Genomic DNA, 56,058 nt, shown 5'->3' with positions numbered 1-56,058 from the left:
CGCCGGTGCACCTGCCGGGCGCACCGTTCCTGATCGCGGGCGTCCTGCTGGCGGTCGCGGTGGGCATCGCATGGCGCTTCGCACGCACGCCGGCGGCCGCGCCTTCGGCGAGTGCGGTCGAGCCGGGGTAAGAGCCTACAAAGGCCGTCGTTAACGTCGGATTGGCGTGGACTTCACCGCCACTGGCGTGGCGCAGCACCACACTCGGGATTCCCGCGAAAACGAGGATCCCCGCCATGCCCAAGTGCGATACCTGCGGCAACGACTACGACAAGGCGTTCACCGTCACGATGCCGCACGGCAGCGGCACCTTCGATTCGTTCGAATGCGCGATCCACAAGCTCGCGCCGACGTGCGAGCACTGCGGCTGCCGCATCATCGGGCATGGCGCGGAACACGACGGCAAGTTCTATTGCTGCGCCAGTTGCGCCAAGCACTCGGGCATCACCGGCATCGACGACCGCATCTGACCTCGCGTGAAAGACGGGATCAGTCTTCCAGCGCGGTGAGCTTGTCGCCCGGGAACGGCAGCAGCGCCCAGAACGCGACGTCCGCGTGTGCCCACTCGAAGGCGGCTTCGTTGAGGATTTCCAGCAGGGTGTCGAAATCCGCGTGGTGGGCATCGCGCCAGTCGCTGGCGTTTTCGATCAGCCAGACGTAACCCGGCGCGGTGCGCCACGCCATGTCGCGCAGCGCGTCCGAAAGCGCGTCCCAGTTCGCGCCGAAATCGTCGGGAAAGCCGCCGGCCTTCGCCAGGCGCGACATCAGCCCGTCCTTGTCGGTGCAGCCGGCCAGGTCCACGCGCATCACGGCGAAATCGAGGCCTTGTGCCGTCTGCGCCATGGCGTCGGCGTCGCGCACATCGATGAAGTACGCGCCGCTGTGGTCGGGGTCGGCGAGGATGGTGCGCAGGTCGACGGCGCTCATGGTGTGTCCTTCGGCGCCCAGTCGAAGCGGCGGAAACTGCGGTAGTGGTCGGACGTGTACCAGTATTCGACCGGCGGATCGCCACCCGCGATGATCCGCCGCGCGCCGCGCGTGTCGCTTCCGGGCGTGGGCACGGTGTATTCGCGGTAGTAGCCGCGCGGCTGCCGGGGCAGGCGGCCTTCGCGGTTCTGGAACACGCTGCCGTCCTGCCGGTACGGATGCGCCGCGCCGCTGGCGATGCGGTCGAGCACCGCATGCGCCTCGACCGGCAGGAACGCCGGATACCCGACCTGCTCCGCGCGCTGCGCGGTGATGGGCGGGGCATCGGCGGGACGCAGCTCGCCGTCGCCGGCGCGCCGGGTCCACGCCCACAGGCCGACCAGCGCGACGAGCGCGACCAGCCAGATCGAATGCGAGCGGCGCATGGCGGCCGATCAGTGCGCGACGCGTCAGCCGCAGCGGATGCCGGTGATCGCACCGCGGTCGTTGACGTCGACGTTCACCCGGTCTTCCCGGAAATCCATCGTCGCCATCTGGCCCGGACGCAGCACGCGCGCGTCGCGGCTGCCCGTGCCCTGCAGGATGCGGTTGACGACGTCGTCGTTGACGGCCGAACCGATCGCCCAGCGCGCGCCTTCGGCGTTGCACTTGCCCGTGGGAACCGAAGGCCCGCCGGCCACCGGCTTCGGCGAGGACGCACAGCCGGCAAGCGATGCGGCGGCGAGGACGGTCAGGCACAGGATGCTGCGGTTCATGGCGTTGCTCCTTGTCGAAGGGATGCGGCGCACCGTGCGCCGGGACGCGTGTTCAGGGTGTAAAGGATAGCGGCCCTTTCTGCTCCCTCCCCTGCGAATGCAGGGGAGGGTTGGGGAGGGGTTAACGGGCGAACGGGCGCTCACGCAACGAGTGCGGCGCCCGTGGTCTGCGATTGCATTGATGCATCGCTCGCCCCGCCCCTCACCCCAACCCCTCTCCCAGTGGGAGAGGGGCTCAAAGCAGGGAGAGGGGCTCACTGACGCGAGAACTCCGCCTCCAGAATCGAATACCCCGCATCGACCATCCCCAGCGCCTCGTAGGTCTTCTGCGCGTTCGCGTTCTCGCGTTCGACGTACAGGCGCAGGCCGACCACGCCGGGCGTGTCGCGCGCGAGTTGTTCGACGTGGCGATACAGCGCGGTGAATACGCCCATGCGGCGGAACTGCGGCGGCACGTACACGCTCTGGATCCACCACCAGTCGCCGTTGCGCCAGTCGCTCCATTCGCGCGTGAGCATCAACGTGCCGGCCGGCGCGGCGATGGTTTCGCGCCCGGCGACGGGCGATTCGTGCATCGCGATGAAATAGCGCGCCTTCGCCGGATCGGCGATGCCGGCCTCGACGCCGGCGCGCACGGTCTTCGCGTCGAGCTGCTTGTGCTCGGTTTCCTGCGCCATCGCGACGGCCCATTGCGCGAGCAGGTCGCGGTCGTGGGCGTGCGCGGCGCGGATGCGGAGTTGGGACATGGCGTCAGGGCGTGCCGATCAACGCGTAACCGTGATGACGCCGCACGCGACGCGCCCGCCCGCATTGCCCGTGGGCTGCGTGCGGTAGTCGTCGGCCGCGGCATGGACGATCACCGCTTTGCCGGCGACGTCGTTCGCCGCGCCGCCGCCCAGCGTCACGCCTTCAGCGTGCTGGTTCACCTGCGCGACGCCTTCGGCGTTGGCGACCAGGTTGTCCATGTCGCCGCCGTGGTGCGCGCCGCTGCCGACCTTGCCGTGCGGCTGCGCGGACGGGTTGAAGTGGCCGCCGGCGCTGCTCGCATCGGCCGCGCTGCAGTCGCCCTTCTCGTGGATGTGGATCGCGTGCGTGCTGCCCGGCGACAGTCCGCCGATTTCGCCCGTCAGGTGCACGCCGTTGCCCATCGGCACGACGGTCAGCTTGCCGCTCACCAGGCTGCCGGACGCCGAGGCGAGGTTCACCGTCGCCGACTTCGCGGTGGACTTCGCGGCCGGCGCGCTCGGCGTCGCGGTCGTGGTCGATTCGGCCGGTGCGGTCGACTTCGTGGGCGAGGACGAGCTGCACGCCGACAGCGCGAGCACAGACGCGGCGAGCAGGACGGGGGTGAGGGCGGTCTTCATCGGCTTCTCCTTGCGAAAACGGACAACGGTGTCTATCGGCTTTGCTCCTCCCGTTGCGGGCGGAGCGCCCCGGTCGGGGCGGAAGCGGGTGTCGGTCCGGCAGGCTAGCCGCGCCGCGGTAGGCCGCCGGTGAATGGCGCCGGTCACGACGGCCGACGCCTTCCCGGCCCGAGCTTGCGCGTGAGCGTGTTGCGCCCGAGCCCCAGCCGCGCCGCCGCCTCGGTGCGTCGCCCGCCGGTGTGCTCCAGCGCCGCATCGAACAGCGCGCGTTCGAACCGTTCGCGCGCCTGCGCGTGGATGTCGTCGCGGCCCAGTTCGAGCTGCGCGCGCGCCCACGCGGACAGGCGGCGATCCCAGTCATCATCGCCGGCGGCCTGCGGGTCGTCCTTGCCGGGCGTGGCCGCAAGCGCCTCGTCCAGGTCCTCGCGCGCGATGGTGTCGCCCGGCGCGAGCGCGGCCAGACGCCAGCACAGGTTCTCGAGCTGGCGCACGTTGCCCGGCCAGTCGTAGGCGATGAGCCGTTCCAGCGCGGCGGGCGAAAAACGCTTGGCCGGCGCATCGAACCGCGTCGCGGCCGCGAGCAGGAAGCGCTCGGCCAGGCGCGGCACGTCTTCGCGACGCTCGCGCAGCGCGGGCAGGCGCAGCCGCACGACGTCGAGGCGATGTAGCAGGTCGGCGCGAAACCGCCCGGCGTCCACCAGCGCTTCCAGATCCTGGTGCGTCGCCGCGATGACGCGCACGTCCACGCGGATCAGCTCGCGCCCGCCGACGCGGAAGAACTCGCCTTCGGCCAGCACGCGCAGCAATCGCGTCTGCAACGGCAGCGGCATGTCGCCGATTTCGTCCAGGAACAGCGTGCCGCCGTGCGCCTGTTCGAAGCGGCCGACATGGCGCCGCTGCGCGCCGGTGAAGGCGCCGGCTTCGTGGCCGAACAACTCGCTTTCCAGCAGTTCGGCCGGAATCGCCGCGGTATTGAGCGCGACGAACGGCGCCTGCGCGCGCGGCGATTCGCGATGCAGCGCCCGGGCGACCAGCTCCTTGCCGGTGCCGGTCTCGCCGGTGATCAGTACCGACAGCGGCGCCTGCGCGAGGCGGCCGATCGCGCGGAACAGGGTGCGCATCGCCGGCGCGTCGCCGACCAGCGCGTCGTCCTGCGTCGCGGCGTTCTCGCGCTGCGGCGGCGCGGCCGTCTCGCGCGTGGCGAGCGTGCGTGCGGCCAATTCGACCGCTTCGTCGAGGTCGAATGGCTTGGACAGGAATTCGTGTGCGCCACCACGGAACGCGCCGGCGGTGCTGGCGACGTCGGTGTAGGCGCTCATGACGATCACCGGCAGCTTCGGCGCCTGTGCCTTGAGCTTGTCGAGCAGCACCAGCCCGTCGTCGCCGGGCATGCGCACGTCGGTGAACAGCAGGTCCGGCGCGCCACGTTCGGCCAGCGCATCGAGCGCGTCGCGTGCGTTCTCGAAACCATCCACCCGGTAGCCCGCCTCGCGCAGCGCCGTGGCCAGCACGAAACGCACGCTGCGGTCGTCGTCGACCACCCACACGCGGGCATCGTTCGCGTTGAACGACGTCATTCGGGCGACTCCTCCACGTGCATCGGCAGCAGCAGGGTGAACACCGTGTGGCCCGGGCGCGAGCGGTAGGCGAGCGAGCCGCGATGCTCGCGCGCCACCTGCTGCGCGAGCGCCAGCCCGAGGCCGCTGCCTTCCGCGCGCCCCGACACCAGCGGCAGGAACAGGCGTTCGGTCAGTTCTTCCGGCACGCCGCGCCCGTCGTCGCTGATCTCCAGCCGCAGCGCGATGGGATGCACGGCGTCGGCGATGCGCACCGCGTGCTCCGCACGCGTGCGCAGGGTGACGTTCGCGGCGCCGGCTTCGATCGCGTTGCGCACCAGGTTCCACACCGCCTGCATCAGACGGTCGGCATCGCCGTCGAACTCGGGCAGGCTCGGGTCGTAATCGCGCACCAGCCGCACCGCCCAGCCGGCGTCGCTTTCGGCCAGCCGCAGCACGCGTTCGAGCACCGCATGGATGTTGAGCGGCGTGTGCGGCCGCGGCGGCGCGGGCGTGAGCAGGCGATCGACCAGCGCGGTGAGGCGCTCGACCTCCGAGCCGATCATCGCCACCAGTTCGCGCGAATCGCCCTGCGTATCCGCATCGAAGCGGCGCGCGAGCAACTGCGCGGCGCCCTTCAGGCCGGCAAGCGGGTTGCGCAGTTCGTGCGCGAGCCCCTTCAGCGACGCCGACAACGCCGACGGCAGCAGCAGCGCGGGATCGTCGCCGGGGAATTCGTCGACGGGATGCGCTTCGAGCAGCCAGCCGCCGTCCTCGCGCCGGCTCAGCCACACATCGGCGAAGCATTCCTCGCCGTCGGCGTAGCGCAGGCGACTGCGGCGCAGACGAAGCGGCGCGTCGGTGGCATCGAGCCGGCCCATCGCGTCGGCGAGGCGACCTTCGCCGCCGTCGAGCCCCGCGAGGGGCCACCCCATCAGGCGCCGGGCGCCGACGCCGAGCCATCGCGAGAACGCCGCGTTGCAGCCGACGATCGCGCCTTCCTCGTCGCTCCACGCGACCGGCGTGGTCAGCACGTCGAGCTCGGGGCGAAGGGTCTCGGGCGCGGGCGGGGTGGGCATTGCACCATGTTAGTGCAAGCAACCCGCGTGGCGGACAAGGGCCCGCGCTCACGTTCGCTTGCGATGGCCGTGCCGCCTTGGGACAAAATGACTTCAGCCCTTGGCTGCCCTAGACTCCTGTAAACGTTTTCACGGACCCCGCTGCATGTCATCTGCCCGCGTCGAAGCCCTTCTGGCCGCCATGACCCTGGAGGAAAAGGTCGGCCAGTTAGGCGTGTTCGCCGACATGGTCCGTCCCTTCAATCCCGACGTGAACCCGGAAACCAACGTCCGCAACGCCGACCAGGTGCTGGACGAGATCCGCGCCGGCCGCGTCGGTTCGCTGTTCAACGGCTTCGGCGTCGAAGCCGGGCGCCGGCTGCAGAAGGTCGCCGTCGAGGAAAGCCGCCTGGGCATCCCGGTGATCCTCGCCGCGGACGTGATCCACGGCATGAGGACCGTCTTCCCGATCCCGCTGGGCGAAGCGGCCAGCTTCGAGCCGGCACTCGCCGAGCGCACCGCGCGCGCGACCGCCATCGAGGCGACCGCCAGCGGCATCCACTGGACCTACGCGCCGTCGGTCGACATCGCGCGCGACCAGCGCTGGGGCCGCGGCGCGGAAAGCGCGGGCGAGGACACCTTCCTGTCGTGCGCCTTCGCCGCCGCGCGCGTGCGCGGGTTCCAGGGCGGCGACCTGCGTTCGCCCGACGCGCTGCTCGCCACGCCCAAGCACTTCGCCGCGTACGGCGCGGTGGCCGCGGGCATGGAGTACGCGACGGTCGACATCTCGCCGCAGACGCTGCGCGACGTGCACCTGCCGCCGTTCAAGGCGGCCATCGACGCCGGCGCGCTGGCGATCATGTCCTCGTTCAACGACATCAACGGCGTGCCCGCCTCGGCCAACCGCTGGCTGCTGAGCGACCTGCTGCGCGGCGAATGGAAATTCCAGGGCGTGGTCGTGTCCGATTACACCTCCGATATGGAGCTGATCGCGCACGGTTACGCCGAGGACGAACGCGACGCCACGCGCCGCGCGATCCTCGCCGGGCTCGACCTGAGCATGCAGAGCGGCTTCTACGCCGACCACCTCCCCGCGCTGGTCGAAAGCGGCGAGGTGCCGATCGAGCGCGTGGACGAGGCGGTGCGCCGCATGCTCACGCTGAAGGAAACCATCGGGCTGCTCGACGATCCGTACCGGTCGCTCGACCCCGGACGCGAAGCCGACCGCTCCTGGCTGGACGCGCACGACGCGCTGGCGCGTGAGGCGGCGCGGCGGTCGATCGTGCTGGCGAAGAACGACGGCGACCTGCTGCCGCTGCGCAGCGACGGCCAGCGCATCGCGCTGATCGGCCCGTTCGCGAGCGATCGCGACAACATCGAAGGCTGCTGGACGCTGTTCGGCGACAAGACGCGTTACGTGAGCTGGGAAGACGGCTTCCGCGCCGCGATGGCCGACGAATCGCGGCTCGACGTCGTCGCCGGCTGCGCGCCCGAAGCGCCGCTGCCGGGCGGTATCGAGGCGGCCGTCGCGGCGGCATCGCGCGCCGACGTCGTCGTGCTCGCGCTGGGCGAGCCGCAGAACTACAGCGGCGAAGCGCAATCGCGCGTGCAGATCACCCTTCCCGCCGCGCAGCAGGCGCTGGCCGACGCGTTGGCCGCCACCGGCAAGCCGGTGGTGGTGCTGCTGCGCAACGGCCGCGCGCTGGCGCTGGAAGGCGCGGTGCGCGAGGCCAACGCCGTGCTCGTCACATGGTTCCTCGGCACGCAGTCCGGCCACGCGGTGGCCGATGTCGTGTTCGGCGATTACAGCCCGTCGGCGCGCCTGCCGGTGAGTTTTCCGCAGGCGTCCGGCCAGCAGCCGTACTTCTACAACCACACGCGCACCGGCCGGCCCGAAACGCCGGAAATGTCCGAATTCAAGGCGCGCTGGCGCGAGATCCCGAACGAACCGCTGTACCCGTTCGGCCATGGGCTCACCTACAGCCGCTTCGAATACGGCGATGCGCAGCTGGGGACGAACGAACTCGCGTGGGGCGACACGCTGGAAGTGCGCGCCACGTTGACCAACGTCGGCACGCGCGCCGCCGAGGAAGTCGCGCAGCTGTACATCCACGACCGCGTCGCCAGCCGCGTGCGTCCCGTGCGCGAACTGCGCGGATTCCAGAAAGTGCGCCTTGAACCGGGCGAAAGCGTCACGGTCCGGTTCACGCTCGACCTCGATGCGTTGGCGTTCACCGGCGTGGACGGCGTGCGTCGCGCGGAGCCGGGCACGTTCGACGTATGGATCGCGCCGCACTGCAAGGCGGGCAAGGCCGCGTCGTTCAAGCTGGGGCCGATGCCGGGCTGACCGGCGTCGTTGTTCAATCCACCGGCATGCCCGGATGTTCCGCCATCGCCATCGCCAGCTTCGCCCACGGCGGGCGATGGGCGACGAACAGCGCGGCGTCCGGCGCGAAGGCGGCGTTGTCGTCGAGGCTTCCTACGTAGATCGTCACCAGCTCCGGCGCCGACTCGGGCGTGCCGAACAGCAGGCTGCCGCATTCCGGGCAGAAGTTGCGCACGGCGGGCCGCCCGCTGCCGCCGGTGATCCGCGACTGCTTCACCAGGCCCGTGCAGGCGAAGGATTGCAGCGCAACCCCGAGCACCGGCACGCCGCCGCTTCCCGACACGCGCTGGCAATCGCGGCAATGGCAGACGATGGAAAACAGCGCGGGCCCCGACGCCTGGTAGCGAACCGCGCCGCACAAGCAGCCACCGGTGAACATTCGCGTGCCTCCTGCGCCGTGACCTGGCCTTGCATGCTCGCAGAGACCGCCAGCACGCGCGCCCGGAACGCGGCGGCACGGGCCAGCGGTCGCACGATGCACAATCCCCGCTTCACCCAAGGGCGCCCGACCCGATGAATCAGGCCTCCCATCCGATCCGCGTCGCCCTCATCGGTTACGGCTTCGCCGCGCGCACGTTCCATGCGCCGCTGATCCGCGCCGTCTCCGGCCTGTCGCTGACGAGCGTCGCGTCCAGCCGCCCCGGAGAGGTGCGGGCCGACCTGCCCGAGGTCGCCGTCGAAGGCGATGCGATGCGGGCCGTCGTCGCGCCCGACGTCGACCTAGTCGTGATCGCCACACCCAACGACACGCACTTTCCGTTGGCGCAGGCCGCGCTTCGCGCGGGCAAACACGTGGTCGTCGACAAGCCACTGACGCCGAGCGTTCCGGAGGCCTGCGAACTGCTCGCGACCGCGCGGGCAAGCGGCCGGTTGTTGTCGGTCTTCCACAATCGGCGCTGGGACAGCGACTTCCTGACAGTGCGTCAGGCCATGCAGGACGGCTTGGTCGGCGAAGTGCGTCATTTCGAGTCGCGCATCGAGCGATTCCGCCCACAGGTCCGGGACCGGTGGCGCGAACGACCCGGCCCCGCGACGGGATTGTGGTGGGACCTCGGGCCGCATCTGGTGGACCAGGCGCTGTCGCTGTTCGGCTGGCCGGATGCCGTGCAGGCGAGCGTCTCGCGACAACGCGACGGCGCGACGACGGACGACTGGGCGCACGTCGTGTTGTCCTTCGGCGCGACGCGCGCGGTGCTGCAGGTGGGCATGCTCGCGGCCATCCCGGGCCCGCGCTTCGTCGTGCACGGCACGCGCGGCTCGTTGATCAAGGCCCGGCCCGATCCGCAGGAATCCCAGCTACTGGCCGGCCTTCGACCGGGCGATCCGCAATGGGGCGTCGATCCCGACCCGCTGCAATGGCGATGCGACAACGAGGCGCTCCAGTCGCGCCCCGCGCTGCCGGGCGACCAGTCGCGCTTCTATGCCGGGCTGGCCGATGCCATCGCGGGCAACGGCTCCAACCCCGTTCCGCCCGAAGAAGCCATCGCCGTCATGGCGATCCTGCAGGCCGCCGCCGACTCGGCATCGGAAGGACGCAGCGTCGTGCCGAAGGCGCCGTGCTAGTCGCTGGCGTTCGTCGATCTCCAGCGCCCGGCGCAAGCGCGGCCGGCGCGTGAATCACAGTTCCAGGCTCAACACCCGATCGTCGTATGCGGTTCCGCCCACCACGAACTGGCGGTCCGCGAAGTGCTTGAAGCCCTGCTTCGCATAGAAGGCGATGGCCGAGTGGTTCTGCGCGTACACGCCCAGCAGCAGGCGGGCCGCGCCCACGCGCCGGGCATGCCCGATAGCCTCGCCTAGCAGCCGCTTGCCCAGGCCCCCGCCCTGGTAGCGCCCGAGCAGGTAGATGCGCTTGAGTTCCAGGTCGCGCGCCGCGTCCGCGCCGGGCAGATCGGGCGCCGTCACCACGACATAGCCCACCGGCGCATCGCCGGGAACCGCGCCTGCCAGCCATAGCGCCGACCGCGCGTCACCCAACCACTGCAGGTACTGCGACGGCGAATGCGCCTTGCGGCAGTGCTCGACGATCGCGGCGCCGTCGAGCACACCCGAGAACGTCTCCAGGAACGTCGCCTGCCCCACCATCGACAGCGCGTTCTCGTCGCCGGCCTGCGCCTTGCGTACGACTACTTCCAATGCCATGCAACCTCCAGTGTCCGCGTGTGGCACGAGCTTACCGGTCGGGAAGATTCGACCGGATCCGCTGCGCGGTCTCGACGAGCTGCTGCGCCGACGCCTGGACCCGTTCGCGACGCAGCGCATCGCCGGCGGGATCGTGCGGCGTCCCGCGGATGCGACCGGCGCCGTCGAAGGTCGCCAGCTGCGGCGGGCCGATGCCCCAGTCGCTGCCGGGCTGCCGCGGCACGACGTGATGGTGGTAGTGCGGCGTTTCCTGCCCGCTGTACACGCCGTTGTTCTGGAACGTGAGTATCCCCAGCGGTCGATAGGTTTCCACGAGCGCGTGCGCGACGCGCCTGGCCGCGACCAGTATCGACCCGCACTCCGCCGTCGACAGGTCCAGAAGCGTCGCGACGTGGCGTCGCGTGATGACGCAGCACTGACCGACTTCGAACTGCCACGGGTTGATCACCGTCAGCGTGTGCTCGCCTTCCTCGATGATCGCCCATCGTGCTTCGCGACCGGCCATGCCTTCGCACAGGTCGCACGGATCGCATACGGGAAGTTCGATCATGTGGCGTCTCCTGTTTGGTGGGAACTCTTCAGGACTACGTCGCGAGTCGCGGGTGTGCGTTGGACGATCTGAGGCGATGTGCGCACGATGGTCGTCTGGGTGCTGTCTGCTAGCGGCCAGGAGCTGACATTCACCGCGCCGGTGGCAGTCCTAGTTTCGCCACCACGCCGTCAATGGCCTGGTCGACTGTGGTTACCACGCGTCCTTGGTCGTCCTTGCCGCTTTCCAGAAGAAACGGGCAGTTCCTTGTCGGCGCTTCCAGTTGCACCTCGCAATCGCAGTCCGGGTGCGAGAAGAACCACAGGCCGTCGTCATCAGCACCAGGATGAAGCACCTTCAGCTGCGTGACTTTGAGCTTCGGATACAGAACGACCAGCGTGCTTTCGATCTGATCGATATCGCGCATCAATCATCTCCATTCGAATGCCACTGCCGGGCTAGGTTGTCCGCTTTGGGTCGGGAGCGGACATTAGCAGCCCGGGTGCCGGCCGTCCCGTCCGAATGTCCGTTATCGGACAGAAGCGGACGTTAGCGCAGGAGTCTCGTCAGGGCTTGCCGTGAGCATGCCGATCTAGATTTCGCCGCGAGCCCTCTGCACTCTCATCCATATCTCGGGCGTGCTGCTTTCCCAGACACGGCTAAGGAGAGCTTTGAATGGCGGATTCTCCCGGGCTTCAAACTCAACACTTTCAATGAATGCAGCGCCATGCTGGTGAATCAGGTCTTCTAACGGGCCTGCCCCCAGGATGCCGAGTACAGCTTCGCTAGGCTCTCGATCCAGAATGGCTAGGATTGCTTGCCAGCACTCGTCCGGATGCTCAGGCATAAGCTCGAAGAACCGCTCAATAGCCCACCAATGGGGATGGTGTGCATCAAGCCCGCCGGCGCCCTGCACGGTGATGTATGCGTCGACCCAGTTCGATAGCTCGGACGGTTTCATGCAAAAGCCTGCGTTGTATAGCGAACTTGGTTCCGACCACCCTTCCAGCGCCTCTCTGGCCAAAAAGTGCGATATCCGCTTAGGGTCGAAAGCGGACATTAGCACTGCCTTGACGGCCCCGGCCGGCGGCAGTCCGCTAACGGCCAGAAGCGGATGTCAGCGCTCACCTTTCAGCGTTCTTGGTCGGCGTTCGTCAACCCCGGCTGCGAACGTCGCCCTTGCGTCGAAGAAAAAAATGCCAGGCGAGCGGTGCGGCGATCAGCATGCCCAAATGTCGTACTACGCCCCAGACGGCCATTTGCGAGAGTGGCAAGTACGGACCCCTGGGATAGCCGGACCAAGTGGCGCTGTACCAGATCAGTGTGTAGTAGGCGATCGCCATCATGCAGGTGGCGAACAACAACCCACGTACGGAGAGTAAGCCCACGCGCTGCGCGATCAGCAATGCAAATGGGGCAGCAAGCACCGGGGATATCGCCTGAAGCCACCAGCCAAACTCTCCGCCTGATACATCAAGCGCCAGCAGCTGGAATCCAATGAATAGCACCGTATAGCTGATGACAAAGACTGTGTAGCTCATCACTCGCGACATGCAATTTTCCCCCAACGCACCGCGACTCCATCCTCGCCCCCCGAACCTGCCTGGAATGTCCGCCTTGGGTCGGTAGCGGACATTAGCAGCCCGGGTGCCGGCCGTCCCGGCTCAGCGTCCGCTATCGGCCAGAAGCGGTCGTCCAGTTCGACACGGTCAAGGGTGCGGAAGATAGCCATGCTCCGCGATGTAGTCGTCGTACTCGGCCTGCGCCATGCCCGAGTTGACGAAGCGTTCCGGGACGGCCCCCAACTCCTCCACCGCGAAGGCCAGTGCATCGCTTGCGTCCGAGAACGAGGATGTCTCACCGAACGGAACATCGGGATCGTAGGCCGGATCAAATTCGCCGCCAGAGCGGATGTGGTCTCACGCTGTGAGACGGGAGACTCCTAGGTTCCACATCCTTTCTCAAGGAGGACACTGCTTTGAAGACGCAGTACTACACGTCGTCGAGCCTCGATGGCTTTCTTGCCACCGATGACGACTCACTCGACTGGTTGTTTCCCCTAGGCGACATCAACGAGACCAGCTATCCGTCCTTCATCGAGGGCGTCGGCGCGATCGCAATGGGGTCGTCGACCTATGAGTGGATCCTGCGCAATGCAGGTACCGTTTCCGAACAGACTGAAACGGCGTGGCCATACACCCAACCCACTTGGGTCTTCACCAGCCGCGAGTTGCCCAAGATTGAAGGTGCCAACGTAACGTTCGCCAACGGCGACGTTCGCGCGGCTCACTCTCAAATGCTCGCGGCTGCCAACGGTAGGAATGTGTGGGTCATGGGCGGCGGCGGCCTCGCAGCGCAGTTTCACGACGCCGGTTTGCTGGACGAGATCACCGTACAGATCGGCTCCGCGACGCTCGGATCCGGAAAACCGTTGTTCCCGCGACGGCTCCTCAGCCCCGGGCTTGCCCTGATCTCCGCAACACGCGTTGGCACGGGGTTTGCAGAGCTGACCTACAGTGTTCTGAAGGATCGCCACTAACCTGATTCGCGACCTCTGATGTCCGCTTTGGGTCGAAAGCGGACATTAGCACCCATCCAACCGTCCTCCATTACAGGGCTGCCACTGCGCTCACGCCCTCGGAGAGAGGCTTGTCGAAGCCCGTGGCGCCCGCGCCTATCCGGGCTCCAACGCGGCGTTGCACAGAAAGCTTCCGGCCGCGCTTGACACGCCGCGGCGGCCGTATCGAAATCGCGATTCGCGGAAGGAGTCGGCGATGGCGCGATTTGCGTTGTGCATGGGGATGCTGCTGATCGTCGGGACGACCGCATCTGGCTCGCCACCGGGAAGCCGGGACGATCAGGCATCGCGCGGTTACGACGCGGGCGCCTTCAAGCCGGTCGATGCGGACATCGTCGGCAGCGACGGGTTCTTGAATGCGCATCCCGACCAGCGCTTCCGCCTGCTCGGCATGCAGGCGCGAAACAGAGCTCGCCATGCGGAAGCGCGCGATTACTTCCGGCGCGCGGCACGCTTCGCCGACAAGCTGTCGCAAGGCGCGCTGGCGGAAATGTACTGGCGCGGCGAAGGCGGCGAGGTCGACCGCGCGCTGGCCTATGCGTGGATGGACCTAGCGGCGGAGCGCGGCGCCCGCATCCTGCTCGCGCATCGCGAGCGTTACTGGCTCGCGCTGACACCGTCCGAGCGCGACCGCGCCATCGCCGAAGGCGAGGGCCTCTATGCGGAGTTCGGCGACAAGGTGGCCAAGCCGCGGCTCGAGAAACTGCTCCGGACCGGCCGGCGGAACGTTACCGGCAGTCGCGCGGGCTGGGTCGGGAACCTGTCGATCTGCATCGATCCGGACATGGGCAAATGCGGCGCGGTCGTGACGGGCGAGCAGTACTACGACGACCGCTACTGGCTGCCCGAGCAGTACTGGCAATGGCAGGACCGCATCCTCCTGACGCCCGTCCCGACCGGCGAGGTCAACGTCGGACCTGTCGACGTCATCCACGCGGCCGGGAAATAGCCGACCGCTGGCGCGCGTCGGCGGCGTCCAAACCCATCGGTGCCCACGCGCATCCGAACCCATGTGGCATCGCCCGATGCCGTAAAGTCGGCCCGCCCGACGGAGAACGCTCATGCGCAAGGTGTTGGTGACGGTGCTGGTGCTCGTGGCGGTGGGAGCCGCGGCGGTGTTCTGGTGGACGCGGCCGGAACGCGACAAGCCGATCGATCCGCGCATGGCGTGCCACGTGGGCGTCTATCGGCTCGACGACGGTCGGCTGGTCGACATCGCGCCGATGTCCGAGCCCGGCCTGCGCTGGCGCGCGATGGACGGCCGCACTGGCAAGATCGTGCAGGACGCAGCCGGGAACTGGAGCGGCACGGTCGGCTGGAGCGACCACGCCGACAAGACGCCGGTTTCGCTGGGCACGTGCGAGAAGCCGGCGATGACCTTCGAAGGCCAGCGCGGCACGAAGCTCGAATTCGAGGCGGTGGAGACGCGCTTCCAAGGCAATGGCGAAACACTGGCCGGCCGGCTCGTCATGCCGCCGGGCGACGGACCGGTGCCGATCGCGGTGATGGTGCACGGCTCGGAAGGCTATTCGGCGCGCACGTTCAACGCGTTCCAGCGCATCTTCCCGGCGCAGGGGATCGGCGTGTTCGTGTACGACAAGCGCGGTTCCGGCGACAGCACCGGCCGCTACACGCAGGACTTCCACCTGCTCGCCGACGACGCCGCCGCCGCGCTGAAGGAAGCGCGCCGCCTCGCGGGCAAGCGTGCTGGTCGCGTCGGTTTCAGCGGCGGCAGCCAGGCGGGGTGGATCGAACCGCTCGCCGCGCAGCGCAGCGATCCGGACTTCGTCGCCGTGAGCTACGGGCTGGCCGACAGCCCGCTCGCGGAGGATCGCGACCAGGTGCAGCTGGACCTGATCAAGGCCGGTTTCAGCGGCGATGCGCTGGCGAAGGCGCGCGAAGTCACCGATGCGACCGGCGAGGTGATCGCGTCGGGCTTCAAGGACGGTTACGACCGGCTCGAAGCGCTGAAGGCGAAGTACGGCAAGGAGCCGTGGTGGGGCGCGATGCAGGGTGAGTTCACCGGCGACATCGTCAGGCATTCGCCGACGATGCTGCGCCTGGTCGGTCCGTTCCATGACGAGGGCACGACGTGGCGCCACGATCCGATGCCGCCGCTGCGCGCGGTGAAGGTGCCGCTGCTGTGGATCCTCGCCGGCGCCGACAAGGAAGCGCCGCCGGAAGAAACGCGCCGGCGCCTGTTGTCGGTGGCCAAGACGAACCCGAACGTGGAAGTCGTCGAATTCCCCGGCACCGACCACGGGATCATCGAGTTCGAAACCGCCGCTGATGGCGAGCGCACGTCGCTGCGTTATGCGGACGGCTACTACGCGATGCTGGTGGACTGGATCCGCGACGGCGCGTTGAAGCCGGTGGCGTACGGCAACGCGGAGCGGTTGGCGCCGAGGGCGCCGGACGGGCCGCAGCTTTCGCAGTGATTCGGCGCTATTGATCCTTTAGCCCGGGTAGGCGAAGTGCGCCCGGGTTGCGCGTGACAGTCCCGGGTGCGCTTCGCTTACCCGGGCTACAAAAGCTGGCTACAACGCCTTGCCTGCTCAGGCTTTCAGCACAGGCAGCCGAAGGAAGACTTCCACCGCGTCTTCGCCCGTGGCGCGCGTCCCCAGCTCGCCTCCATGCCCCTTCGCGATCGCGCTCGCGATCAGCAGGCGCAGGCCGAGGCCGTCGCCGGCGGGCGCGACCTGCGGCTGGGTGAAGAGCGTTTCGATGTCGCTGCCCGCGCGGATGGCCGGACTCAGCGGGCCGGTGAGGTGAACGCGAGCGTCGCGCACGGCGATGTCCACCACGGGGCGCGCATCGTCGTTGCTGGTGGCGCCGCCGTCGCGCGGCGTGGACACCAGCCAGAAGAACGTCGACAGCAGGTTCGCCAGGCGCGACGCATCGCCTTCCAGGCACGCGTTCTCGGCGTCGCCCTCGTAATGCACCGCGACGGCGTCCGCGCCGAGGCCGCGACTGGCTTCCACGATCAACGCCAGGTCGATCGGCCCGCTGCGCGTGAGCAGCCGGCCCTGGTCGGCGCGCACCCAGTCGCCGATCTCGTCGATCATGCCGGTGAGCCGCCGCATCTGGCGGTCGATCAGTTCGAACAGTTCGTCGCGTTCGTTGACGTCGCTGCCGCTGTGGCGCAGCAGGAACAACGCCGACTGGATCGGCGCGAGCGGACCGCGCAGGTCGTGCGCCCACTTGCCCATCCACGCGGGGCTGGAGCCTGGGGAATTGGCGTCGTTCATTGCGGCGAACCCTCCGCGAGCGGGCGCAATCCCTTGCTGCAGATGTCGGTGATGGCCTGGATGTCCGGCGGCTTCACCAGGTGGTGGTCGAAGCCCGCCTGCGTGGTGCGCTGGCGGTCCTCGGGCTGGCCCCAGCCGGTGACCGCGACGATCACCAGCGCGCTGCCATGCATGTCGCGCAGCGCGCGTGCGACGTCGTAGCCGCTGCGCCCGGGCATGCCGACGTCGAGGAAGACGATTTCCGGGCCGAATGCCGACACCTCGCCCTCGACCGTCAGCGGGTCGTACACGGCGCGCGTGTCGTGGCCGAGCAGGCGCACCATCATCGCCAGCGTGTCGGCGGCGTCGTGGTTGTCGTCGACGATCAGCACGCGGCGCTTTTCGTTGGCGGCGTTGCGCACGGGCGCGGCGCTCGGCGCCACCGCCTCGACGGTGCCCGAATGCGGCAGGCGCACGCGGAAGGTCGCGCCAAGCCCGGGGCCATCGCTTTGCACCTCCACGCGGCCGCCGTGCATCTCGGTCAGGCGCTGCACCAGCGTCAGGCCGATGCCGAGCCCGCCGCGCGAACGCTCCACCGTCGTGTCGACCTGGTGGAACATCTCGAACACCGTGTCCATCTGTTCCGGCGTCAGGCCGATGCCGGAATCGCTGATCCACACCTGCACTTCGTCGCCTTCCAGCGCGGCGCCGAGTTCGATCCGGCCCTTCGCGTCGGAATACTTCGCCGCGTTGTTGAGCAGGTTGGCGAACACCTGCGCCAGGCGCGCGTGGTCGGCGTCCAGCGGGACGGGCGATTCGGGCAGGTTGAGTTCCAGCGTGTGGCCGCCTTCCTCGATCAGCGGTCGCGCGGTGTCGACGGCGGCGGCGATGACGTCCTGCAGGATCGTCGACGCGCGACGCAGCGTGAGCTTGCCGCGCGTGATGCGCGCGATGTCGAGCAGGTCCTCGATCATGCGCACCAGCAGCGACAGCTGGCGCTCCATCATCGCCAGCAGCGGATCGTGGTCGTCGGGTTCGCGCAGGCGACGCACGGCGAGCGCGTTCTGCAGCGGCGCCAGCGGGTTGCGCAGTTCGTGCGCGAGGGTAGCGAGGAACTCGTCCTTGCGCTGGTCGGCTTCGCGAAGCCGCCGCTCGGCGCGCGTGCGTTCCTTGTTTTCGGCCAGCAGCTCGCGGTTGCGCAGTTCCAGCTCGGCGTTGGCGGCGCGCAGCGAGGCGTTGAGGCGTTCGAGTTCGCGCGCCTTTTCCACCTGGAGTTCGCGATGCGCCGTCGCCAGGCTCGCGTTGAGCGCCTGCAGCTCGCGCCGCTTGCGATACAGCTCGGCGAGCACCGACACCTTGGTGCGCATGATCTCCGGGATCACCGGCACCATGACGTAATCGACCGCACCGAGCTTGTAGCCGCGCAGGCGGTCGAGGTCGGACAGGTTCACCGCGGTGACGAAGATGATCGGCGTGTTCTCGAAACGCGGATGCTGGTGGATCAGCGTCGCCGTCTCGAAGCCGTCCATCACCGGCATGTTCACGTCGAGCAGGATGACCGCGTACTCGTCCTCCATCAGCAGCTTGAGCGCTTCCATGCCCGAGCGCGCATCCACCAGCTCTTCGCCCAGCGGCTCCAGGATGGTGCGATACGTCAACAGACGCCCGGGCTGGTCGTCGACCAGCAGGATCTTGACCGGCGCGGCGACCGTCGCCGCGCCGGTGTCGTTCAACGTTGCAGCCATTGGCGGAGGACTCCGAGCAGCTGGTCGGTGACGACCGGCTTGGCCAGGTAGTCGGAGGCTCCAGCCTCCAGGCACTTCTCGCGATCGCCCTTCATCGCCTTCGCGGTGAGGGCGACGATCGGCAGCGTGCGGCGGTCGCCGAGCGCACGGATCTCGCGCATCGTGTCGTAGCCGTCCATGCCGGGCATCATGATGTCCATCAGCACCAGGTCGAGCTCGGGCATCTCGCTGACCTTGGTGACGGCGTCGCGCCCGTTGCCGGCGGTGTGCACGTGCATGCCGTGGCGTTCGAGCACGCTGGACAGCGCGAAGATGTTGCGCACGTCGTCGTCGACCACCAGCACGTTCTTGCCGCGCAGGCCGTCATCGGACTCGTGCAGGCTGCGCACCATGCGCTGCTTGGCCGGCGGCAGGTTGCCGATCACGCGGTGCAGGAACAGCGCGGTCTCGTCGAGCAGGCGCTCGGGCGACTCCACGCCCTTGAGCACCACGCTGCGCGCGACGCGGCGCAGGCGTTCGCTTTCCTCGGCGCTGAGTTCCTTGCCGGTGAACACCACGATCGGCACGTTCTTCAGCGACTCGTCGGCATGGATGCGCTCGATCAGGTCGAAGCCGGTCATGTCCGGCAGGCGCAGGTCGAGCACGGCGCAGTCGAACTTGCCTTCGCGCAGCGCGGCCAGCGCTTCCTCGCCCGAGCCGACGGTGTCGATGGCGATGTCGTCGTGGCGCAGTAGTTCAACGATGCTCATCTGCTCGTGCGCGTCGTCCTCGACCACCAGCAGGCGTTTCACGCGCGGCGAGGCGTATTCCTTGATGCGCTCCAGCGCCTGGCCGATGGTTTCTGACGTGGACGGCTTGGCCAGGTACGAGAACGCGCCGCGCTCGATGCTGTGGTGGCGGCTTTCCTCCACCGTGACGATCTGCACCGGGATGTGGCGCGTGGAGGCGTCCTGCTTCAGGCGCGCGAGCACGGTCCAGCCGAGCATGTCGGGCAGGAAGATGTCGAGCGTGATCGCGGTCGGCTTGTACTCGCGCACCAGGCGCAGCGCTTCGTCGCCGCGGTTGGCGTGCAGCACCTGGAAACCGCGCGAACGCGCGAGGTCGCGCAGCACCGAGGCGTAATGCGCGTCGTCCTCGACGATCAGCAGCGTCGGCACGTCGGGCATCAGCGTGTGGCGATCGTCCTCGATCTTCTCGGCGGCGGTCGCGTCGGCACCGGCGACGTGTTCGGCCGGCACGGGCACTTCCACGCGCACGCGGTTCGCCGTGCTGCCCGGCTCGGGCAGGTTGCGATCCTGGTTGTTGCCCAGGTAATTCAGCGGCAAGTACAGCGTGAACGTGCTGCCTTCGCCTTCCACGCTGTGCAGCTTCAGCTCGCCGCCGAGCAGGCCGGCGATTTCGCGGCTGATCGCAAGGCCGAGGCCAGTGCCGCCGTACTTGCGCGAGGTGCCGGCGTCGGCCTGCTGGAAGGCCTCGAACACGATGCGCTGCTTGTCCGGCGAGATGCCGATGCCGGTGTCGGTGACTTCGATGGCGACCACGACCGGCGCGCGCGCGAGCACGGGATGGTCGTCGCTCCAGCCGCGCGTGGCGGGGCGCGCGGCCAGCCGCACGCTGCCCTGCTCGGTGAACTTGAACGCGTTCGACAGCAGGTTCTTGAGGATCTGCTGCAGGCGCTTGGGGTCCGAGCGCAGCGTCGGGCCGAGATCGCGCGAGAAATCCACGGCGAAATCGAGCTTGCGGCGTTCGGCCTCGTGGCGGAAGCCGCGCTCCAGGTTCTCGCGCAGGTGCGCGAAGCTGATGGTCTCGATGTCGATGGTGACCGTGCCCGACTCGATCTTCGACAGGTCCAGAATGTCGCTGATCAGGTGCAGCAGGTCGGTGCCGGCGGCGTGGATCGTGCGGCCGAACTCGACCTGGCGTTCGGACAGGTTGTCTTCCGGGTTCTCCGCCAATTGCTGGCTGAGGATCAGGATGCTGTTGAGCGGCGTGCGCAGCTCGTGCGACATGTTGGCGAGGAACTCGGACTTGTAGCGCGAGGTCTGCGCCAGCTCGGCCGCCTTCTCTTCCAGCGCGCGGCGCGCGTGTTCGATCTGCAGGTTCTTCTGTTCCACCTCGGACTTCTGCGCGGCCAGCAGCGAGGCCTTGAGCGCGATTTCCTCGTTGGTCTGCTGCAGCTCGTTCTGCTGCGCCTGCAGCTCGCCGGCCAGCTGCTGCGACTGCGAGAGCAGCCGCTCGGTGCGCATCGTCGCCTCGATCGTGTTGAGCACGATGCCGATGCTGCCGGAGAGCTGTTCCAGGAACGCGCGCTGCGACGGCGTGAACTCGTGCAGCGTCGCCAGTTCGAGCACCGCCTTGACCTGGTCCTCGAACAGCACCGGCAGCACGATCACGCTGCTCGGCGGCGCCTGGATCAGGCCCGACTGGATGCGCACGCCGCCGCCGGCGTTGGACTTGCCGTTGCGCTGGCGGCCGATGTTTTCCAGCAGGATCAGGCGCGCTTCGGCCGCGCACTGGCCGACCAGGCCTTCGCCGAAGTCGATCGTGCGGCTCGCCGATGGCGCGCTGTCGGCGTAACCGGCCAGCTGGCGCAGGCGCGGCGGCTCGCCTTCGGCGCCTTCCTCGACGATGTACATCAGGCCCTGCTGCGCATCCACCAGCGGCGCCAGTTCCGACAGCAGCATCTGGCCCAGCGTGAGCAGGTCGCGCTGGCCCTGCATCATCGAGGAGAACTTGGCGAGGTTGGTCTTCAGCCAGTCCTGCTCGCGGTTCGACTCGGTCGTCGCGCGCAGGTTGGCGATCATCGCGTTGATGTTGTCCTTCAGGTCGGCCACTTCGCCGCGCACGTCCACCTGGATCGAACGCGTGAGGTCGCCCTGCGTCACCGCGGTGGCCACTTCGGCGATCGCGCGCACCTGGTTGGTCAGGTTCGCCGCGAGCTGGTTCACGTTCGCGGTGAGGTCCTTCCAGATACCCGCCGTGCCCGGCACCTTCGCCTGGCCGCCCAGGCGGCCTTCCACGCCGACCTCGCGCGCCACGGTCGTCACCTGGTCGGCGAAGATCGCGAGCGTGTTGGTCATGTTGTTGATGGTGTCGGCCAGCTCGGCGACTTCGCCCTTGGCCTCCACCGTGAGCTTGCGGTGCAGGTCGCCGTTGGCCACCGCCGTCACCACCGCCGCGATGCCGCGCACCTGCGTGGTGAGGTTGGACGCCATCGAGTTGACGTTGTCGGTCAGGTCCTTCCACGTACCGGCCACGCCGGGCACGCGCGCCTGGCCGCCGAGCTTGCCTTCGGTGCCCACCTCGCGCGCCACGCGCGTCACTTCGGCGGCGAAGCCGTTGAGCTGGTCCACCATCGTGTTGATGGTTTCCTTCAGCTGGAGGATTTCGCCTTCCGCACCCACCGCGATCTTGCGCGAGAGGTCGCCCTTGGCGACCGACGTCGCCACTTCGGCGATGTTTCGCACCTGCGTGGTGAGGTTGGACGCCATCGAGTTGACGTTGTCGGTGAGGTCCTTCCAGGCGCCGGTCACGCCGGGCACCTGCGCCTGGCCGCCGAGCTTGCCTTCGGTGCCCACCTCGCGCGCCACGCGCGTCACTTCCGCGGCGAACCCGTTGAGCTGGTCCACCATCGTGTTGATGGTTTCCTTCAGCTGCAGGATTTCGCCCTTCACGTCCACGGCGATCTTGCGCGACAGGTCGCCCTTCGCCACCGCGGTGGTGACCTCGGCGATGTTGCGCACCTGCGCGGTGAGGTTGGACGCCATCGAGTTGACGTTGTCGGTGAGGTCCTTCCACGTGCCGGCGACGCCCGGCACCTGCGCCTGGCCGCCGAGCTTGCCTTCGGTACCCACCTCTCGCGCCACGCGCGTCACTTCGGCGGCGAAGCCGTTGAGCTGGTCCACCATGGTGTTCATGGTGTCCTTCAGCTGCAGGATCTCGCCCTTCACGTCCACGGTGATCTTGCGCGAGAGGTCGCCCTTCGCCACCGCCGTGGTCACCTCGGCGATGTTTCGCACCTGCGAGGTCAGGTTCGACGCCATCGCATTGACCGAGTCGGTCAGGTCCTTCCACGTACCCGCGACGCCCGGCACGACGGCCTGGCCGCCCAGGCGGCCTTCGGTACCCACTTCGCGCGCCACGCGCGTCACTTCGGAGGAGAAGCCGTTGAGCTGGTCCACCATCGTGTTGATGGTGTCCTTCAGTTCCAGGATCTCGCCGCGCACGTCCACGGTGATCTTGCGCGACAGGTCGCCCTTCGCCACCGCCGTGGTCACCTCGGCGATGTTGCGCACCTGCAGCGTCAGGTTGGACGCCATCGAGTTCACGTGGTCGGTGAGGTCCTTCCACGTGCCGGCGACGTCGGGCACCTGCGCCTGGCCGCCGAGCTTGCCTTCGGTACCCACTTCGCGCGCCACGCGCGTCACTTCGGAGGAGAAGCCGTTGAGCTGGTCCACCATCGTGTTGATGGTGTTCTTCAGTTCCAGGATTTCGCCGCGCACGTCCACGGTGATCTTGCGCGACAGGTCGCCCTTCGCCACCGCGGTGGTCACCTCGGCGATGTTTCGCACCTGCGAGGTGAGGTTGGACGCCATCGCGTTGACCGAGTCGGTCAGGTCCTTCCACGTGCCGGCGACGCCGGGCACGACCGCCTGGCCGCCGAGGCGGCCTTCGGTACCCACTTCGCGCGCCACGCGCGTCACTTCCGAGGCGAAGCCGCGCAGCTGGTCCACCATCGTGTTGATGGCCTCCTTCAGCTGGAGGATCTCGCCGCGCACGTCCACGGTGATCTTTCGCGACAGGTCGCCGTTGGCGACCGCGATGGTCACGTCGGCGATGTTTCGCACCTGCGCGGTGAGGTTGGACGCCATCTGATTGACCGAGTCGGTCAGGTCCTTCCACACGCCCGAGACGCCCTTGACCTTCGCCTGGCCGCCGAGGCGGCCGGCGGTGCCGACCTCCAGCGCCACGCGCGTCACTTCCGAGCTGAACTCGCCCATCTGCTCGATCATGCGGTTGACGATGTTCGCCGACCGCAGGAACTCGCCCTTGAGCGGGCGGCCGTCGGCCTCCAGCGACACGGTGCGGGTGAGGTCGCCCTTCGCCACGCCGGCCATCGCCTCGCTCATCGCCTCGACCGGGCGGACGAGGTCGTCGATCAGTGCGTTGACCGAGTCCTCCATGCCCAGCCACTGGCCTTCTCGGTTGGCGGGGACGACGCGCTGGCGGGTCTGGCCTTCGCGGCCGACCGCTTCGCCCACGCGCGACAATTCGGCCGCGAGGCGGCGGTTGTGGCTGACGATCTCGTTAAGGATCTGCGCCAGCTGGCCTTCCTGGCCCTGCCAGTTGAGCGGCAGGCGCACGGAGAAATCGCCGCCGCGCACCGCGTCCATGGCTTCGATGATGACCTCGAGCGGGTCGCGGCGCGCCTCCATGGGCGGTTCCGCCGGGGCGGCTCGTTTCGGCGATGTTGCAATGGCCTTCGCCGACGATGGCGTCGCCTTTCGCGCCGGAGACGAACGGCGCGGTTTGGTTTCCGTGGTCACCCTACATCCCCCATGCACTGCGGCTTACGGAAAATCACGCGAGCTTAGCGCAGCGGCGATGACGGAACGTTCACGTCAGTTGGCGTGTTCCCGGGGTGGGTCGGGCGCTCTCGCGGCCTCGTCGGCGGAGGGCGGGTGGGCCCGGCGACGGGATTCGAGCGCCGCATAACCGGCGATCGCGACCAGCAGCGGGCCCAGGTAATAGCAGGCGCGATACGCCAGCAACGCGGCCAGCATCTGCGGCTGCGGCACCTGGTGGCCCAGCAGCGCGATGAACACCGCTTCCAGCACGCCGATGCCCGCCGGGATGTGCGCGATGGCCGACGCGACCGCCGCCACCAGCAGCGGCCCGAGCACGTCCGCGTAGGCGACGCCCTTGGGCATCAGCACGAACAGCAGGCCGGCCATCAGCGCCCAGTTGGTCGAGGCGAGGCCGAGCTGCACCAGCGCCAGCGGCAGCGACGGCAGGCGGAAATGGTGGCCGCGCACATGGAACACGCGCCCGTGCGTGACGTGGCAGGCGATGAGGTACACGACCACGGCAACCAGCATCGCCGCGCCCACCCACGGCAACCGTTCGCCGGTGACCGGCCAGCTCGGTGGCGGCGTCACGCGGCCGGAGGCGAACAGCGCGCCGGCGAGCAGCAGGTAGCCCATCCAGTTGGTGCCGATGGCGAACGCGACGACGCGGCTGATCGTCCCCAGCCCCAGCCCGGCGTGCGCATACAGCCGATAGCGGAAGCCCGCCCCGCCGAACAGCGCGCCGACGTTGAGGCTGAAGGCGTAGGCGACCATCGCGATGCCCATCACCCGCGGTGCCGGCAACGTGTGTCGCGCGTAGCGTCGTCCGGCGAGGTCGTAGGCGGAATACAGCAGGTAACTGGCGAGGGTGATGCCGACCGCCATCGCCAGCGTGCCCGGCCCGTAGCCGGCGAGCGTCTTGCCGACCTCCGCCCAGTCCACCGACCGCGCATAACGCACCAGCAGGAATGCCACCAGCGCCAGGAAGACATAGAAGGCGATGCGCCGGATGCGACGCCAGCGCTGGCGGGCGGCGGTCACGAGGTCACGTCCGCATCGTCCGGCGGTTGCACCAGCGCGGTCTTCGGCTTGTGCGCCGGCAGCCAGCCGGCCCACGCCGGGAAATTGCGCAGCACATGGAACAGCAGCGGGCGCGTCAGCGGTTGCCAGAAGCGGCCGCGCGGCACGCTGTCGGGTTCCACCGCCTTGCAGTGGTCGTCGATCAGCACGCCCAGCCGTCCGCGCAGCTCGCGCGCGAAGCCGGCATCGCGGATGAACACGTTCGCCTCCAGGTTCAGCGACAGGCTCAGGGGATCCAGGTTGCTCGAACCCACCGTGCTCCACTCCCCGTCGATCACCGCGACCTTGCCGTGGAACGGCCGCTCGCAGTACTCGAAGATGTGCACGCCGGCGTCGACCAGATAGCGATACAGCCAGCGCGCGGCGATGAGCGCCATCGGCGTGTCCGGTTCGCCCTGGAAGATCAGCTGCACCTTCACCCCGCGCCGCGCCGCCGCGCGCAGGTCGCGCAGGAAACCGTAACCAGGGAAGAAGTAGGCGTTGGCGATCACGATCTCGCGCTTCGCGTCGCGGAACGCCTGCCGGTACGCGTGCTCGATCGCGCGCGAACGCCGCCCGTTGTCGCGCGGCAGGAAGCAGACGTCGGCCGGGCCGTCGCCGCGCGCCTCCTCGCCGGTGCGTACCGGCTCCCAGCGCTCGCCCGTGCCGCGCGTCGCCATCGCCCGTCGCAGGAATGACACGATGTCCTCGACCACCGGGCCGCGCACTTCCACCGCGTAGTCCTGCTTGGCGGTCGGGCCGAAATCGGCCAGGTGGTCGGCCGAATAGTTGATGCCGCCGACGAAGGCGATGGACTCGTCGATCGCCACCAGCTTGCGGTGCATGCGCCTGAACACGTTGAGCCGGATGCCGAGCAGCGTGGGTTGCTGGTCGAACATGCGCAGCTGCACGCCCGCGGTGGTGAGCTCCTGCAGGAATTCGTCCGAGAGGTCGGGCGAGCCGAACGCGTCCACCAGGAAATGAACGCGCACCCCGCGCTGCGCGGCGGCGACGAGGCGGTCCTTCAGTGCGTTGCCGACCTTGTCCTCGAACCAGATGAAGGTTTCCAGCAATACCTCGCGCTGCGCGGCGTCGATGGCCTCGAACACGCGCGCGAAGTACGCCTCGCCGTTCTCCAGCAGGCGCACGTGGTGGCCGTGCCGCCAGCAGGTGTCGATCTGGCGCGTGAGCCTCACAGTCCGATCCTCGCCAGCAGCGGCACGTGGTCGGACAGGTGCGACCACGGGCGCGACGAGAGCACGCGCGCTTCGATCACGCGTGCGTGGCGCACGTAGATGCGATCGACCGGCAGCGTCGGCCAGCGCGACGGGAAGGTGCGCGCGACGCGGCCGCGCAGGTGCTCGAAGGCTTCCACCAGCCCGCAGCGACGCAGGAGACGGTGCCCGCGCGTGCGCCAGTCGTTGAAGTCGCCGGCGACGATCAGCGGTGCGTCGCGCGGGATCTGCTCGGACACCACGCCGCACAACAGGGCGATCTGCCGCTGGCGGTGCGATTCGCGAAGCCCCAGGTGCACGCAGATCGTGTGCACGTCGACCTCGTGCCCGTCGCCGCGGGTGCCGGGCACGCGCACGACGGCGTGCAGCAGGCCGCGCTGTTCGTGGCCCCGCACCGAGACGTCGCGGTTCTCGTGCGAGGCGATCGGGAACTTCGACAGCAGCGCGTTGCCGTGGTGGCCATGCGGATACACCGCGTTGCGCCCATAGGCGAACTGCGACCAGAGCGAGTCGGCGAGGAATTCGTATTGCGGCCCGGCGGGCCAGTCCGCGTGCCGTCGCGCGTGGTGTGCATGCTCGCCGAGCACTTCCTGCAGGAACACCATGTCCGCCGACACGCCGCGGATCGCCTCGCGCAATTCGGGCAGCACGAACCTGCGGTTGAGCAGGCTGAATCCCATGTGCATGTTGACGGTCAGGACGTTGATCGAGGTCATGCAGCGACGTGTCGTCGGAGTGGCCTGCATTCTGCCGACGGCGTGCGCGATGGGGCGTGAGGGGCGATGGGGCGCGGCGAATCCGGTGGACGTCGCGGGCAAAGATCGCCGATGCGCTTCGCTCACCCGGGCAACAGGGGCGGCGACATGCCGCAGCGACGCAACGCCGCTCACCACCCCCGGGCCAGCTCGCGCGCGACCTCCGCCGCCGGGACGGCGCGGCAGCCGGTGGTGTTCTGTCCGGCCCACAGCGGGGAGAAGTCGCCGCGTCCGGCCGCTTCGGCCTTGGCGCGCAATGGCGTGACGGCGCCGGCCGCGAGCGGGAAGGCGGGGATGTCGTCGCGCAACGCGCCGAGTTCGCGCATGAGCCGGTTGGGGATGCCGCGTGCGGGTCGACCGGTGAAGAGGTTGGTGAGCGCCGTCGAGCCGCCCGCCTCCGCCGTCAGTGCCTGTCGATGCACCGCGCTGGTCGTCGCTTCCGGGCACAGCAGGAACGCGGTGCCGACCTGCACGCCGGCCGCGCCCAGGGCGCGCGCCGCGGCGACGCCGGACGCATCGGCGATCCCGCCCGCCGCGATGACCGGCACGCGCACCGCATGCACGATCTGCGGCAGCAGCGCGAACGTGCCCGCCTGCGCATCGAGGTCGTCGGACAGGAAGTGCCCCCGATGCCCGCCCGCTTCCAGCCCCTGGGCGATGATCGCGTCCACGCCCCGCGCCTCGAGCCATCGCGCTTCGTCCACGGTGGTCGCGGACGACAGCAACTTCGCGCCCGTGGCACGCACGCGTTCGAGCAGGTCGGGCGAAGGCAGGCCGAAGTGGAAGCTGACGACCGCCGGCGGCAGTTCGGCCAGCACGTCGGCCAGCGCGTGGTTGAAGGGCGTGCGCGCCGGGGCGGCGACCAAGGCGTCCGGGTCGAGGCCGAACTCCGCGTAATACGGCGCCAAGCGCTCGCGCCATGCGGCCTCGCGCCCGCCATCGGCCACCGGCGGCGCGTGGCAGAAGAAGTTCACGTTGACCGGGCCGGCACCGGCTTCGCGTATCGCGGCCAGATCGCGCCGCAGCGCCTCCGGCATCAGCGTCGCCGCCGGCAGCGAGCCGAGCCCGCCGGCCCGCGCGACCGCCAGCGCGAGCGCGACGCCCTGCACCCCGGCCATGGGCGCCTGGATCACAGGAAGGTTCATGCCGAAGCGGTCGGTGAGCGTGGTCATGGCGCCACTCTAGAAGCACGCCCGGAGGCGAGGTATCGCCGGATCGCCCGATTCGGGGGCCACGTCAGCCCGCGCGCGTGTAAGGGTTCCTCCGACACGGCTTCCGAACTTCCTGACTGCGGCTCAGGTTGCCTCCCGGTAAAACTGAACGGGCCCCGGCGCCGAGGCCGACCCTCTTCCCCTCGGAACTTCCCCTCCGAACATTCGGTCGGCTGCCCAAACCGGCGCCGGGGCCAAGTCGCTCGCGCCGCATCAGGTCGACAGCAGCGGCGGCGACCCTTCGTCTTCCGGGCGATAGCTCTCGCCGGTCAGCGCCATCGCGGCGGCCAGCTGCTTCACGGCCTCGCACTGCGTCGAGCCGTGTTCGATCTCCCACACCGCTTCCAGGCCGTCGGCGTGGGTCAGCCTCAACACGCAGGCGCGGCTGCCCGGAAACGGGCCGGTGGCTTCGATCCGCCAGCCCGGCGGCAGGGTCTGGGTACGCGTGTCCATGGGGGCCACGGTAGCCGCGGCGGGGGAACGCGCGCGTGTAGGACGCTGCGGCCCGTCGCATGTCACTCCTCTCGCCAGCCCGCGGCCTGTAAGGTGTCGCCCCTCGAAGCCGCGCGCATGCCGATGTCCGACGCCCACGTTTCCACGCAGCTCAACCACGCCCTCAAACCGCGCCAGCTGATCATGATGGGACTGGGCAGCGCGATCGGCGCCGGCCTGTTCCTCGGTTCCGGCGTGGGCGTGCAGGCCGCCGGTCCGGCGGTGCTGATCTCCTACCTCGTCGCCGGCGCGCTGGTGATCATCGTGATGAACGCGCTGGGCGAGATGGCCGCGGCCAAGCCCGCCAGCGGCGCGTTCTCGGTGTACGCGGGCGACGCGATGGGCGCGACCGCCGGCGCGACGGTCGGCTGGCTGTGGTGGGCGCAGGTGGTGATCGTGATCGCCGCCGAATCGGTCGGCGCGGGCGGGCTGCTCGCCACGATCTGGCCGCAGATCCCGGTGCCGCTGTCGTCGCTGGCGTTCATGCTGTTCTTCACCGCCATCAACCTGATGGGCGTGCGCAACTTCGGTGAGTTTGAATTCTGGTTCGCGATCATGAAAGTCGCCGCGATCCTCATCTTCATCGCCATCGGCGCCGCGCTGCTGCTCGGCCTGCTGCCGGGCGTGCCCTCACCGGGGCTGTCGAACCTCACCGCGAACGGCGGGTTCGCGCCGAAGGGCTGGGCGGGCATCGGCGCGGCGCTGCTGGTGGTGGTGTTCGCGTTCGGCGGCACCGAGATCGTCGCCGTCGCCGCGGCCGAAACCTCCGACCCGGCGCGCAGCCTCGCGCGCGCGATCCGCACCGTCGCCTGGCGCATCCTCGTGTTCTACATCGGCTCGATCAGCGTGATCATCGCCGTCGTGCCGTGGACCAGCGAAGCGCTGCGCTCGCCGTTCGCGGCCGTGCTGGAAGTCGCGCGCATCCCGTACGCGTCCACCGCGATCACGCTCATCGCCGTGATCGCGCTGCTGTCGGCGCTCAACGCGAACCTCTATGGCGCCTCGCGCATGATCTTCTCGCTGGCCCAGCGCAGCGAGGCGCCGCGCTGGCTGTCACGCGTGAACCGCCGCCAGGTGCCGGTCCTCGCGGTGCTCGCGAGCGTGCTGTTCGGTTTCGTGGCGACGGTGTGTGAACTGTGGTTCCCGAACCGCGTGCTGCCGGTGCTGCTCAACATCGTCGGCTGCACGTGCCTGCTGGTGTGGACGCTCGCGCTCGTATCGCAGCTGATCCTGCGCGCACGCGCCGAACGCGCCGGCACGCCGCTGCCGTTCCGCATGCGCGGCTACCCGTGGCTGACGGTCGCCGCCCTGGCGATCCTCGTGGTGATCTTCGGGCTGCTGGTCTCGTCCGGCCAGACGCGCGGGCAGTTCCTGTCGATGGCCGCGCTCACCGCCGGCATCGCGCTGGCGAGCGAACTGGCGCGGCGTTATCGCGGAAAAAAGCGCGCGACGGTTTGAGCCGTCGCGCGCTGCCGCGGCGTGCACGGGAGGGGTTGTACACGCCGCTTTGCCTCAACGTGGTTGGAGGTCAGTTCTCGTAGGCCGATTCGCCGTGCGAGGTGATGTCCAGGCCTTCGCGTTCGGATTCCTCGCTCACGCGCAGGCCGACGGTGTACTTCACGATCAGGAAGGCGACCAGCGCGACCACGCCCGACAGCACCACCGTCAGCAGCACGCCCTGCAGCTGGATCCAGACCTGCGAGGCGATGCTGTACTCCGGTAGCGCGGTTTCGGTGACGTAATCCCAGATGCCCGCGCCACCCAGCGCCGGCGAGGCGAACACGCCGGTGAGCAGCGCGCCGAGGATGCCGCCGACGCCGTGCACGCCGAACACGTCGAGCGCGTCGTCCGCACCGAGCAGACGCTTCAGGCCATTCACGCCCCACAGGCACACCGCGCCGGCAAGCGCGCCGATGACGATCGCGCCGCACAGGCCGACGAAGCCCGCGGCCGGGGTGATCGCGACCAGTCCCGCCACTGCGCCGGATGCCGCGCCGAGCATCGACGGCTTGCCCTTGCTGATCCATTCCACCGCGGTCCAGCCGAGCACCGCGGCCGCCGTCGCGAGGAACGTGTTGACGAACGCCTGCGCCGCCACCGCGTTGGCTTCCAGCGCGGAGCCGGCGTTGAAGCCGAACCAGCCGACCCACAGGATCGAGGCGCCCACCATCGTCTGCGTGAGGTTGTGCGGCTTGATCGCTTCGCGCCCGTAGCCGACCCGCTTGCCGACCACGTACGAACCGACCAGCCCGGCGACCGCCGCGTTGATGTGCACCACCGTGCCGCCGGCGAAGTCGAGCGCGCCGCGCGCGAACAGGAAGCCCGACTGCGCGAGCACGCCGGGCACCGCGTCGTTGCTGGTGAACGCATCCGGGCCGGGGAAGAACCACACCATGTGCGCCATCGGTGTGTAGGCGAAGGTGAACCACAGCACGGTGAACAGCAGCACGCCGGCGAACTTCACCCGTTCGGCGAACGCGCCGATGATCAGCGCGCAGGTGATGCACGCGAACGCGCCCTGGAACACGAAGAACACCAGCTCCGGGATGTAGACGCCCTTGGTGAACGTCGCGCCCATCGCGGTGGCGTCGAGGCCTTTCGCGAACACGCGATCGAAGCCGCCGATGAATGCATTGCCCGGCGTGAACGCCAGCGAATAGCCGTACAGCGCCCAAAGCACCGCGACGAGCGAGAACACGATCAGCGTCTGGATCAGCACCGACAACACGTTCTTGCTGCGCACCAGGCCGCCATAGAACAGCGCCAGGCCCGGCAGCGTCATGAAGATCACGAGCGCGGCGCAGACCAGCAGCCAGGCGACATCGCCCTTGTTGGCGACGGGCGCCGCGGCGTCCTGCGCGAAGGCGAGGGCGGGCGTGGCGAGTGCGAGCAGTGCGGTGATTGCGAGTGAGGGCTTGCGGAACATCGTGACAGCGCGTTCGCGTTCGGCATCGCCGAATGCGTTCATGCCGTCATCCCCGCGAAGGCGGGGATCCATCTGTGAATACATCACGGTCGGGTTTCCTTCTTTCGTCGAGGTTGCGGCGATCGGGTCGATGGATTCCCGCCTTCGCGGGAATGACGGCTGCGAAGCGGATGCGGTTCGCGTGGAGAGATCGAGGGCGGTCGTCATGGCGTTACCTCACAACGCATCGTCGTCGAGTTCGCCGGTGCGGATCCGCACCGTGCGCTCGAGCGATTGGACGAAGATCTTTCCGTCGCCGACCTTGCCGGTGCGCGCGGCGTTGGCGAACGCCTCCAGCGCGGCTTCCAGCGTGCTTTCCGCGACGGCGCATTCCACCTTCAGCTTCGGCAGGAAATCGACGACGTATTCGGCGCCGCGATACAGCTCGGTGTGGCCTTTCTGCCGGCCGAACCCTTTCACTTCGGTAACGGTGATGCCGGACACGCCGACTTCGGTGAGCGCTTCGCGCACCTCGTCGAGCTTGAACGGCCGGATGATCGCGGTGATCAGTTTCATCTCGCAGCTCCGTGGTGGATGGGAAGTCAGAACGTTTTCGTGAGCGTGAGAACAACCGTGTCCTCACCCAGGAAGTTGCCGTGGACGTTGGTGTAGAGCGCCTCTTCCGCGTCGGTGTCGGTGTAGGCGAGCGCGACGGCGAAACCACCGTCGAAGGACTTGGTGACGCCGAGCTTCCAGTCGACGTATTCGAAGTCCCCGTTGCTTTCGATCCACTGCTTGCCGGCGTGCGCGTTGAGCGTCCAGGTCGGCACGAATTCCCAGTTCACCGCGGCATCGAGATAGCCCGATCCATCCGAATCGGCGTAGCCGAACAGGTCGGTGAGTGCGTAGGAATACTTGGCGGCGAACACGCCGGCGCTGATGCCGAAATAGAGTTCGGCCGTGTCGGGGCTGTTGAAGCCGGCGGGGTAATCGCCCGGATACCAGTAGTACAGCGCGCCGACGTCGAAGCCGACGGTGTCGCCCCACTTCCCGCGATAGCCGCCGTAGAAGTCCAGTTCGACGCTGTTGGAAATGTCGTCGTCGACGACGGGCGTGTCGGAGAGCCAGCTGACGTTGCTGCCCCATGTGCCCAGGTAGAAGCCACTGTCGTCGGCGTACTCGACGCCGGCCTGCAATGCGGGTTCCTGGTTGTTCTGCGAGATGCCGCGGAAGATGTAGTCGCTGGTCAGCGCGACCGAACCGGACACGCCGGCGATCGCGTCAGCGGGAAGGGCGAGGCAAAGCGCGCCCGCCAGGGCGACGACGGTGAACGATGCAGCGTTGTGGCTTGCATGGATGCGAGACGACATGACGCAGGCTCCTCATAAGCGGTGGCCCCTCCCCGGTCATTGCTTCGTGCTCTTGCCACGCGGGCGTTTCTCCTGCCCACGCGTTCTTCGGGACGCAGTCGCCTTGCGGCGGGCGGACCCCGTCGATTCGGTTACCTCGTTGGTTGATGGTTTTGACTTTCAGCTCCCTCCCCTGCGAATGCAGGGGAGGGTTGGGGAGGGGTGAAGTCCGTCGCGGGAAAGTCCGGCGCTGCGCGCCTCACGACCCCCTCCCAACCTCCCCCTGCGAGCAGGGGGAGGAGCAGGAGGTGGTGCTGTTACAGCGTGTAGTACATCTGGTACTCGAGCGGGTGCGTCGCCGCGCGGAAGCGCGTGACTTCCTGCATCTTCAGCGCGATGTAGCTGTCGATGAAGTCGTCGGTGAACACGCCGCCGGCCTTGAGGAAGTCGCGATCCTTGTCGAGCGCTTCCAGCGCCTGGTCCAGGCTGTGGCAGACGGTCGGGATGTTCTTCTCTTCTTCCGGCGGCAGGTCGTACAGGTCCTTGTCGGACGGCGCGCCCGGATCGATCTGGTTCTTGATGCCGTCCAGGCCGGCCATCATCAGCGCGGCGAAGATCAGGTAGCCGGAGTTCATCGGATCCGGGAAGCGGATCTCGATGCGGCGCGCCTTCGGGTTGGCGACGTACGGAATGCGGCACGACGCCGAACGGTTGCGCGCCGAGTACGCCAGCATCACCGGCGCTTCGAAGCCCGGCACCAGGCGCTTGTACGAGTTGGTCGTCGAGTTGGCGAACGCGTTGATCGCGCGCGCGTGCTTGAAGATGCCGCCGATGTACCACAGCGCCGTCTGCGACAGGCCGCCGTAGCCGTCGCCGGAGAACAGGTTCACGCCGCCCTTGGCCAGGCTCTGGTGCACGTGCATGCCGCTGCCGTTGTCGCCGACGATCGGCTTGGGCATGAAGGTGACCGTCTTGCCGTTGCGGTGCGCGACGTTCTTGATGACGTACTTCATCGTCATCAGCTCGTCGGCCTTCTTCACCAGCGAGTTGAACTTGGTGCCGATCTCGCACTGGCCGGCGTTGGCGACTTCGTGGTGGTGCACTTCCACTTCCTGGCCGACCAGTTCCAGCGTCTTGCACATCTCGGCGCGCAGGTCGTGCAGCGAATCCAGCGGGGCGACCGGGAAGTAGCCGCCCTTCACCATCGGACGGTAGCCGGTGTTGCCGCCGTCGTACTCACGGCCGGAGTTCCAGTGCGCTTCTTCCGAATCGACGTGGAAGAAGGTGTGGCCCATGTCGTTGGCGAAGCGGACCGAGTCGAAGATGAAGAATTCCGGCTCCGGACCGAAGAACGCCTGGTCGGCGATGCCGCTGGCCTTGAGGAAGGCTTCGGCGCGCTTGGCGACGCCGCGCGGGTCGCGCGTGTAGGCCTGCATGGTGGCCGGATCCAGGATGTCGCAGGTCAGCACCAGCGTCGGATCGGCGGTGAACGGGTCCAGGAACGCCGTGCTCGCGTCGGGCAGCAGCACCATGTCGGACTCGTTGATGCCCTTCCAGCCCGAGATCGACGAGCCGTCGAACATCTTGCCGTCCTCGAACAGGCTCGGCTCGACGATCGACTTGGGGAAGGTCACGTGGTGCTGCACGCCGCGCATGTCGACGAAACGCAGGTCGACGAATTCGACCTTGTGATCCTTGATGAGCTTCTCTACGTGTTCGATCGACATGGGAACTCCGGATTCGGGATTGGAGATTGGGATGGGGGAAAGCCGGCCGCATTCGCGGTGACCCCATGCATTACGCATGGGTCGTGCCAACATTCACGCCGCGCTAACGCGTTGATTCCAAAGAGCCGGCCGTCGACGCCGTGATAGCCTTGCACCAGAACAGTGCGTGAAGCAATGCGATTGCGTCGACATGGTGCACGCAGGCCCGTCCGGTATGCTGCGGCGTTTCGCGCGGCGGTGCCACGAACCGGTCCGCGTTTTTCGAATCACGTATCCCGAATCGCGAATCACGGCCGCTCCCACATGACCGATCTGCTCGCCGCCCTGCTCCTCGGCATCATCGAAGGCATCACCGAATTCCTGCCGATCTCCAGCACCGGCCACCTGCTCATCGCCGAACGCTGGCTCGGGCACCGCAGCGATCTGTTCAACATCTCCATCCAGGCCGGCGCGATCCTCGCGGTGGTGCTGATCTACCGGCAGCGCCTGTGGGACCTGGCAATGGGCTTCCTCGGTAGGCGGGCGATGGCCGAACACAGCCCGGCGGGCATGCCGATGGACGCGGCCGAAGCGCGCGATTACGCGTTCAAGCTCGCGGTCGCCTTCGGCATGACGGCGGTGCTCGGCGTGATCGTGAAGAAGCTCGGCTTTGAATTGCCTGACGAAGTGACGCCGATCGCGTGGGCGCTGGTCATCGGCGGCGTGTGGATGATCGCGGCCGAACATTTCGCGGCCAAGCGCGCCGCCGTGCTGGGCGAGCGGGCGACGATCACCTGGACGGTGGCGATCCTGGTCGGCATCGCGCAGGTGGTCGCGGGCGTGTTCCCGGGTACCTCGCGTTCGGCCGCGACGATCTTCGTCGCACTGCTGGCCGGCACGACCTCGCGCGCGGCGGCGACGGAGTTCGCCTTCCTGGTGGGCATTCCGACGATGTTCGCCGCCACCGGCTGGGAGCTGATCGACGTGGTGCACAGCGGCGAGGCGGCCAACGAGGACTGGGCGGCGCTGGGCGTGGCCTTCGTGGCCTCGGCGATCACCGCCTTCATCTCGGTGAAATGGCTGTTGCGGTACATCCAGAGCCACCGTTTCACGGCCTTCGCGATCTACCGTTTCATCCTCGGCGCGGCCCTGCTGTTCCTGGTGCCGGCCGGCAGCTGACGCGGCGTTCCACGTCGGGCGCTTCACCCCCGTTCCCTATGCCGGGCTCACACGCCCGGACCTTGGAGGAGACGTCCATGAAGCGATTTGCCCTGCTCACCCTCGCCGTTGCCCTGGCCGCCTGCACGCGTTCGCCGCAGGAGGCGCCTTCGACCGAAGCCGCGGCGCCCGGCGCGACACCGGCCGCGACCGCCCCTGCCGCGCCGGCGCCCGCTGCGCCTGCCTCCGCGACCATCGACAACGCCGTCCTCGGCGGCCATCACTGGGCGCTCGACAACGCCGTGGATGCGAAGGGACAGCGCGTCGACGCGTTGTTCGCGCGGACCGACAAGCCGGTGACGGTGGACTTCGCTGCCGGCCGCATCGCCGTGTCGAACACCTGCAACCGCATGATGGGCAGCTACACGCTCGACGGCGCGACGCTCACGATCGGCGACCTGGCCTCGACGATGATGGCGTGCGCCGATCAGAAGCTGATGGCGCTGGACCGTGCCGTGGGCGAACGCCTGCGCGGCGCGCAGACCGCGTCATTGCAAAGTGGCGACACGCCGGTGCTCACGCTTACCGGCGCGGGCGGCGACGTGCTCACCTTCAGAGGACAGCCGACGGCTGAGAAACGTTTCGGCGGCCCCGGCGAGACGGTGTTCCTGGAAATCGCGCCGCAATCCAAACCGTGCACGCACCCGGACGTTCCCAACCGGCAGTGCCTGCAGGTGCGCGAGGTGCATTTCAACGACCAGGGCATCCGCACCGGCGCGCCGGCGGAATGGCAGCCCCTGTACCAGGACATCGAAGGCTTCACGCACGAGGACGGCGTGCGCAACGTCGTGCGCGTGAAGCGTTTCGTCTCCGGCAACAAGCCCGACGGCGAGCAGGTGGCGTACGTGCTCGACATGGTGGTCGAAAGCGACACGACACCGGGCGCCGCGCAGAAGCGTTGAGTCGCGTCGCGCGTTGCCGGCGCCATTCCAGCGAAAGCGGAATTCAACCGCTCTTGTAGCCCGGGTAAGCGAAGCGCACCCGGGGTGGGAAGGTGGTCGCGTCCCCGGGTGCGCTTCGCTTACCCGGGCTACAAAAGCGAGACGCTTGCTGTTGCTGTTACGGTCGAACTGCCTATTCATTGCTAACCCCAACGGGCGCCGCACAGGACGTGCGGGGGTGAGCGCCGAGCCATGGAGTGAGGCGAGGCGCGCTTGCGAACGCCCCTACTCCGCGTCCGGTCGTGGGATTGATTTGTCGGGGAGCTGCCCTTTCTTTTGGTTACTTTTTGACCGAAGGGAATCCAGTAGGACTTGGGCAAGCAAATAAAAGTGACCCGGGCGCCGCCACGCGCTCGGAAGCTTGGCTGTGATTCTTTCTTCTTTTCGCCGCAAACCAACGCCTCGGCAAGCACCGGCGGCTGAAGCGCCGGGCCCGGCGGCACCACAACCCGTCGACCCGGCGAAGGCCGGGACCCAGGCTGTCCAGGTGTGGCGTAACGCGTACGCGCTTCTCATGAGCGCTGCGTGCCTGGATCCCGGCCTCGCCCGGATGGCGGTTCGGGAAGGGAAATCAGCAGCGAAGCGCCTTCAGGCGCTTCCCGCGAATCCGCTCTGCCGCCACGCCTCGAACACGCATACCGCCACCGCATTGGAAAGATTGAGGCTGCGGTTGTCCGGTCGCATCGGCAGGCGCAGGCGCTGCGCGGCCGGGACGCTTTCCAGCACGTCGGCCGGGAGCCCGCGCGTTTCCGGACCGAACAGGAACGCATCGCCGGCCTGGTAGCGCGGCGTATCGAACCGCACCGTGCCGCGCGTGCTCAGCGCGAACAGGCGCGGCGGCGACTGGTTGGCGGCCGTGATCGACGCAAGCGCGGCGGACAGGTCCGCATGCACCTGCAGCGTCGCGTACTCGTGGTAGTCCAGCCCCGCGCGCTTGAGCTGCTTGTCCTCGAGCGTGAATCCCAGCGGTTCGATCAGGTGCAGCCGTGCACCGGTGTTGGCGCACAGGCGGATCACGTTGCCCGTGTTGGGCGGGATTTCCGGCTGGAAGAGGATGACGTCGAACATGCGCTACATGATCGCCGCCGCGCGCGGCCGCGTCACCACGGCACGGGCTTTCCGCGGTAATCGAAGAACTTGCCGGTGTCGTCGAGGCCGAGCCCGTCGATCACCTTCAGCAGGCCGCGCACCGATTCGTCGGGCGTGATCTGCGCGCCGCTGCCGCCCATGTCGGTTTGCACCCAGCCCGGATGCAGCGCGACCACCGCGATGCCGCGCTCGCGCAGCGCCGAGGCGAGCAGGGCGGTCGCCATGTTCTGGGCGGCCTTCGACATCGCGTAGCTCGGCGTGTGGAAGCCGTCGGTGGAGGCGACCGAACCGAGCACCGACGACAGGTTTGCCACCTTGGCGCCTTCGACGAGACGTTCGGCCAGCGCCTGCGTGAGCAGGAACGGGCCGCTCGCGTTGGTGCGCAGGCTGTCGTCGAGATTGGCCGGCGGCACGTGGCCGAAGCGCTCGCCCGAATGCAGCACGCCGGCGTTGTTGATCAGCAGGTCGATGCCGTCGATCACCAGCGGCAACTCGCGCGCGAGCTCGGCGTGGGATTTGGGCTCGGCGACTCCCAGCGGCAGCACATGCAGGCGTCCGGGGTGCTCGCCGGCCAGCTGGTTGAGCGCGTTGGCGCGCCCGGGCTGGCGGCAGGTGGCGACCACGTGGTCGCCGCGGGCGAGCAGTTGCCGCACGAACTCCAGCCCCAGCCCGCGGTTGGCGCCGGTGACCAGGGTGCGACGTGGCGGCTGGGCGGGCGTCATCGCGAAGGTTCCGCAGATCGGGGCCCGCAGTGTAGGGGCGTTCATGTGAGCGTCCGACGACGGCCGCCCGACCCCAACACGAGCCAAATTCCGACATGCGACGGGACTTGTGGCCTAGTGCTCCCCTTCGTGGGCGGCGGCTAGGATGCCTGTTCGAATCACAGGAGTACGTCATGCCCGCTTCGTCCCGACCGCGCGTCGCCGCGCTTGCCCTCGCCCTGGCCGCCGCGTTCGGCGGCGTCGCCGCGCTCACGCCGGTGGCCGCGCTGGCTGCGCCCAAGGCCTCGGTCGACATTCCCTTCGAGGAATTCACCCTGCCCAACGGCCTGCGCGTGGTGGTGCATACCGACCGCAAGGCGCCGATCGTCGCGGTGAACCTGTGGTACCACGTGGGCAGCAAGGACGAACCGGCGGGTCGCACCGGCTTCGCGCACCTGTTCGAACACCTGATGTTCAACGGGTCGGAGAACCACCGCGGCGAGTACTTCGAACCGTTCGAACTGGTCGGCGCCACCGACATGAACGGCACGACCAACTCCGACCGCACCAACTACTTCCAGAACGTGCCCACCACCGCGCTCGACATGGCGCTGTGGATGGAGTCCGACCGCATGGGCCACCTGCTCGGCGCGATCGACCAGAAGACGCTCGACGAGCAGCGAGGCGTCGTCCAGAACGAGAAGCGCGAGGGCGAGAACCAGCCCTACGGCCAGGTGTGGGATGCGCTGGGCAAGGCGCTGTATCCGAAGACGCACCCGTACCACCACAGCACCATCGGCTCGATGGCCGACCTCGACGCGGCCTCGCTGGAGGACGTGAAGGGCTGGTTCCGCACGTGGTACGGGCCGAACAACGCCGTGCTCGTGCTCGCCGGCGACATCGACCTCGCCACCGCGAAGGAGAAGGTGACGAAGTACTTCGGCGACATTCCCGCCACGCCGACCATGGCGCAGCCGAAGGTCGACGTCGCGCCGCTCGCCCAGTCCACGCGCGCGACCATGACCGACAAGGTGCCGCAGGCGCGCGTGCACCGCGTGTGGAACGTCGCGCAGGCCGGCACGCCGGACCTCGACAAGCTGCAGCTGTTCGCGCAGGTGCTGGGCGGCAGCAAGTCCTCGCGCCTGGACAAGCGCCTGCTGCACGAGGAGAAGCTGGTCGACAACGTCTCCGCCGCGGCGTACTCGATGCAGCTCGGATCCAACTTCGTGATCACCGCCGACGTAAAGCAGGGCGTGGCCCCGGAGAAGGTCGAGGCGATCATCGACGAGGAGCTGAAGAAGCTGCTGAAGGACGGCCCGACCAAGGCCGAGCTGGAGCAGGCACGCACGGTGTTCAAGGCCGGCTTCGTGCGCGGCATCGAACGCATCGGTGGCTTCGGCGGCAAGGCCGACGCGCTTGCCGAATGCACGGTCTACACGGGCGATCCCGGTTGTTTCCGCGACAGCCTGAAGATCATCGACACGGCCAGCGCGCGCGACCTTACGGCCGTGGCGAACAACTGGCTGACCAAGGGCAGCCACACGCTGGTCGTCGTGCCAGGCGATCGCACCGTCGTCGCCGAGGACGCCTCCGTTACGCCGGCGCCGATGAAGCTGCCGGCGGTCGATCCGAAGTACACCACCACGCGCAGCGCGGTCGACCGCAGCGCCGGCCCGCCGAAGACCGGCCAGTTCCCGGACCTGAAGTTCCCGACGCTGCAGCGCGCGACGTTGAAGAACGGCACCACGGTGATCCTGGCCGAGCGCCACGACATCCCCGTCGTGCAGATGAGCTACGAGTTCGCCGGCGGCTACAGCGCCGACCAGGGACGCAAGCTGGGCACGTCGAGCTTCGCGATGGGCATGATGGACGAGGGCGCCGGCGAGCTGGATTCGCTGGCTTTCGGCGATCGCGCCGAATCGCTCGGCGCCAACCTCGGCGCGGGCGCGTCGCTGGACGGCGGCAAGGCGTACCTCTCCGCGCTGAAGCAGAACCTCGATCCGTCCGTCGCGCTGTTCGCGAAAATGCTGCGCGAGCCGCGCTTCGACCAGAAGGAAATCGACCGCGTCAAGGCGACCTGGGTCGCCGGCATCAAGCAGGAGAAGGCGCGCCCGAACGGCGCCGCGATGCGCGTGCTGCCGCCGCTGCTGTACGGCGCGGGCCATGCGTACGCGATTCCCTTCAGCGGCAGCGGCACCGAAGGCTCGATCGCGTCGCTCACGCGCGACGACCTGGTCGCCTTCCATCGCGACTGGGTGCGACCGGACGGCGCGACGCTGATCGTCGTCGGCGACACCACGCTGAAGGAGATCGTCCCGCTGCTCGACAGGCACCTGGGCGACTGGAAGCCCGGCGGCGATGCCCCGGCGCGTCCGCAGATCGGCGAAGTCGCGCGTCCGGCGAAGCCGCGCGTCTACCTGATCGACCAGCCGGGCGCGGTGCAGGCGAACATCTTCGCCGGCGAAGTCGTGCCGTCGACGAAGGACGCCGACTCGGTCCGCTTCGACATCGCCAACTCGGTGCTCGGCGGCGAGTTCTCCTCGCGCCTCAACATGAACCTGCGCGAGAACAAGCACTGGGCCTACGGCGCCTACAGCTTCTCGGCCAATGCGCTGGGCCAGCGGCCGTGGATGGCGTTCGCGCCGGTGCAGATCGACAAGACCGCCGATTCGCTGAAGGAACTGCAGCGCGAGATCGCCGACTACACCAGCGGCAAGGCGCCGCCGAAGCCGGAAGAAGTCGCGAAGATCCAGGCCACCGAGATCCTGAGCCTGCCCGGCGCGTTCGAAACGGCGTCGTCGGTGATGGGCGCCATCAGCGGCATCGTGCGTTACGACCGCCCGGACGATTACGTCTTCAAGCGCAAGGCGCAGATCGAGGCGCTCACGCCCGAACAGGTGAAAGCCGCTGCGGCGACGATCGATCCGAACGCGCTTACGTGGGTGGTGGTCGGCGACCTGAAGCAGATCGAGAAGCCGGTGCGCGCGCTGAAGCTGGGCGAGGTGCAGGTGCTCGACGCCGACGGCAATGCGGTGACGGGGCAGCCCTGAGTCGCACTCGACGACGCCGTCGCCTCCCCGTGACGCGGCGTCTGGCAGAACGCGCTGGGCAGCGCGCGCTGGCTGGCGGAACGCCGACGCGAACGGCAAACCGCGACTGATGCCTCAGTCGCGGTTCACTGCCCGGCGTTCACAAACGGTGGCGGCTGCGGCGACAATCGCGCCGGTCCATTCATGCGCGGCCACGGTGTCGCGCGAAAACGGGGTAACGATGCGCAAGTCGATGGTGGTGATGGTCCTGGTCTCGGCGCTGGTCGCCGGCGGCTGCACGTGGGTCGACATGGCGCCCGGCGCGTCCTCGGTCCGCGTGATCGACGGCAGCGGCCCGCCGGCCGGCTGCGAGAAGCGCGGCGAGGTCGAAGTCACCGTCAAGAGCAAGGTCGCCTTCTACGAGCGCAACCAGCTGCGCGTGCGCGAGGAACTGGAGACGCTGGCGCGCAATGAGGCCATCGGCCTGCAGGCCGATACCGTGCAGCCCATGGGCGGCCCGATGAACGGTTCGCAGCGCTTCGCCGCCTGGCGCTGCGGTACCGCACGTCGTGGCGCAGCCGCGCCGGCAGCGGCCCCGGCTACCACCGGGACCGCGCAGACCTACCCGCTGGGCGGCTGAGTTTCACACCGCTTAATGCCTCCCCGCCGCTGGTCGGTCGGGAGGTCGAACCATACGGATCCGGATGGCGGCGGGACAGAATTAAGCGTTAACATGGCGTGTTCTTTTCCGTTTCCGGTCAGCCGCCCATGTTGTTCCAGCACGTCGCCATCGCCGGTCTTGCCCATATCGATGCTCCCCGCCGGCTGACCTCGGACGAAATCCACGCCCGCCTCAAGCCCACGCTCGATCGCCTCGGCATCAAGTACAACGTGCTTGAAGAAGTGGCCGGCGTGCGCGAACGCCGCCTGTGGGACGGCGAGGTCAAGGCCTCCGATGCCGCCACGCTCGCGGGCGTCAAGGCGCTGGCCGACGCCGGTATCGACGCCGATCGCGTCGGCCTGCTGGTCAACACGTCGGTCAGCCGCGACTACCTGGAGCCGTCCACGGCGTCCATCGTGTCCGGCAACCTGCGCCTGCCCGATACCTGCCAGAACTTCGACGTCGCCAATGCGTGTCTGGCGTTCCTCAACGGCATGGACATCGCCAGCCGCATGATCGAACGCGGCGAGATCGACTACGCGCTGGTCGTCAACGGCGAGACCGCCGAGCTGGCGTACGAGAAGACGCTGGACCGCCTCAGCCGCGACGACGTCACCGAAGAGCAGTTCCGCGACGAGATGGCCACGCTCACGCTCGGCAGCGGCGCCGCCGCGATGGTGCTGGCGCGCAGCGAACTCGCTCCGGGCGCGCCGCGCTACCGCGGCAGCGTCACGCGTTCGGCGACCGAGTGGAACCAGCTCTGCCGCGGCGACCTCGTGCACGACCGCATGATCGCTGACGGCCGCATGCTGATGATCGAAGGCCTCAAGCTCGGCCAGAAGACCTTTGCCGCCGCGCGCGCCGCGCTCGGCTGGGTGGTGGAAGAGCTGGACGAGTTCGTCATCCATCAGGTCAGCAAGGCGCACACCAAGGCGTTCCTCAAGGCGTTCCGCATCGATCCGAAGAAGGTGCTGACCATCTTCGGCGAGCACGGCAACATCGGTCCGGCCTCGGTGCCGATCGTCCTGAGCAAGCTGCGCGAAGGCGGCCGCGTGAAGAAGGGCACCCGCATCGCGCTGCTGGGCATCGGCTCGGGTCTGAACTGCTCGATGGCCGAAGTGGTCTGGTAAGCGCCGCGCATGCACGATCGAGAAACCCGGCCGCGCGCCGGGTTTTTCTTGCCCGGCACGGTGGCGATCGGCCCGGCACAATGACCCGCACATCCCATCTGCGTCATCCCCGCCAAGGCGGGGCCCGTGACTCCAGGCGACGCGTCGAACGCACCGGGTTCCCGCATTGGCGGGAATGACGACCAGGAAACCACCGATGACGATCCACCTGCCCCTGCCCGATTACCCCTTCACCCCGCAGCGCTTCGAGGTGCGTCCGGGCATCGCGATGCGCTACCTCGATGAAGGCCCGCGCGATGGCGAGGTGGTGGTGATGCTGCACGGCAATCCGTCGTGGAGCTTCTATTGGCGCAAGCTCGTGCTTGGTCTACGCGATCGTTACCGCTGCATCGTCCCGGACCACGTCGGCATGGGACTGTCCGACAAGCCGTCCGACGATCGCTACCGCTACACGCTGCAGTCGCGCATCGATGATGTCGAGGCGCTGCTCGATCAGCTCGGCGTCCACGGCGACGTGACGCTGGCCGTGCACGACTGGGGCGGCGGCATCGGTTTCGGCTGGGGCTTGAAGCACTCGGACCGCATCCGCCGCCTCATCATCACCAACACCGGCTCGTTCCCGTTGCCTGCCAGCAAGCCGCTGCCGAAGTCGCTGAAGTTCGGCCGCGACTCGGGCCTGGGCACGCTGCTGATCCGCGGCCTCAATGCGTTCTCGTCGGTGGCGTCGTACGTCGGCGTCGAGAAGAAGATGCCGGCCGACGTGCGCCGCGCGTACGTGGCGCCGTACGACAGCTGGGCTAACCGCATCGCGACCTCGCGCTTCGTGCAGGACATCCCGCTTGGCGAGGGCGACGCCGCCTGGCCGCAGGTGCAGGCGATGGGCCGCAAGCTGCCGGAGTATGCGAACCGCCCCGCCTTCATCGCCTGGGGCCTACGCGACTTCGTGTTCGACAAGCACTTCCTGCAAGGCTTCACCGACGCGCTGCCGAACGCGCAGGTGCACGCGTTCGAAGACGCCGGGCATTACGTGATGGAAGACAAGGCCGACGTGCTCGTGCCGAAGATGCGGGCGTTTCTGGATTCGAACCCGCTTTGAGCTTTGGCCCTTGGGCCTGGAGCTTTGCGCTTTGAGCTTCGGCTCTGAGCCCCTCTCCCTCCGGGAGAGGGGTTGGGGTGAGGGTAGGGACGTGCGTTGCGTCGACGATCACCGGCACCCGCTTTCGCCGAAACGCCATCAGCCTGGATCCCGGCCTTCGCCGGGATGACGATCTTTTTGCGTCGGGATGACGATGCTCTTGCGCCGGAATGACGATGCTCATGTAGCCCGGGTAAGCGAAGCGCACCCGGGGCACCAGCCACCTCCCCGGGTGCGCTTCGCTCACCCGGGCTACAAACGCCGAATCGGATCCTCGACGAGTTTCAGGCGCCGTGAAGATGGCCCGCGCGTGCTTTCGCTGAAACGTTGTCAGCCTGGGTCCCGGCCTTCGCCGGGATGACGGTGTCTTACGAGGCGAAAAGGCCACCGACACCTCAAACCTCCGGCAACGGATTCTTCTCGTCCTCGCCCACGCCGATCCAGTCGTCGGGCGTGAGCACCGGCAGCCCGTGCGCGAGCCGCGCCTTGTCGCACTGCGCGCTCGCCTGCCCGAACTCCCACGAGGCCGGCACCAGCGCGCACACGGACGGGCGACGGTCGTGGATCGTGCAACGGCTGTAGCGGCCGATGTCGGCGTCCAGCGCGACGCAGCGCGGGTTCGACTGCGACGTGCCCCGCATCACGCGTTCGTGCGTGCGCAGGGTTTCGGTCAGTTCGGGTGGCACCTGCCCGCCGAGCGACGGGTCGGCCTCCGACCAGTGGAAACTCACGCGGAAGAAGGCGCAGCAGGCGCCGCAGGTCAGGCAGGGGTGGTGCATGGAAGGACCGTCACGGGGTCCGGCGAAACTGCGCCGGGTGCGGAATTCTGAGGCTTTGCGCGCCCGGTGCAAGCGACCGGCGCAAGCCTTGCCCGGTTCAGGCGAAAATGAATCCATGAACGACGTGTGCAACATCGCCGCGACCCTGCCCGGGCTGGCCGCCCGCTTCCCCGACCGCATCGCCATGCGGTGCCCGGGCACGCGCGGCCCGGACGGCTTCGCGCGCTTCGACCTCACCCTGACCTACGCCGATCTGGACGCCCGCAGCGACGCCATCGCCGCCGGCCTGGCGCGGCGCGGCATCGTGCGCGGCACGCGCACGGTGGTGATGGTGCGACCGTCGCCGGAGTTCTTCCTGCTGATGTTCGCGTTGTTCAAGGCGGGGGCCGTGCCGGTGCTCGTCGATCCGGGCATCGACAGGCGCGCGCTCAAGCAGTGCCTCGACGAAGCCCAGCCGGAGGCCTTCATCGGCATCCCGCTCGCCCACGTCGCGCGCACCGTGCTGCGCTGGGCGACGTCCGCACGCATCCGCATCACGACCGGCGCGCGCGCATGGCTGAGCGATGCGACCCTCGCCCAGGTCGAACGCGACGGCGCGAACGCCGGATCGCAGCTCGCAGCGACGCAGCCCGACGAAGTCGCCGCGATCCTGTTCACCAGCGGCTCCACCGGCGTGCCGAAGGGCGTCGTGTACCGGCATCGCCATTTCGTCGCGCAGATCGCCATGTTGCGCGACGCGCTGGGCATCGAAGGCGGCGGCGTCGACCTGCCGACGTTCCCGCCGTTCGCGCTCTTCGATCCCGCGCTCGGGCTCACGTCGATCATTCCCGACATGGACCCGACCAAGCCCGCGCTCGCCGATCCGCGCAAGCTGCACGACGCGATCGCGCGGTTCGACGTCGACCAGCTGTTCGGCTCGCCCGCGCTGATGGCGGTGCTGGCGAACTTCGGCGCGAAGCTGCCGACGGTGAGACGCGTGACCTCCGCCGGCGCGCCGGTCCCAGCCGACGTGGTCGCGAAGATGCGCGAACTGCTGCCTGACGACGCCGGTTTCTGGACGCCTTACGGCGCGACCGAATGCCTGCCCGTCGCGGTGATCGAAAGCCGCGAACTGCAATCCACGCGCGCGGCCACCGAGAACGGCGCCGGCACCTGCGTCGGTCGCGCGGTCGTGCCGAACGAGGTGCGCATCATCGCGATCACCGACGAGGCGATCGAACACTGGCGCGATGCGCGCATCGTGGAGGCCGGCATCGTCGGCGAGATCACCGTCGCCGGTCCCACCGCGACCGACACCTACTTCAATCGTCCCGCGCAGACGAAGGCCGCGAAGATCCGCGAACCGCTTGCCGACGGCGGCGAGCGCATCGTGCATCGCATGGGCGATGTCGGCTATCTCGATGCGGAAGGGCGCCTGTGGTTCTGCGGTCGCAAGACGCATCGCGTCGAAACCGCGCACGGCCCGCTCTACACCGAACAGGTCGAGCCGGTGTTCAACACGCACGCGCAGGTCCGACGCACGGCGCTTGTCGGCCTTGGCGTGCCGGGTGCGCAGCGTCCCGTGCTCTGCGTCGAACTCGCGGCCGGCGTGGACGAACGCGAGTGGTCACGCATCGAACGCGAGCTGCGCGCCATCGGCGCCCGCCACGCGCGCACGACGGGCATCGACACCTTCCTGCGCCATCCGAAATTCCCGGTCGACATCCGCCACAACGCCAAGATCGGGCGCGAGAAACTCGCCGTCTGGGCCGCGGGTCGCGTGCGCTGACGCATGACGACGCGCTACCGGCTCGACGATCTGTTCATCGACGTGCCGCGGCAGCGCGTGGAGCGCGACGGTGTGCTGCTCGACGTCGGCGGGCTGAGCTTCCGGCTGCTGGAATTCCTGCTCGAACAGGGCCAGCGCGTGGTCGGTTTCGACGAGCTGATCGAGCGCGTGTGGGCGCCGGCCGTCGTCAATGAAGAGACCGTCACGCAGCGCGTGCGCCTGCTGCGGCAGTCGCTGGGCGACGACGGACGCAACCCGCGCTATCTGCGCTCGGTACGTGGACGTGGCTATCAGCTGTGCGCGGCGCCGCAGTGCGTCGATGACACGGATGGCGACACACCGCCTCGCCGCGGCACGAGCCGTTACCTCATGGTGGCCGGCATCGCGATCGCGCTGCTCGCCATCGGTGCGATCGCCTGGTCGCTGCAACGCGCCGGCGTGCAGCACGCGCTACCGCCATCGCCGCTGCTGCAGCGCGCCGCGTACTACGCCGGCATCGGGCAGCGCGACGACAACGAACGCGCGATCGCGCTGTACCGGCAGCGCTTGCAGGAAGCGCCCGACGACCGGGATGCACTCATCGGTCTGAGCCGCGCGTTCAGCGCGCAGGTGTGCCTTTACAACGGCGAGGCCGCGCAGCTCGATCGCGCGCAGGCGCTGGCGCAGCGCGTGATCGCCGCGGATCCGGACCATGCCGCCGCGCATGCCGCGCTCGCGTACTCCTTCGATTGCCGCGGCCGCATCGACGATGCGCTGCGTGGTTACGAACGCGCGCTGTCGCTGGACCCGGCGAACGACGGCGCCCGCGCCTCCGCGGCGTACCTGTACGAACGTCGCGGCCGCCTTGCTGACGCCCTAGGCGCCAATCTCGCCGTGCGCGATCCGTCGCGCGTGCGCTTCCTACAGATCCAGATCGCGGCCAATCTCGACCTGCTCGGCTATGCCGCCGAGGCGGAGACGCGATACCGCCGCAGCTTCCAGCTGTATCCCGACAACGTGTTTTCCAACCTCGCGTGGCCGTCGTTCCTGATGCGCCATGGCCGCAACGCGGAAGCGCAGGCCGCGCTCGACGAGGCGATGAAGCGCGGCACCGACCACGCCGGCCTGCACGTGCTCGCGGCCGAACTCGCGTGGGCGCGGGGCGATCGCGACACCGCGTGGCGCGAAGCCGCACGCGCGGCGGAACTGCGGCCGCAGGGCAGCTTCGCGCAGTCGATGTTGTGGTCGATGTCGCCGGTGCAGCCACCGGCGCACCTGCTTCGTGCGCGCGCCGACTCCCTGCGCGAAGGCCTGCGTGCCGGCAGCGACCCGTTCGACGGGCTCGACGCCGCACTGCTGCTGACGATGATCGGCGAGCGCGATAGCGCCATCGATGCGCTCGCCGATGCGGTGGCGATGGGCTATCGCGATGCCGCGTACCTGCGCGCGACGCCGCTGTTCGCGAACCTGCGCAAGTCACCGCGGTTCGATGCCCTGATCGCGACCGTCGACACGGCCATTGCGCGCGAACGCGAGGCCGTTCGCACGCGCAAACTCGACCTCAGCGCAGCGCCTTGAGGATGTACTCCGACAGCAGCCGCTGCGACTGCGCGTGCATGTCGCGCTGGTTGTAGCGCGTGCGCGTGATCACGGCGACCAGGCGTTCGGACGGAACCACGAACACGTAGTTTCCGCCGTTGCCCGACATCGCCCACGCCGCGTGTTCCGTGCCGCCGACGTTGAAGCGGAAGCGCCACAGCAGGTAGCCGTAGTCCGCGTCCTCGCGCGCCTGCGCCTGCACCGTCGTCATCGCGCGGATCCAGTCGGACGCGATCACCTGCTTGCCGTTCCAGCGCCCGCCGTCGAGCAGCAACTGCCCGAGTTTAGCCAGATCGCGACTGCGGTAGCGCGTGCCGCCGCCCCCCATGCCGACGCCTTCGGACGAACGCTGCCATTGGCTTTCGCGAATGCCCAGCGGCGTTTCGAGCACCTCGCGCGCGAACGTCGCCAGCGGCTGCCCGCTCGCGCGCTCGACGATTGCGCCCAGCAGGAACGATCCGGCGGTGCAGTACGCGAATGCGCGCCCGTACGGGCTGTCCTTGGGCCGCTTCATCCACGGCGCGTAGCCCTTGATCGGAAGATCGAGCGCGAACTGCGTCCAGTCGGCGCTGAGGTACATGCGCTCTTCGTTGCCGGCGGAGAACGCGTTGTCGTCGTCGCATTCCCACTGCGAACTCATCGTCAGCAGGTCTTCGACGGTGAAGCGGCGCTTGAGCGGATCGGGATGCGCCCAATGGCGGTCGGCAAAGAAGCCGTAGACGGGCGCCTGCGCGCCATCGATCAGCCCGCGATCGACCGCCGCGCCGACCAGCAGCGCGGTGACGGATTTGGTCGCCGAGCGCGTGTCGTTCAGTACCTCGGGCCCGCCCTGGCCGAAGTAGCGCTCGACCACCAGGCGGCCATCGCGGGCGATCAGGACGCTCGTCGTGTCGGGCGCCTCGCCGACGGCGATGGCGGTGTCCAGGGCGGCGAGCGTGGCGACGTCGAAGCCCGCGCGTGCGGGATCGGCGACGCGCCAGCCGTCGTCGCGCGCGGCGGGCGGCGCGGCGTGGGCGGTGGCGGCGAGCAGGGCGAAAAGGGGCAGGGCGAGCAGGCGAGGCATCGGGCGGACTCCGGTGGTGGAGCGGCCATTGGCCCGATGACGCGAATGAAGCGCCTGAAATGCGGATGAAGAATTATGAAGGTCCGCTTCCAGCGGCCTTCGCGGCGCGCGCGGCAAGACGTTGGAACCTGCCGCCGGGCCCGTTATGGTGGCCCCCTTTGCGCATGGAGAGGCCCGATGAAGATCCTGGTGACCGGCGGCGGCGGCTTCCTCGGGCAGGTGCTCTGCCGCGGCCTGCGCGAGCGCGGGCACGAGGTGGTCAGCTTCAATCGCGGCCGGTACGACGCGCTCGACCGCCTCGGCGTGACGCAGGTGCAGGGCGATCTCGCCCAGCGCGATGCCGTCATCGCCGCGGCCGCGGGCTGCGAAGCGATCTTCCACAACGCCGCCAAGGCCGGCGCGTGGGGCAGCTACGAGAGCTACCGCCTCGCCAACGTCGTCGGCACGCAGAACGTCATCGACGCCTGCCGCGCGCACGGCATCGGACGGCTGGTCTACACCTCCACGCCGAGCGTCACGCATCGCAAGACGCATCCGGTCGAAGGCGGCACCGCCGACACCGTGCCTTACGGCGATGACCTCAAGGCGCCGTACGCGGCGACCAAGCAGATCGCCGAAAAGCTGGTCATCGCCGCCAACGCCGCCGCGCTCGCCACGGTGGCGCTGCGCCCGCGCCTGATCTGGGGCGTCGGCGACAACCAGCTGCTGCCGCGCCTGGTCGAACGCGCGAACGCCGGTCGCCTGCGCTTCGTCGGCGACGGCAACAACCGCATCGACACGACCTACGTCGACAACGCCGCGCAGGCGCATTTCGATGCGTTCGAACACCTGCGTCCAGGCGCGACGTGTGCCGGCCGCGCGTACTTCATCAGCAACGGCGAGCCGCGCACGGTGCGCGAAATCCTCAACGGCCTGCTGGCGGCCGCCGGCGCGCCGCTGGTGACGAAGACGATTCCCTTCGGCGTCGCGTATGCCGCCGGCGTGGTGTGCGAAGGCCTGTGGCATGCGTTGCCGTTGAAGGGCGAGCCGCCGATGACGCGCTTCCTTGCCGAGCAACTGAGCACCACGCACTGGTACGACATGGCGCCTGCGCGACGCGACTTCGGCTACGTGCCGGCCGTCAGCATTCACGAAGGGCTCACCCGACTGAAGGTGGCCTGCATGGGGCCCGCCTAGCCCCTTGCATCGTCACTTTTTGCCGACTGCCCCGTGCCTAGCATCGATTACACCCAGTCAGGCGCACCGCGCCACGGAGTGCACCGATGCTTAGCTACGCTGTCATCTTCTTCGTCATCGCGATCATCGCCGCCGTTCTCGGTTTCAGTGGTATCGCCGGCGCCGCCAGCAACATCGCCTGGATCCTGTTCGTCGTGTTCCTGGTGCTGGCCGTCATCTCGATGCTGCGCGGCCGCAGGGTCTGACCACGCCGCAAGGCGCGATCCGATCCGTTGAACCGTTGATGCAAATACTGTTGTGACACCGCGCCGGACGGCCGCTTCGAGGGGGCCGTCCGGCGCGAGGGGCCGGAGCGGGGACCGGGTCCGGGGCGCGGCTACAATGGCCGCATGACCGACCCGACCTCCTCGCCGCTGGCCGCTCTGAAGCCACTGGCCGGGCGCGCCCTCGAAACCGCCCTCAACCGCGCCCTCGCGCTCGATCCCGAAACCCGCGACCAGTTGCGCGCCCTCGACGGGCGCCGCGTTGTGCTGCGCCTGTCTGCGCCCGCGCTGGCATTGCAGATCCGCGTCGCCGGCGAACGGCTGGAAGTCGGACCGGTTGCCGAGGACGAACCCGATCTGTCCGTGCGTGCCACGCTCGGCGGGCTGCTGTCGCAGCTGCCGTTCCTGCGCAACGACGACGCGCCGCCGGTCGGCAAGTTGCGCATCGAAGGCGATGCCGATCTCGCGCGACGCCTGCAACGCCTGGCCGAACGTTTCGATCCCGACTGGCAGCAGCCATTCGTGCGCGTGTTCGGCGAAATCGTCGGCGTGCAGGTCGCCAACGCCGTGGCCGCCGGCCTTCGCCATGCGCGCGGCGCCGCGGGCGCATTCGCGACGAACGCCGCCGAATTCGTCACCGAGGAATCGCGCGACGTCGTGCCGCGCGAGGAACTCAACGCCTTCCATGACGACGTCGACACCGTGCGGGACGACGTCGAGCGCCTCGCCGCGCGCGTGTCGCGCTTGAACGCGCATCGCGCCGGAGGCCGGGCATGAAGCCGGTGTTCCGCGCGTGGCGCATCGGCCGCGTGCTGCTGCGCTATCGCCTTGACGACCTGCTCGACGACACGCCGGTCGAAGGCTGGCTGAAGCTCGCGCGTCCCTTCGTACCGCGCGCGTCGGCCGAAGTCGCCAACCTCTCGCGCGGCGCGCGACTGCGCATGGCGTTGCAGGAGCTGGGGCCGATCTTCGTCAAGTTCGGCCAGATCCTCTCGACGCGACGCGACCTGGTGCCGCCCGACGTCGCCGAGGAACTCGCGCTGCTGCAGGACCGCGTTATGCCGTTCGATGGCGAAGCCGCGCGCGCGATCGTCGAGAACGCCTTGCAGATGCCGGTCAGCGTTGCCTTCGCGCAGTTCGACACCACGCCGCTGGCGTCGGCGTCGATCGCGCAGGTGCACGCCGCGACGTTGCCGCCGGATGCCAATGGGGTCTCGCGCGAGATCGTGGTGAAGGTGCTGCGTCCGGACATCGAGAAGCAGATCGCCGGCGACATCGCATTGCTGAAGGCCGTGGCCGGCGTCGTCAACCGCACGCACCCGGCGGCCGACAAGATCCGCCCGCACCTGATCGTCGAGGAAATCGAGAACACGCTGGCCGCCGAACTCGACCTGCAACGCGAAGGCGCCAATGCGAGCGTGCTGCGCCGTTTCTGGCAGGACAGCGACGACCTGTACGTGCCGGAAGTGATCTGGTCGCACACCGCCGAGCGCGTGCTGACGCTGGAGCGCGTGTACGGCATTCCGTCGGACGACATCGCCGCCCTCGACGCGGCCGGCATCGACCGCCGCGCGCTGGCCGCAAAGGGCGTGCGCGTGTTCTATACGGAAGTGTTTCGCGACAACTTCTTCCATGCCGATGCGCACGCGGGCAACATCTGGGTCGACAGCGATCCGGCGCGCCGCACGAATCCGCGCTTCATCGCGCTGGATTTCGGCATCGTCGGCCAGCTTTCGGACGAGGACCAGTACTACCTCGCCGAGAACTTCATGGCGATCTTCAACCGCGATTACCGCCGCATCGCCGAGCTGCACGTGCGCGCCGGGTGGATGCCGTCGTACATCCGCATCGACGAACTCGAAGCCGCCGCGCGCGCCGTGTGCGAGCCGTACTTCACGCGTCCGCTGAGCGAGATCTCGCTGGCCGAAGTGCTGCTCAAGCTGTTCCGCACCGCGCAGCGTTACGAGCTCACGCTGCAGCCGCAGCTGATCCTGCTGCAGAAGACGCTGCTGAACATCGAAGGCGTCGGTCGCCTGCTCGATCCGAAGCTCGACATCTGGGCCGTCGCGCGCCCGGTGCTGCAGCGCATCCTCGTCGAGCGCTACAGCCCGCAGCGCCTGGCGACCGAGTTCCGCAAGCGCCTGCCGGAACTGGTGACGCACGCGCCGGAAATGCCGCGCCTGCTGCACGCGTGGCTGACGCAGCAGGTCGAAGGCAGGCACGAGTTGAACCTGCGTTCGCGCGACCTGGTCGAACTCAACCGCACGATCCACACCGCGCAGCGCAAGACGGTCGCCGCAGTGCTCGGTGTCGGCCTGCTGATCTGCGCCGCGGTGCTCTACGGCCTGGAAGCCGGCGGCCCGCGCTTGTGGACGGTGCCCGCCTCGGCGTGGATCGCGGGACTCGGCGGATTGTGGGCGCTGCTGGCGGCGTGGCCGCGTGGGCGGTAGGAAAAGCCCCACGGCTTTCGCTCCCTTCCCTGCTTGCAGGGGAGGGTTGGGGAGGGGTGAAGTGGCTGCCCTCTCTTTTCTCGAAGGTCGGCATGGAGCCCATCTGGAGACATGCCCGAAAACTGCGTCGAAACGCCACCGATGCAGAGGTCGAACTATGGCGCCATCTCAAGGGTCGCCGGTTCGATGGCCACAAGTTCCGCCGCCAGTTTCCGATAGCGGGTTACGTTGCCGATTTCGCCTGCGTGGAAGCGAAGCTCGTCATCGAACTGGACGGCGGCCAACATCTTGAAGCGCAGCACTACGACGAGTGGCGCACGCGACGCATGAACACGAACGGCTACCGCGTGCTTCGCTTCTGGAACGACGACGTGTTGTTGAGACCGAACCTCGTGCTCGAAGACATCCTGCGCCACCTTCGGGAGCGCTCCCGGTGACCGCTTCACCCCTCCCCAACCCTCCCCTGCACGCAGGGGAGGGAGCACAAGCCGAAGCACTGCCGCCGCTCGAGATCCTGTACGCCGACGACACGCTCGCGATCGTCGACAAACCCGCCGGGCTGATGGTGCACGACAGTGCGCTGGCCCGCGGCGAGACGGACTTCGCGGCGGATCGACTGCGCGAACAGTTCGGCAAGCCGATCTTCCTGGTGCACCGGCTCGATCGCGCGACCAGCGGTTGCCTGCTGCTGGCGTTCGATCGCGACACGGCGTCGGCGCTGGGCAAGGTGCTGATGTCGCGCGAAGTCGAGAAGGAATACTGGGCGGTGTGCCGCGGCTGGCCCGACGAGGCGTTCACGGTCGACCATCCGCTCGACGGCGGTCCGGGCAAGCCGGTGAAGAAGCCGGCCGTCACGCATTTCACCCGGCTGGCGACGACCGAGCTGTCGATGCCGTCGGCAGGCTTCGAGACCTCGCGCTATGCGCTGTTGAGCGCGACGCTGGACACCGGCCGCTTCCGGCAGATCCGGCGCCATCTCAAGCACCTGTCGCACCATCTGATCGGCGACACGAGCCACGGCGACGGCCGCCACAACCGTAATTTCCGCATGCTCGGCATCCACCGGATGCTGCTGCACGCGCGGCGGCTCGCGTTCGTGCACCCATTGATGGGCGAGCGGGTCGAGGTGCGCGCGCCGGTCGATGCGGAGTTCGGCAAGGCGTTGGCGTTGTTCGAGGGGTTCGTGGCGGAGTAGGTCGGCGGCGCGGAATGTCGCCGGCAAAGGCTCGCGACTCGCCACTGCACGAATCCCGCTAAAGTTCCGCCCCATGCTTGAGATCACGCCCCGTCTGTCGATTCCCGACTCGGAACTGGTCGAGCGCTTCGTGCGCTCGTCCGGGCCGGGCGGGCAGAACGTCAACAAGGTCGCCACGGCGGTCGAGCTGCGCTTCGACATCGCCACGTCGCCGTCGCTGCCCGACGCGCTGCGCGAGCGGCTGCTGGCCAAACGCGACCGGCGCATCACCGACGAGGGCGTGCTGGTGATCAGCGCGCAGCGGTTCCGCACGCAGGAGCGCAACCGCGAGGATGCGCGCGAGCGGCTGGCGGCGTTCATCGCCGGCGGCCTGCAGGTCGCGGCGCCGCGCATCGCGACCCGCCCGACCCGTGCGTCGAAAGAGCGCCGGCTCAGCGGAAAGCGCGAACGCGGTACGATCAAGCGCGATCGGACCCGGCGCGACTGGGACTGATCGAACCAAGAGCCCTCGAAGGGCCGCCGCCACACGAACACCGCACCACCACCGCACGACCAACGAGGGGACATGTCCGACGCCGCTTCTCCGGTGCTGCCGCTGCCGCCCAGCGCACCGCGCATCCACCGCAACGCACTCGTCCGCTGGATCGGGCGAACCGTGCTCCGACTCGGCGGCTGGCGCATGGAAGGCGCGTTCCCCGACCTGCCGAAACTGGTCCTGATCGGCGCGCCGCATTCTTCCAACTGGGATGGCGTGTGGGGCTTCGCGGTGCTGATGGCGACGGGCCTGGACCTCAAGGTGCTCGGCAAGGACACCCTGCTCAAGGCGCCGGTGGTGGGGCCGATCCTCAAGCGCCTGGGCGTGATCCCGGTGGATCGCAAGGCGGCGCAGGGCGTGGTCGAGCAGGCCGCGCAGATGATCCGGGGCGCCGACCGGTTCTGGTACGGGCTGGCGCCGGAAGGCACGCGCAAGGTCGTGGAGAAGTGGAAGCCGGGCTTCTGGCGCATCGCCAAGGCCGCCGCCGTGCCGGTGGTGCCGGCGTACTTCCATTACGGGCGCCGGACGATCGGCATCGGGGCGCCGTTCGAACTCACCGATCACTACGAGAACGACGTCGCCCGCATCCGCGAGTGGTACCGCGGCGTGTCCAACGGGAAGAACCACGACGCCTGACGCTCACGCGATGGTGAGTTCGCTGATCCCTGCTTGAACGTCAGCGCTCGGACTGCCCGGTCGAATAATAATCGCCGCGCTCGAATAGCGCGGGCTTTATAAGTTCCACAAATGCCCGCGCCTGCGGCGACAAATATTTGCCCTTGCGCACCACGACGCCGTAGG

The 56,058-nt window shown here is 68.5% G+C and carries 53 protein-coding genes and 1 pseudogene (2 of these 54 cut by a window edge); 24 read left to right on the top strand and 30 right to left on the bottom strand.

Annotation, left to right across the window (positions count from 1 at the left end):
* Both LA521A_RS18600 and LA521A_RS18595 read left to right on the top strand, forming a co-directional pair.
* Positions 1-131 carry the 3' end of a TCR/Tet family MFS transporter gene (locus LA521A_RS18600; protein WP_281780308.1) on the top strand. It extends 1,135 nt beyond the left edge of the window, so the window shows 131 of its 1,266 coding nt (coding positions 1,136-1,266); its start codon lies beyond the left edge, outside the window; it ends in the stop codon at positions 129-131.
* Between the two features lie 105 nt (positions 132-236).
* Entirely contained in the window at positions 237-470 is a 234-nt protein-coding gene (locus LA521A_RS18595) for a metallothionein (RefSeq protein ID WP_206861993.1), read from the top strand.
* Between the two features lie 19 nt (positions 471-489).
* Here the strand turns inward: LA521A_RS18595 and LA521A_RS18590 are convergent, their stop codons facing one another.
* The 7 genes from LA521A_RS18590 to LA521A_RS18560 form a co-directional block, all read right to left on the bottom strand.
* The gene (locus LA521A_RS18590; RefSeq protein WP_281780307.1) at positions 490-927 is read right to left on the bottom strand and encodes a barstar family protein; all 438 of its coding nucleotides are present in this window, start codon (positions 925-927) and stop codon (positions 490-492) included.
* Positions 924-1,352, bottom strand: coding sequence for a guanyl-specific ribonuclease (locus LA521A_RS18585; RefSeq protein WP_281780306.1), 429 nt, complete (start codon positions 1,350-1,352; stop codon positions 924-926). The genes LA521A_RS18590 and LA521A_RS18585 overlap by 4 nt, the downstream gene beginning before the upstream one ends.
* Before the next feature lie 24 nt (positions 1,353-1,376).
* On the bottom strand, positions 1,377-1,682 hold the full coding sequence (locus tag LA521A_RS18580; RefSeq protein WP_281780305.1) for an I78 family peptidase inhibitor: 306 nt from the start codon (positions 1,680-1,682) through the stop codon (positions 1,377-1,379).
* Between the two features lie 254 nt (positions 1,683-1,936).
* Positions 1,937-2,428 (bottom strand): GNAT family N-acetyltransferase, encoded by a 492-nt coding sequence (locus LA521A_RS18575; RefSeq protein WP_281780304.1) that lies wholly within the window; start codon positions 2,426-2,428, stop codon positions 1,937-1,939.
* A gap of 18 nt (positions 2,429-2,446) precedes the next feature.
* Positions 2,447-3,046: a superoxide dismutase family protein gene (locus LA521A_RS18570; protein WP_281780303.1), complete on the bottom strand. Its 600-nt coding sequence runs from the start codon at positions 3,044-3,046 to the stop codon at positions 2,447-2,449.
* Positions 3,047-3,189: 143 nt separating this feature from the next.
* Positions 3,190-4,623: a nitrogen regulation protein NR(I) gene (gene ntrC / locus LA521A_RS18565; protein ID WP_281780302.1), complete on the bottom strand. Its 1,434-nt coding sequence runs from the start codon at positions 4,621-4,623 to the stop codon at positions 3,190-3,192.
* Positions 4,620-5,681 carry a two-component system sensor histidine kinase NtrB gene (locus LA521A_RS18560; protein WP_281780301.1) on the bottom strand — a complete coding sequence of 354 codons (1,062 nt, stop codon included), beginning with the start codon at positions 5,679-5,681 and terminating at the stop codon, positions 4,620-4,622. Before LA521A_RS18560 ends, ntrC begins: the two co-directional genes overlap by 4 nt.
* 145 nt (positions 5,682-5,826) lie before the next feature.
* On the opposite strand from LA521A_RS18560, the gene LA521A_RS18555 reads away from it, so the two are divergent.
* Positions 5,827-8,007, top strand: coding sequence for a glycoside hydrolase family 3 N-terminal domain-containing protein (locus tag LA521A_RS18555; RefSeq protein WP_281780300.1), 2,181 nt, complete (start codon positions 5,827-5,829; stop codon positions 8,005-8,007).
* A gap of 13 nt (positions 8,008-8,020) precedes the next feature.
* Here the strand turns inward: LA521A_RS18555 and LA521A_RS18550 are convergent, their stop codons facing one another.
* Positions 8,021-8,425: a GFA family protein gene (locus LA521A_RS18550; protein WP_281780299.1), complete on the bottom strand. Its 405-nt coding sequence runs from the start codon at positions 8,423-8,425 to the stop codon at positions 8,021-8,023.
* A gap of 134 nt (positions 8,426-8,559) precedes the next feature.
* Between LA521A_RS18550 and LA521A_RS18545 the strand changes: the two genes are divergently transcribed.
* Entirely contained in the window at positions 8,560-9,609 is a 1,050-nt protein-coding gene (locus tag LA521A_RS18545; protein ID WP_281780298.1) for an oxidoreductase, read from the top strand.
* Between the two features lie 54 nt (positions 9,610-9,663).
* Here LA521A_RS18545 and LA521A_RS18540 read toward each other — a convergent pair whose 3' ends face one another.
* The 5 genes from LA521A_RS18540 to LA521A_RS18520 form a co-directional block, all read right to left on the bottom strand.
* On the bottom strand, positions 9,664-10,188 hold the full coding sequence (locus LA521A_RS18540; RefSeq protein WP_281780297.1) for a GNAT family N-acetyltransferase: 525 nt from the start codon (positions 10,186-10,188) through the stop codon (positions 9,664-9,666).
* A 31-nt stretch (positions 10,189-10,219) separates the two neighbouring features.
* Positions 10,220-10,738, bottom strand: coding sequence for an HIT family protein (locus tag LA521A_RS18535; RefSeq protein WP_281780296.1), 519 nt, complete (start codon positions 10,736-10,738; stop codon positions 10,220-10,222).
* A 130-nt stretch (positions 10,739-10,868) separates the two neighbouring features.
* Positions 10,869-11,144, bottom strand: a complete 276-nt coding sequence (locus tag LA521A_RS18530) for a hypothetical protein (RefSeq protein ID WP_281780295.1) — start codon at positions 11,142-11,144, stop codon at positions 10,869-10,871.
* Between the two features lie 165 nt (positions 11,145-11,309).
* A complete protein-coding gene (locus LA521A_RS18525) occupies positions 11,310-11,777 on the bottom strand; it encodes a DUF6869 domain-containing protein (protein WP_281780294.1) in 468 nt (155 codons plus the stop codon).
* A gap of 94 nt (positions 11,778-11,871) precedes the next feature.
* Positions 11,872-12,270, bottom strand: coding sequence for a hypothetical protein (locus LA521A_RS18520; RefSeq protein WP_281780293.1), 399 nt, complete (start codon positions 12,268-12,270; stop codon positions 11,872-11,874).
* A gap of 425 nt (positions 12,271-12,695) precedes the next feature.
* Here LA521A_RS18520 and LA521A_RS18515 point away from each other — a divergent pair, with 425 nt between their 5' ends.
* The 3 genes from LA521A_RS18515 to LA521A_RS18505 all read left to right on the top strand — a co-directional run bounded on the left by LA521A_RS18515 (position 12,696) and on the right by LA521A_RS18505 (position 15,733).
* Positions 12,696-13,256, top strand: coding sequence for a dihydrofolate reductase family protein (locus LA521A_RS18515; RefSeq protein WP_281780292.1), 561 nt, complete (start codon positions 12,696-12,698; stop codon positions 13,254-13,256).
* Positions 13,257-13,512: 256 nt separating this feature from the next.
* Positions 13,513-14,244 (top strand): SEL1-like repeat protein, encoded by a 732-nt coding sequence (locus LA521A_RS18510; protein WP_281780291.1) that lies wholly within the window; start codon positions 13,513-13,515, stop codon positions 14,242-14,244.
* Positions 14,245-14,356: 112 nt separating this feature from the next.
* A complete protein-coding gene (locus LA521A_RS18505; RefSeq protein ID WP_281780290.1) occupies positions 14,357-15,733 on the top strand; it encodes an alpha/beta hydrolase family protein in 1,377 nt (458 codons plus the stop codon).
* A 117-nt stretch (positions 15,734-15,850) separates the two neighbouring features.
* Here the strand turns inward: LA521A_RS18505 and LA521A_RS18500 are convergent, their stop codons facing one another.
* From LA521A_RS18500 to LA521A_RS18465, 8 genes are all read right to left on the bottom strand, one after another.
* Positions 15,851-16,543, bottom strand: coding sequence for a sensor histidine kinase (locus LA521A_RS18500; protein WP_281780289.1), 693 nt, complete (start codon positions 16,541-16,543; stop codon positions 15,851-15,853).
* The gene (locus tag LA521A_RS18495) at positions 16,540-18,267 is read right to left on the bottom strand and encodes a response regulator (RefSeq protein WP_281780288.1); all 1,728 of its coding nucleotides are present in this window, start codon (positions 18,265-18,267) and stop codon (positions 16,540-16,542) included. Before LA521A_RS18495 ends, LA521A_RS18500 begins: the two co-directional genes overlap by 4 nt.
* Positions 18,252-23,702, bottom strand: a complete 5,451-nt coding sequence (locus tag LA521A_RS18490; protein WP_281780287.1) for a HAMP domain-containing protein — start codon at positions 23,700-23,702, stop codon at positions 18,252-18,254. Before LA521A_RS18490 ends, LA521A_RS18495 begins: the two co-directional genes overlap by 16 nt.
* Before the next feature lie 186 nt (positions 23,703-23,888).
* On the bottom strand, positions 23,889-24,875 hold the full coding sequence (locus LA521A_RS18485; RefSeq protein ID WP_281780286.1) for a lysylphosphatidylglycerol synthase domain-containing protein: 987 nt from the start codon (positions 24,873-24,875) through the stop codon (positions 23,889-23,891).
* Complete coding sequence (gene clsB, locus LA521A_RS18480) at positions 24,872-26,089, bottom strand: cardiolipin synthase ClsB (RefSeq protein WP_281780285.1); 1,218 nt, start codon at positions 26,087-26,089, stop codon at positions 24,872-24,874. Before clsB ends, LA521A_RS18485 begins: the two co-directional genes overlap by 4 nt.
* Complete coding sequence (locus tag LA521A_RS18475; RefSeq protein WP_281780284.1) at positions 26,086-26,844, bottom strand: endonuclease/exonuclease/phosphatase family protein; 759 nt, start codon at positions 26,842-26,844, stop codon at positions 26,086-26,088. The genes clsB and LA521A_RS18475 overlap by 4 nt, the downstream gene beginning before the upstream one ends.
* Positions 26,845-27,014: 170 nt before the next feature.
* On the bottom strand, positions 27,015-28,055 hold the full coding sequence (locus LA521A_RS18470) for an NAD(P)H-dependent flavin oxidoreductase (protein ID WP_281780283.1): 1,041 nt from the start codon (positions 28,053-28,055) through the stop codon (positions 27,015-27,017).
* 252 nt (positions 28,056-28,307) lie between these two features.
* Entirely contained in the window at positions 28,308-28,547 is a 240-nt protein-coding gene (locus LA521A_RS18465) for a hypothetical protein (protein WP_281780282.1), read from the bottom strand.
* Positions 28,548-28,670: 123 nt separating this feature from the next.
* Here LA521A_RS18465 and LA521A_RS18460 point away from each other — a divergent pair, with 123 nt between their 5' ends.
* Positions 28,671-30,044 (top strand): amino acid permease, encoded by a 1,374-nt coding sequence (locus LA521A_RS18460; protein ID WP_281780281.1) that lies wholly within the window; start codon positions 28,671-28,673, stop codon positions 30,042-30,044.
* A gap of 70 nt (positions 30,045-30,114) precedes the next feature.
* Here the strand turns inward: LA521A_RS18460 and LA521A_RS18455 are convergent, their stop codons facing one another.
* The 4 genes from LA521A_RS18455 to glnA all read right to left on the bottom strand — a co-directional run bounded on the left by LA521A_RS18455 (position 30,115) and on the right by glnA (position 34,567).
* The gene (locus LA521A_RS18455) at positions 30,115-31,596 is read right to left on the bottom strand and encodes an ammonium transporter (RefSeq protein WP_425494612.1); all 1,482 of its coding nucleotides are present in this window, start codon (positions 31,594-31,596) and stop codon (positions 30,115-30,117) included.
* Between the two features lie 132 nt (positions 31,597-31,728).
* Positions 31,729-32,067: a P-II family nitrogen regulator gene (locus tag LA521A_RS18450; RefSeq protein ID WP_281780280.1), complete on the bottom strand. Its 339-nt coding sequence runs from the start codon at positions 32,065-32,067 to the stop codon at positions 31,729-31,731.
* 26 nt (positions 32,068-32,093) lie between these two features.
* Complete coding sequence (locus LA521A_RS18445) at positions 32,094-32,861, bottom strand: TorF family putative porin (RefSeq protein WP_281780279.1); 768 nt, start codon at positions 32,859-32,861, stop codon at positions 32,094-32,096.
* Between the two features lie 296 nt (positions 32,862-33,157).
* Complete coding sequence (glnA, locus tag LA521A_RS18440; RefSeq protein ID WP_281780278.1) at positions 33,158-34,567, bottom strand: type I glutamate--ammonia ligase; 1,410 nt, start codon at positions 34,565-34,567, stop codon at positions 33,158-33,160.
* A gap of 303 nt (positions 34,568-34,870) precedes the next feature.
* On the opposite strand from glnA, the gene LA521A_RS18435 reads away from it, so the two are divergent.
* Together LA521A_RS18435 and LA521A_RS18430 are read left to right on the top strand one after the other, a co-directional pair.
* The gene (locus LA521A_RS18435; protein WP_281780277.1) at positions 34,871-35,725 is read left to right on the top strand and encodes an undecaprenyl-diphosphate phosphatase; all 855 of its coding nucleotides are present in this window, start codon (positions 34,871-34,873) and stop codon (positions 35,723-35,725) included.
* Between the two features lie 77 nt (positions 35,726-35,802).
* The gene (locus LA521A_RS18430) at positions 35,803-36,666 is read left to right on the top strand and encodes an META and DUF4377 domain-containing protein (protein ID WP_281780276.1); all 864 of its coding nucleotides are present in this window, start codon (positions 35,803-35,805) and stop codon (positions 36,664-36,666) included.
* Positions 36,667-37,293: 627 nt separating this feature from the next.
* Here the strand turns inward: LA521A_RS18430 and LA521A_RS18425 are convergent.
* Both LA521A_RS18425 and LA521A_RS18420 read right to left on the bottom strand, forming a co-directional pair.
* On the bottom strand, positions 37,294-37,773 hold the full coding sequence (locus LA521A_RS18425) for a tRNA (cytidine(34)-2'-O)-methyltransferase (RefSeq protein WP_281780275.1): 480 nt from the start codon (positions 37,771-37,773) through the stop codon (positions 37,294-37,296).
* Between the two features lie 32 nt (positions 37,774-37,805).
* The gene (locus LA521A_RS18420; RefSeq protein WP_281780274.1) at positions 37,806-38,561 is read right to left on the bottom strand and encodes an SDR family oxidoreductase; all 756 of its coding nucleotides are present in this window, start codon (positions 38,559-38,561) and stop codon (positions 37,806-37,808) included.
* Between the two features lie 128 nt (positions 38,562-38,689).
* Between LA521A_RS18420 and LA521A_RS18415 the strand changes: the two genes are divergently transcribed.
* From LA521A_RS18415 to LA521A_RS18400, 4 genes and pseudogenes are all read left to right on the top strand, one after another.
* Positions 38,690-41,545 carry a M16 family metallopeptidase gene (locus LA521A_RS18415; protein ID WP_281780273.1) on the top strand — a complete coding sequence of 952 codons (2,856 nt, stop codon included), beginning with the start codon at positions 38,690-38,692 and terminating at the stop codon, positions 41,543-41,545.
* Positions 41,546-41,786: 241 nt separating this feature from the next.
* Positions 41,787-42,080 (top strand): annotated as a pseudogene (locus LA521A_RS18410) (DUF4156 domain-containing protein); the annotation flags it as partial.
* A gap of 212 nt (positions 42,081-42,292) precedes the next feature.
* Positions 42,293-43,315 carry a 3-oxoacyl-ACP synthase III gene (locus tag LA521A_RS18405; RefSeq protein WP_115844387.1) on the top strand — a complete coding sequence of 341 codons (1,023 nt, stop codon included), beginning with the start codon at positions 42,293-42,295 and terminating at the stop codon, positions 43,313-43,315.
* Between the two features lie 196 nt (positions 43,316-43,511).
* Positions 43,512-44,411 (top strand): alpha/beta fold hydrolase, encoded by a 900-nt coding sequence (locus LA521A_RS18400; RefSeq protein WP_281780272.1) that lies wholly within the window; start codon positions 43,512-43,514, stop codon positions 44,409-44,411.
* A 434-nt stretch (positions 44,412-44,845) separates the two neighbouring features.
* Here LA521A_RS18400 and LA521A_RS18395 read toward each other — a convergent pair whose 3' ends face one another.
* Positions 44,846-45,229, bottom strand: coding sequence for a YkgJ family cysteine cluster protein (locus tag LA521A_RS18395; protein WP_281780271.1), 384 nt, complete (start codon positions 45,227-45,229; stop codon positions 44,846-44,848).
* A 115-nt stretch (positions 45,230-45,344) separates the two neighbouring features.
* On the opposite strand from LA521A_RS18395, the gene oleC reads away from it, so the two are divergent.
* Both oleC and LA521A_RS18385 read left to right on the top strand, forming a co-directional pair.
* Entirely contained in the window at positions 45,345-46,997 is a 1,653-nt protein-coding gene (gene oleC / locus LA521A_RS18390; protein WP_281780270.1) for an olefin beta-lactone synthetase, read from the top strand.
* A 3-nt stretch (positions 46,998-47,000) separates the two neighbouring features.
* Positions 47,001-48,554, top strand: coding sequence for a winged helix-turn-helix domain-containing protein (locus LA521A_RS18385; protein WP_281780269.1), 1,554 nt, complete (start codon positions 47,001-47,003; stop codon positions 48,552-48,554).
* Here the strand turns inward: LA521A_RS18385 and LA521A_RS18380 are convergent.
* Positions 48,538-49,638 carry a serine hydrolase domain-containing protein gene (locus LA521A_RS18380; protein ID WP_425494542.1) on the bottom strand — a complete coding sequence of 367 codons (1,101 nt, stop codon included), beginning with the start codon at positions 49,636-49,638 and terminating at the stop codon, positions 48,538-48,540. The genes LA521A_RS18385 and LA521A_RS18380 overlap by 17 nt on opposite strands.
* A gap of 177 nt (positions 49,639-49,815) precedes the next feature.
* Here LA521A_RS18380 and oleD point away from each other — a divergent pair, with 177 nt between their 5' ends.
* From oleD to LA521A_RS18340, 8 genes are all read left to right on the top strand, one after another.
* Positions 49,816-50,814 carry a 2-alkyl-3-oxoalkanoate reductase gene (gene oleD / locus LA521A_RS18375; protein WP_281780268.1) on the top strand — a complete coding sequence of 333 codons (999 nt, stop codon included), beginning with the start codon at positions 49,816-49,818 and terminating at the stop codon, positions 50,812-50,814.
* A gap of 86 nt (positions 50,815-50,900) precedes the next feature.
* Positions 50,901-51,059: a DUF1328 domain-containing protein gene (locus LA521A_RS18370; protein ID WP_115844375.1), complete on the top strand. Its 159-nt coding sequence runs from the start codon at positions 50,901-50,903 to the stop codon at positions 51,057-51,059.
* 144 nt (positions 51,060-51,203) lie between these two features.
* On the top strand, positions 51,204-51,854 hold the full coding sequence (locus LA521A_RS18365) for a ubiquinone biosynthesis accessory factor UbiJ (protein ID WP_281780267.1): 651 nt from the start codon (positions 51,204-51,206) through the stop codon (positions 51,852-51,854).
* Complete coding sequence (ubiB, locus tag LA521A_RS18360) at positions 51,851-53,527, top strand: ubiquinone biosynthesis regulatory protein kinase UbiB (protein WP_281780266.1); 1,677 nt, start codon at positions 51,851-51,853, stop codon at positions 53,525-53,527. The genes LA521A_RS18365 and ubiB overlap by 4 nt, the downstream gene beginning before the upstream one ends.
* A 56-nt stretch (positions 53,528-53,583) precedes the next feature.
* Complete coding sequence (locus LA521A_RS18355) at positions 53,584-53,964, top strand: endonuclease domain-containing protein (protein WP_281780265.1); 381 nt, start codon at positions 53,584-53,586, stop codon at positions 53,962-53,964.
* A 26-nt stretch (positions 53,965-53,990) separates the two neighbouring features.
* Positions 53,991-54,722: a pseudouridine synthase gene (locus LA521A_RS18350; RefSeq protein ID WP_281782137.1), complete on the top strand. Its 732-nt coding sequence runs from the start codon at positions 53,991-53,993 to the stop codon at positions 54,720-54,722.
* A gap of 73 nt (positions 54,723-54,795) precedes the next feature.
* The gene (arfB, locus tag LA521A_RS18345; protein WP_281780264.1) at positions 54,796-55,215 is read left to right on the top strand and encodes an alternative ribosome rescue aminoacyl-tRNA hydrolase ArfB; all 420 of its coding nucleotides are present in this window, start codon (positions 54,796-54,798) and stop codon (positions 55,213-55,215) included.
* Positions 55,216-55,287: 72 nt separating this feature from the next.
* Entirely contained in the window at positions 55,288-55,893 is a 606-nt protein-coding gene (locus LA521A_RS18340) for a lysophospholipid acyltransferase family protein (protein ID WP_281780263.1), read from the top strand.
* A gap of 40 nt (positions 55,894-55,933) precedes the next feature.
* Here the strand turns inward: LA521A_RS18340 and LA521A_RS18335 are convergent, their stop codons facing one another.
* Positions 55,934-56,058: the 3' portion of a LysR family transcriptional regulator gene (locus LA521A_RS18335; protein WP_281780262.1), read on the bottom strand. The gene runs 844 nt beyond the window's last position; 125 of the gene's 969 nt are visible here — the last part of the coding sequence; its start codon lies beyond the right edge, outside the window; the stop codon is at positions 55,934-55,936.

Origin of the sequence: Lysobacter auxotrophicus (assembly GCF_027924565.1) — a bacterium.
GTDB classification, from domain to species: Bacteria; Pseudomonadota; Gammaproteobacteria; order Xanthomonadales; family Xanthomonadaceae; genus Lysobacter_J; species Lysobacter_J auxotrophicus.
This window is presented reverse-complemented; position numbering and strand designations above follow the sequence as displayed.

Coding starts and splice junctions, on each gene's coding strand:
- LA521A_RS18575 (WP_281780304.1), bottom strand. CDS start 2,428: ATGTCCCAACTCCGCATCCGCGCCGCGCACGCCCACGACCGCGACCTG.
- LA521A_RS18585 (WP_281780306.1), bottom strand. CDS start 1,352: ATGCGCCGCTCGCATTCGATCTGGCTGGTCGCGCTCGTCGCGCTGGTC.
- LA521A_RS18555 (WP_281780300.1), top strand. CDS start 5,827: ATGTCATCTGCCCGCGTCGAAGCCCTTCTGGCCGCCATGACCCTGGAG.
- LA521A_RS18475 (WP_281780284.1), bottom strand. CDS start 26,844: ATGACCTCGATCAACGTCCTGACCGTCAACATGCACATGGGATTCAGC.
- LA521A_RS18450 (WP_281780280.1), bottom strand. CDS start 32,067: ATGAAACTGATCACCGCGATCATCCGGCCGTTCAAGCTCGACGAGGTG.
- LA521A_RS18460 (WP_281780281.1), top strand. CDS start 28,671: ATGTCCGACGCCCACGTTTCCACGCAGCTCAACCACGCCCTCAAACCG.
- ntrC (WP_281780302.1), bottom strand. CDS start 4,623: ATGACGTCGTTCAACGCGAACGATGCCCGCGTGTGGGTGGTCGACGAC.
- LA521A_RS18415 (WP_281780273.1), top strand. CDS start 38,690: ATGCCCGCTTCGTCCCGACCGCGCGTCGCCGCGCTTGCCCTCGCCCTG.
- LA521A_RS18490 (WP_281780287.1), bottom strand. CDS start 23,702: ATGGAGGCGCGCCGCGACCCGCTCGAGGTCATCATCGAAGCCATGGAC.
- LA521A_RS18510 (WP_281780291.1), top strand. CDS start 13,513: ATGGGGATGCTGCTGATCGTCGGGACGACCGCATCTGGCTCGCCACCG.
- LA521A_RS18395 (WP_281780271.1), bottom strand. CDS start 45,229: ATGCACCACCCCTGCCTGACCTGCGGCGCCTGCTGCGCCTTCTTCCGC.
- LA521A_RS18560 (WP_281780301.1), bottom strand. CDS start 5,681: ATGCCCACCCCGCCCGCGCCCGAGACCCTTCGCCCCGAGCTCGACGTG.
- LA521A_RS18370 (WP_115844375.1), top strand. CDS start 50,901: ATGCTTAGCTACGCTGTCATCTTCTTCGTCATCGCGATCATCGCCGCC.
- oleD (WP_281780268.1), top strand. CDS start 49,816: ATGAAGATCCTGGTGACCGGCGGCGGCGGCTTCCTCGGGCAGGTGCTC.
- LA521A_RS18535 (WP_281780296.1), bottom strand. CDS start 10,738: ATGATCGAACTTCCCGTATGCGATCCGTGCGACCTGTGCGAAGGCATG.
- LA521A_RS18580 (WP_281780305.1), bottom strand. CDS start 1,682: ATGAACCGCAGCATCCTGTGCCTGACCGTCCTCGCCGCCGCATCGCTT.
- LA521A_RS18525 (WP_281780294.1), bottom strand. CDS start 11,777: ATGTCCGCTTTCGACCCTAAGCGGATATCGCACTTTTTGGCCAGAGAG.
- LA521A_RS18385 (WP_281780269.1), top strand. CDS start 47,001: ATGACGACGCGCTACCGGCTCGACGATCTGTTCATCGACGTGCCGCGG.
- LA521A_RS18570 (WP_281780303.1), bottom strand. CDS start 3,046: ATGAAGACCGCCCTCACCCCCGTCCTGCTCGCCGCGTCTGTGCTCGCG.
- LA521A_RS18595 (WP_206861993.1), top strand. CDS start 237: ATGCCCAAGTGCGATACCTGCGGCAACGACTACGACAAGGCGTTCACC.
- LA521A_RS18495 (WP_281780288.1), bottom strand. CDS start 18,267: ATGGCTGCAACGTTGAACGACACCGGCGCGGCGACGGTCGCCGCGCCG.
- LA521A_RS18380 (WP_425494542.1), bottom strand. CDS start 49,638: ATGCCTCGCCTGCTCGCCCTGCCCCTTTTCGCCCTGCTCGCCGCCACC.
- LA521A_RS18400 (WP_281780272.1), top strand. CDS start 43,512: ATGACGATCCACCTGCCCCTGCCCGATTACCCCTTCACCCCGCAGCGC.
- LA521A_RS18340 (WP_281780263.1), top strand. CDS start 55,288: ATGTCCGACGCCGCTTCTCCGGTGCTGCCGCTGCCGCCCAGCGCACCG.
- LA521A_RS18425 (WP_281780275.1), bottom strand. CDS start 37,773: ATGTTCGACGTCATCCTCTTCCAGCCGGAAATCCCGCCCAACACGGGC.
- LA521A_RS18445 (WP_281780279.1), bottom strand. CDS start 32,861: ATGTCGTCTCGCATCCATGCAAGCCACAACGCTGCATCGTTCACCGTC.
- LA521A_RS18590 (WP_281780307.1), bottom strand. CDS start 927: ATGAGCGCCGTCGACCTGCGCACCATCCTCGCCGACCCCGACCACAGC.
- LA521A_RS18455 (WP_425494612.1), bottom strand. CDS start 31,596: ATGTATTCACAGATGGATCCCCGCCTTCGCGGGGATGACGGCATGAAC.
- LA521A_RS18405 (WP_115844387.1), top strand. CDS start 42,293: ATGTTGTTCCAGCACGTCGCCATCGCCGGTCTTGCCCATATCGATGCT.
- glnA (WP_281780278.1), bottom strand. CDS start 34,567: ATGTCGATCGAACACGTAGAGAAGCTCATCAAGGATCACAAGGTCGAA.
- LA521A_RS18520 (WP_281780293.1), bottom strand. CDS start 12,270: ATGTCGCGAGTGATGAGCTACACAGTCTTTGTCATCAGCTATACGGTG.
- LA521A_RS18540 (WP_281780297.1), bottom strand. CDS start 10,188: ATGGCATTGGAAGTAGTCGTACGCAAGGCGCAGGCCGGCGACGAGAAC.
- LA521A_RS18545 (WP_281780298.1), top strand. CDS start 8,560: ATGAATCAGGCCTCCCATCCGATCCGCGTCGCCCTCATCGGTTACGGC.
- LA521A_RS18435 (WP_281780277.1), top strand. CDS start 34,871: ATGACCGATCTGCTCGCCGCCCTGCTCCTCGGCATCATCGAAGGCATC.
- LA521A_RS18420 (WP_281780274.1), bottom strand. CDS start 38,561: ATGAACGCCCCTACACTGCGGGCCCCGATCTGCGGAACCTTCGCGATG.
- LA521A_RS18550 (WP_281780299.1), bottom strand. CDS start 8,425: ATGTTCACCGGTGGCTGCTTGTGCGGCGCGGTTCGCTACCAGGCGTCG.
- arfB (WP_281780264.1), top strand. CDS start 54,796: ATGCTTGAGATCACGCCCCGTCTGTCGATTCCCGACTCGGAACTGGTC.
- LA521A_RS18530 (WP_281780295.1), bottom strand. CDS start 11,144: ATGCGCGATATCGATCAGATCGAAAGCACGCTGGTCGTTCTGTATCCG.
- LA521A_RS18500 (WP_281780289.1), bottom strand. CDS start 16,543: ATGAACGACGCCAATTCCCCAGGCTCCAGCCCCGCGTGGATGGGCAAG.
- LA521A_RS18430 (WP_281780276.1), top strand. CDS start 35,803: ATGAAGCGATTTGCCCTGCTCACCCTCGCCGTTGCCCTGGCCGCCTGC.
- oleC (WP_281780270.1), top strand. CDS start 45,345: ATGAACGACGTGTGCAACATCGCCGCGACCCTGCCCGGGCTGGCCGCC.
- LA521A_RS18470 (WP_281780283.1), bottom strand. CDS start 28,055: ATGACCACGCTCACCGACCGCTTCGGCATGAACCTTCCTGTGATCCAG.
- ubiB (WP_281780266.1), top strand. CDS start 51,851: ATGAAGCCGGTGTTCCGCGCGTGGCGCATCGGCCGCGTGCTGCTGCGC.
- LA521A_RS18505 (WP_281780290.1), top strand. CDS start 14,357: ATGCGCAAGGTGTTGGTGACGGTGCTGGTGCTCGTGGCGGTGGGAGCC.
- LA521A_RS18465 (WP_281780282.1), bottom strand. CDS start 28,547: ATGGACACGCGTACCCAGACCCTGCCGCCGGGCTGGCGGATCGAAGCC.
- LA521A_RS18365 (WP_281780267.1), top strand. CDS start 51,204: ATGACCGACCCGACCTCCTCGCCGCTGGCCGCTCTGAAGCCACTGGCC.